Origin of the sequence: Aeromonas sp. 600527 (assembly GCF_049175415.1) — a bacterium.
Classification (GTDB): Bacteria; Pseudomonadota; Gammaproteobacteria; order Enterobacterales; family Aeromonadaceae; genus Aeromonas; species Aeromonas veronii_A.
This window is the reverse complement of sequence record NZ_JAAKVA010000013.1, coordinates 1-57,671: the sequence shown is the minus strand read 5'-3', so window position 1 is coordinate 57,671 and position 57,671 is coordinate 1. Positions and strand designations below refer to the sequence as shown.

The window sequence follows — 57,671 nt, the reverse complement described above, 5'->3', positions numbered from 1 at the left end:
CCTACGTCATCTTCGTGGGGCTGATCTTCGTGGTGACCAATACCCTGGTCGACCTGCTCTACGGGTTGATTAACCCGACCGTTAACCTGACCGCCAAGGGGTAACAGATGACTAATGCTGTAACTGCAAGCCCAAGCCGTTGGGCACGATTCAAGAACTCTGACATCGTCTACTACTTCCTGCGGGACAAGGTAGCCATGTTCAGCTTTGCGGTGTTTGTGGTGTTCGTGCTGGCGGCGCTGCTGGCGCCTTGGCTCGCCCCGCACAACGTCTATGACCAGACCAGTTTTGATCTGATGGATGCCGAGTTGCCCCCCTCCTGGCTCGAAGGCGGCGAAGAGCGCTTCTGGCTCGGTACCGACAACCAGGGGCGGGATATCTGGAGCACCATCCTCTATGGCGCCCGTATCTCTCTCACTATCGGTCTGTTTGCTGTGGCCTTGCAACTGGTGCTCGGTATCGTCATTGGTCTGATTGCCGGTTATTTCGGTGGCCGCATCGACAACCTGCTGATGCGCTTTGCCGATGTGCAGCTGTCGTTCTCCACCATGATGGTGGCGATCATCATCTCCGCTATCTTTCAGGCAACCTTTGGCTCCGAGTTCTACTCGAAGTTCGCCATCATGATGCTGGTGGTGATCATCGGTATCGCCGAGTGGCCGCAGTATGCCCGTACCGTGCGCGCCTCTGTGCTGGCGGAGAAGAAGAAGGAGTATGTGGAGGCGGCCAAGGTGATGGGGTTCCGTGCCCCGCGCATCATGTTCCGCCACATTCTGCCCAACTGTTTGTCGCCCATTCTGGTGATCTCCACCGTGCAGGTGGCCAACGCCATCATGAGTGAAGCGGCGCTCTCCTTCCTTGGTCTGGGGATGCCGGTTGATCAGCCCTCGCTCGGTTCGCTTATCAGCGTCGGCTTTAACTACATCTTCTCCGGCTCTTGGTGGATCACCGCCTTCCCGGGCATCTGCCTGGTGGTGTTGGTGCTGGTCATCAACCTGTTGGGTGACTGGCTGCGGGATGTGTTTAACCCCAAGATCTACAAAGGGTAATCTAGGTCAGAAACACAAAATAAAAAGGGCGCCAGTGAGGCGCCCTTCTTTTGCTTGATAGCTTTAAGCGTTATCAGGCTTGCAGCCAGCTTTCGATGCTGCGCTGGATGCCTGCATCGTCCAGACCGAGCAGGGCATAGATCTCCTGCTGGGTGCCCTGTTCGACGAAGCGATCCGGCAGGCCGAGGTTGAGCACCGGCTTGCACTGCTTGCTGCGCATCAGCAGTTCGTTCACAGCCGAACCGGCGCCGCCCATGATGGCGTTGTCTTCCAGAGTGACAAACTGATCGTGGCTGGCTGCCAGCGACAGCACCAGCGCCTCATCTATCGGTTTGACGAAGCGCATGTCCACCAGGGTGGCATCCAGTGCCTCTGCGGCCGCTTTCGCGTGGTGCAGCAGGGTACCAAAGGCCAGAATAGCGGTGCCTTTGCCCTCTCGCAGGATACGTCCCTTGCCAAGCGCCAGTGCCTGCATTTCTGACGAGATAGGGGCGTCGCTCAGGCTGCTGCCGCGTGGGTAACGCACAGCGACAGGGCCCTGATGGAGATAGCCGGTATAGAGCATCTGACGGCACTCATTCTCATCAGATGGCGTCATCACCACCATGTTGGGCACGGTGCGCAGGAAGCTGATGTCGAACGCCCCCTGATGGGTCGGGCCGTCGGCGCCCACCAGACCGGCCCGGTCGATGGCGAACAGCACCGGCAGATCTTGCAGCGCCACATCGTGGATCACCTGATCGTAGGCACGCTGCAGGAAGCTCGAATAGATGGCGACCACCGGCTTCTTGTCGGCGATGGCAAGACCAGCGGCAAAGGTGACCGCGTGTTGCTCGGCAATAGCCACGTCGAAGTAGCGATCCGGATATTGCTGGCTGAATTTCACCAGCCCGGAGCCTTCACGCATAGCGGGGGTGATACCGACCAGCTTCTCGTCTTTGGCTGCCATATCGCACAGCCACTGGCCGAAGATGGCGGAGAAGGTGGGCTTGGCGCCACTTGCCTTGGGCAGGGAGCAATCGTCAGGATTGAACTTGGGCACAGCGTGATAACCGATGGGGTCTTTCTCCGCCGGCTCGTAGCCCTTGCCCTTCTTGGTTTTGACGTGCAGCAGCTGCGGGCCCTTGAGGTTGCGCATGTTGCGCAGGGTCTCGACCAGCGCCTCGATATCGTGACCGTCGATGGGGCCGATATAGTTGAAGCCGAACTCCTCGAACAGGGTGCCGGGCACCACCATCCCCTTGAGGTGCTCTTCGGCCCGCTTGGCCAGCTCCTTGACCGGTGGCAGCCCCGCCAGCACCTTCTTGCCGCCTTCGCGGATGGTGGTGTAGAGCTTGCCGGACATGACCCGGGCCAGATGGTTGTTGAGCGCGCCGACATTCTCGGAGATGGACATCTCGTTGTCGTTGAGGATCACCAGCATGTCCTTGTGAACATCGCCGGCGTGGTTGAGCGCTTCGAAGGCCATCCCTGCGGTAATGGCACCGTCACCGATCACTGCCACCACCTTGCGACCCAGCCCTTCGCTCTCGGCGGCGACCGCCATGCCGAGCGCCGCACCGATGGAGGTGCTGGAGTGGCCGACGGAGAGCACGTCATACTCGCTCTCGCCACGCCAGGGGAAGGGGTGCAGACCATCCTTCTGACGGATGGTGTGGATCTGATCTCGGCGCCCGGTCAGGATCTTGTGGGGATAGGCCTGATGTCCCACATCCCAGATCAGCCGATCGAACGGGGTGTTGTAGACATAGTGCAGGGCCACGGTCAGTTCGACAGTACCGAGACCGGAGGCAAAGTGTCCGCTGGAGCGGCTGACTGAGCGCAGCAGATATTCGCGCAGCTCGTTGCACAGCACCGGCAGCCGATCTTTGGGCAAGGAACGCAGCTCTATCGGGGTGTCCGCGAGAGCTAGGTTGGGGAAATTGCTAATATCAACGCTCATATTGTTACTGTTATCCAGCGTTTAGTGGGTTCGCTCGATGATGTAATCGGCAAACGCTTCCAGAATGTCGGTATTGTAGGGCAAGGATTGCAGGGCTGTTAAGGCTTTACCGTGCAGTTCGCGAGCCAGCTCACGGGCATTTTCGAGTCCGAGCAGGGCCGGATAGGTACTTTTCTCCAGCGCCAAGTCAGAACCTTGTGGCTTGCCCAGGGTGGCGGTATCACCTGTGATGTCGAGGATGTCATCCTGCACCTGGAAGGCCAGCCCGATGGCTGCTGCGTAGGTTTGCAGGGCCGCCAGCGTGGCGTCATCGACATCGGCTTTGCACAGGGCGCCGAGCGCCACGGCACACTCAATCAGCGCACCGGTTTTGTGGCGGTGTACCTGCTCCAGCTCGGCGAGCGAGATCTGGCGCCCTTCGGCCTGCAGATCCAGCGCCTGACCGCCGCACATACCGAGATAGCCGGAGGCGCGGGCGAGGGTACTCAGCATCCGCACCCGGTTGGCCATCAAGGTATCGGGCATGGGGTGATCGGCCAGAATGGAGAATGCCAGGGTCTGCAGCGCATCACCGGCCAGAATCGCGGTTCCTTCGTCAAACGCCTTGTGAACGGTTGGCTGGCCGCGACGCAGGTCGTCGTTATCCATGGCGGGCAGGTCATCGTGTAGCAGGGAGTAGGCGTGGATGCACTCCACGGCAGCCGCGGGGCCATCCAGCAGCTCGCTCTTGACGCCCAGCATCTCGCCGACCGCGTAGACCAGAAACGGGCGAACCCGCTTACCGCCCAGCAGCAGGCCATAACTCATGGCATCGCGCAGGCGCGGTGCCATGGCGGGCAAGGATTCAAGTTGTGCTGACAGACAGTCGTCAATACGCTGACGATGCAGACGGGAAAAATGGTCCAGCGCCACTCACTCCTCTCCTTGTTCTGGCTGGAAGGGGGCGAGCTGGTCACTGCCATCGGCTTGACTGAGCAGGATCTGGATCTTCTGTTCGGCCAGTTCCAGCTTCTGCTGACCGGCCCGAACCAGATGAACGCCCTGCTCGAACTGCTTGAGTGCCTCTTCCAGGGGTAGGGAACCTTGTTCCAGCTGATGAACGATGGTTTCCAGCTCTTCCAGAGTGGCATCAAAACTCAGACGGTCGATTTTTTTACTGGCCATGTCCATCCTCGGGGATTGAAAAAAACGGCTTATATTAACATCGACCGTCCACAGGGGGGAGGCAGAAAAGCATCGCCCCCTCAAACTCTCGCTAAACTGGCCGATAATGAGCCATCATTCTCAGTGGGTGCATGCTTGCCGCATGGGTCGCAATAGCAGAAAATTCAACAGACTATAAATAGACATAAGAACCGGTGACAGGAGTAGGGACGTGGATCTAGGCAGTCTGATAGGGATAGTGCTGGGTTTCGGGGTGGTGGTGTACGGCATGCTGCTGGGTGGCCCCATGAGCATGTATGTGGATATGCCATCGGTCTACATCACTGTATTGGGCTCAATCTTCATCGCCATGATGAAGTTCAACCTTGGCCAGTTCCTGATGGCATTCAAGGTGGCGGGCAAAGCCTTTATGTATAAGGGCGACAAGCTTGAAGACCTGATTACCAAAGCCGTTGAACTGGCTGACGCGGCTCGAAAAGGGGGCTTTCTGGCGCTGGAGGCCGCAGAGATCCCCAATGCATTTATGAAAAAAGGGATCGACATGCTGGTCGATGGCCACGATGCCGATGTGGTGCGTGCCGTGATGGAAAAGGATATCGACCTGACAGCCGAGCGCCATGTCATTGCCATCAAGGTCTTCCGTACACTTGGGGATCTGGGCCCTGCCATGGGGATGATTGGGACCTTGGTGGGGTTGGTGGCCATGTTGGCCAACATGAGTGACCCCAAGTCGATCGGCCCGGCGATGGCGGTGGCCTTGCTTACCACTCTGTACGGTGCGATAGAGGCCAATATGTTGGCGATCCCGATTGCCGATAAGCTGGAGCTGCGCAGCGGAGAAGAAAAGCTCAGTCGTACCCTGATCCTCGATGCCATTATGGGGATTCAGGATGGCCAGAACCCGCGGGTGATCCAGTCCATGCTGCAAAACTATCTGAACCAGTCCAAGCGTAATACCGGCACCGAATAGGAGGGAATATGTCTGATTGCAAATGCCCGCCTCCCGGCTTGCCCGGTTATATGGGTACCTTCGCCGACCTCATGTCCCTGTTGATGTGCTTTTTTGTGCTGCTGCTCTCGTTTGCCGAGATGGATGTGCAGAAGTTCAAGCAGATTGCGGGTTCTATGGAGAAGGCATTTGGGGTACAGAACATCCTCGAGGTGAAAGATATCCCAAAGGGGACCTCGGTAATTGCTCAGGAGTTTCGTCCCGGCCGTCCCGAACCAACCCCGATTGATACCGTGATGCAGCAGACCATCGATCTGACCCAGACTGAGTTGGATTTTTTGCCCGGTGAGGCCGAACAGGCTGGTGGTCAGGACAAGAGTGATGGTAAGCAGACGGGGGGCGATACTGCGCAGGATGCGAAGAAGGCGCAAGAACAGTCCAATACTCTAGCAAAAGCGCTGGCAGAGCAGATGAAAGATCAGATCCAGGATGGCGCTATCGAGATTGAGGCGCTGGGCCAGCAGATCATCATCCGGATCAGGGAAAAAGCGTCGTTCCCGGCCGGTTCGGCATTTCTGCAACCCCAGTTCTGGCCAGTCATTCGCAAGGTCGCGACCCTGCTCAAGGATGTGCCGGGTGAAATCACCATCTCCGGTCACACCGACAACGTGGCGACTGAAGATGAGCTGTTCCAGTCCAACTGGGAGTTGTCATCGCAGCGGGCGGTGGCGGTGGCGCACCAGATGCTGAAGGTCCCCGGTTTTGATCAGGGGCGATTGGTGGTGCAGGGGATGGCGGATTCCCAGCCATTGGTGCCCAATACCACCCCGGAAAATCGTCGGATGAACCGGCGGGTGGAGATCGCCATCATGCAGGGCAAGCCGACCGTTTCGGCGCCAATTTCCGTACCGGAAGGGAAGTAAGCGAGGGGAATGTCGATGATGCAAGTGGGATCTGCATCAGGGAGCTGACATGGATTTTGTGCCGGCTTCATATTAAGATGCCTCATCCGAACCGACTGCTGCGGCTTTCTTGCTGATCGCCGCAGCTTCTATTTTCAAGCAACCCAGGTTTCGACTATGAACCATACTCCGATGACTGTTCGCGGTGCTGAGAAGCTGCGCGAAGAGCTCGAATATCTCAAGACCGAGCTGCGTCCCCAGATTATCGAAGCGATTGCCGATGCCCGTGAGCACGGTGATCTGAAGGAAAACGCCGAATACCATGCTGCCCGCGAGCAGCAGGGGTTCTGTGAAGGCCGCATTCAGGAGATTGAAGCCAAGCTCTCCAATGCCCAGGTGATCGATGTCACCAAGATGACCAACAATGGCCGCATCATTTTTGGCGCGACCGTGACCCTGCTCAAGAGTGAGACAGAGGAAGAGGTTGTCTACCGCATCGTGGGTGATGATGAGGCCGACATCAAACAGAACCTTATCTCCGTCAATTCACCGATTGCCCGTGCCCTGATCGGCAAGGAAGTTGACGATGTGGCCATCGTCAAGACTCCGGCTGGTGACGTGGAGTACGAAGTGCTGGAAGTCGCTTATCTCTAAGCGCTGCAGTATTTGATGGGACAGGGGAGCGGGTGCTCCCCTGTTTCTCTTTACCCAGCCTGATAGGCCTCGGTAAAGGCATCCTGATGACGTTGAAACAACCAGTGGCGCAGGCGTTCTATGTCGCTTTCGCTCATCTGGAAGCTGATCGCCCAGGTGGCGCTGGCCGGGTTGGATTTGATTAACCTGACCAATCGTCCCTGCAGTGGCAGAGGTTCCTCCTCATCGAGACAGAGTTCGCCGTTGAGCTGTGTATCCGCCACCATGCCGAGAGGCATGTGCTCGACGATGAGCCCGTTGAGGGAGAGGCTGAGCACCTGATAGTGCCCCTGCTCGGTACGCAACCGCGCTTTCTGGCTGAGTCGCCAGGCGCGAGGGCGGGCAAACCCCAGCTCCCTGATCACCGGAGCAGATAGACGTGGCTCGATAAAGCCATCTTCTCTTTGGGTAAAGGTGAGGGGAAAGCGTAGCTGGTGTCCTGCGAAGCGGGCTTCGAGAACGAGATTGTCGGCTTTTTGCAGCAAGCCAAGCATGGGGCCGTCGAGGTGACCACTCAGGAGATGACTCTCCTGATTGCTCCCCAAGTCCCGCAGCATGGCCAGCTCATCGTCGGTTAGAATTTGATGGTGAGCCATAGCGCGTGTCCGGAAGTATTCATCGCAGGTTAAGGGGTTGGCGACTACTTTGGCAAGCGACTCGGGAAGAAGTGGAAGAAGGAAAGAGCTGCGCTCTTTCCTTTTATTTGCGGGGCAGCTGGATCTTGGGTTCGTTGGCCTGACGATAAATGGTCAGCACATGGCCCATGCTCTGTACTTTGACTGAACCGGTTTCACGGACGATGGCATCCATAACCAGTTGTTTCATCTCACGATCTTCAGACGCAACCTTAACCTTGATCAGCTCGTGATGGTTCAGTGCCAGATCGATCTCAGCCAGTACGCCTTCGGTCAGACCATGCTGACCCAGCAGGACGACAGGTTTGAGGCTGTGGGCAAGGCCCTTGAGGTACTGTTTCTGTTTGTTGTTGAGAATCATCGCAATTTCTTCATAAGTCAGGGTTGAAAGGGGCGTATTCTACCCCCACTTAGCCCTTAATACTAATAACCCTTGTGGTTTTTTAAAGTCGATTATCATGACCCAGAAAAAACATTCCCCCAGTTCAACCCGCTGGTTAAAAGAGCATTTTGACGATCAATACGTCAAAAAAGCCCAGAAGTTGGGACTGAGATCCCGTGCCGTGTTCAAGATCGACGAGATCCAGGGCAAGGACAAACTGCTCAAGCCGGGCATGACGGTGGTGGATCTGGGGGCGGCCCCCGGTGGCTGGTCCCAGTTCGCCATCGACCAGGTCGGTGACAAGGGGCGGGTGATCGCCTGCGATATTCTGCCTATGGATTCCATCGCCGGTGTCGATTTCCTTCAGGGCGACTTTCGGGAGGAAGCTGTACTGGGCGCGCTGCTGGAACGGGTCGGCCCGGACAAGGTAGATGTTGTCATGTCCGACATGGCGCCGAACATGAGCGGTACCCAGCAGGTGGATCAGGCCCGTTCCATGTATCTGGTCGAACTGGCGCTGGACATGTGCAATCAGGTATTGCGCGGTGACGGCAGTTTCGTGGTGAAAGTGTTTCAGGGAGAGGGGTTTGATGCCTATCTCAATGAAATTCGTCAACTTTTTACCACTGTCAAGATTCGTAAACCAGACTCGTCCCGCGCTCGTTCACGGGAAGTCTACATTGTGGCTACCGGTTTTAAACTGTAGTACCCTAACCTTCATCGTTAACTGTCAGTCTGCGAGGTTACTGATTTGAGTGACATGGCGAAAAATTTAATCCTGTGGCTGGTCATCGCCGTCGTGTTGATGTCGGTGTTCAATAGCTTCAGCCCCAGCGATACCTCAAGTCGCCAGCTGGACTATTCCAGCTTCGTTAAAGAGGTGACCCAAGAGCAGATCCGTGAAGTGCGGATGGACGGTAAGGTCATTAATGGCGTCAAGCGTACTGGTGAGCGTTTCACCACCATCATTCCGGCGCCGGATCCCCAGCTCCTCAACGATATGCTCAATCACAACGTCAAAGTGATGGGCGAGAAGCCGGAAGAGCCGTCTTTGCTGACCTCTATCTTCATCTCCTGGTTCCCGATGCTGCTGCTGATCGGTGTCTGGGTCTTCTTCATGCGTCAGATGCAGGGCGGCGGTGGCAAAGGTGCCATGTCGTTTGGCAAGAGCAAGGCTCGCCTGATGAGTGAAGATCAGATCAAGACTACCTTTGCCGATGTAGCTGGTTGCGATGAAGCCAAGGAAGAGGTGAAGGAGCTGGTCGACTATCTGCGCGACCCGAGCAAATTCCAGAAACTGGGTGGCAAGATCCCGACCGGCGTACTGCTGGTAGGCCCTCCCGGTACCGGTAAAACCCTGCTGGCCAAGGCCATTGCGGGTGAGGCCAAGGTGCCTTTCTTCACCATTTCGGGTTCCGATTTCGTGGAGATGTTCGTCGGTGTCGGTGCCTCCCGGGTACGTGACATGTTCGAGCAGGCCAAGAAATCTTCCCCCTGCATCATCTTCATCGATGAGATCGACGCCGTCGGTCGCCAGCGTGGCGCCGGTCTGGGCGGTGGTCACGATGAGCGTGAGCAGACTCTTAACCAGATGCTGGTCGAGATGGATGGCTTTGAAGGCAATGAAGGCATCATCGTCATTGCTGCCACCAACCGTCCTGACGTACTGGATCCTGCACTGCTGCGTCCGGGCCGTTTCGACCGTCAGGTTGTGGTTGGTCTGCCAGATGTTCGTGGTCGTGAACAGATCCTGAAAGTGCACATGCGCAAGGTTCCGCTGGCTGATGACGTCAACCCGGCGCTGATTGCCCGTGGTACCCCAGGTTTCTCCGGTGCTGATCTGGCCAACCTGGTCAACGAAGCAGCGCTCTTCTCTGCTCGCGAGAGCCGCCGTGTGGTCTCCATGGCCGAGTTCGAGAAGGCGAAGGACAAGATCATGATGGGCGCAGAACGCCGCTCCATGGTGATGAAAGAGTCCGAAAAGGAGATGACGGCCTATCACGAAGCGGGTCACGCCATTATCGGCCGCGTGGTGCCGGATCATGATCCCGTCTATAAGGTCTCCATCATCCCGCGTGGCCGTGCGCTGGGCGTGACCATGTACCTGCCTGAACAGGATCGCTGGAGCCACTCCAAACAGCATCTGGAGTCCATGATCTCCAGCCTGTATGGCGGTCGTCTGGCGGAAGAGCTGATCTACGGAGCCGAGAAGGTATCTACCGGTGCGTCCAACGACATCGAACGAGCTACCGACATCGCACGCAAGATGGTGACCCAGTGGGGTATGTCCGAGCGTCTCGGCCCGATGCTTTATGCGGAAGAAGATGGCGAGGTGTTCCTCGGTCGCAGCATGGCCAAGGCCAAGCACATGTCAGACGACACTGCTCGTATCATCGATGCCGAAGTGAAGCAGGTCATTGATCGCAACTACGACCGCGCCAAGCAGATCCTGCTGGATAACATGGATGTGCTGCACAGCATGAAAGATGCGCTGATGAAGTACGAAACCATCGATGCCAAGCAGATCGATGATCTGATGGCCCGTCGCGAGGTTCGTGCCCCGAGCAACTGGCACGACGAGCACGGAGATACGCCACAAGGCGGATCAACTGTTGCCGCCGAGCCCAAGCCGGCAGCTGCGGACGAGAGTGCTCCGGTTGCGGATGCCAATATCGACAAAGCCAACGACATCCCGGCTAAATAAATCCTGTTGTTGAAAACCCCGGGCTTGCCCGGGGTTTTTATTTTGCGAATGGAAGTGAAGATGCAGCTGATTAGCAAGGGGCTTAGCCTCTCTCTCGAACGTCCCCATGTGATGGGGATCCTCAATGTGACGCCCGACTCCTTCTCCGATGGTGGTAATTTCAACCAGCTTGAACGGGCAATGGCCCATGCGCGCCAGATGGTCTCTGACGGTGCGACCCTCATCGACATCGGTGGCGAGTCTACCCGCCCTGGCGCGCCCGATGTGAGCGAGCAGGAGGAGCTGGACAGGGTCATTCCTGTCGTGGAGCAGATGGCCCGTGAGCTGGATGTGATGATCTCCCTCGATACCTCCAAAGCTTCTGTGATGCGGGAGGGTTGCAAGGCGGGAGCCCATCTGATCAACGATGTGCGGGCACTGCAGGAGCCTGGAGCACTGCAGGCAGCGGCCGAGGCTGCTGTGCCTGTCTGCCTGATGCATATGCAGGGGCAGCCGAGAACCATGCAGGTCGAGCCCCATTATGACGATCTGATCGGAGAGGTGCGCGCCTTTTTTGAGCAGCGCATTGCCGCTTGTCTGGCAGCCGGGATCCAACGCGAAGATCTGTTGCTGGATCCGGGATATGGCTTTGGCAAGACCCTTGCACACAACTATCAGCTGTTGGCGGCCCAAAAGGAACTGCTTGATTATGGCTTGCCGCTATTGGTGGGGATGTCGCGAAAGTCTATGATAGGCAACCTGCTGGGCCGTCCGGTGGATGAGCGTCTGGCGGGCAGTCTGGCATGCGCCCTTATCGGCATGCAGCATGGGGCCCGCATCATCAGGGTACACGATGTACGGGAGACCATGGACGCATTGCGCGTCGGTTGGCTGGCAATGACGGGACAAGATTTTATTTCCAGATAATAAAGAGAACAGACAATGGCAAGAAAGTATTTCGGCACAGATGGTGTGCGCGGCAAAGTCGGCGAATACCCGATCACCCCTGACTTCGTGATGAAATTGGGTTGGGCTGCAGGCAAAGTGCTCTCCAAGAAGGGCACCAAAAAGGTGCTGATTGGCAAAGATACCCGTATCTCCGGTTACATGCTGGAATCCGCGCTGGAGGCGGGGCTCTCCGCGGCAGGCCTTAAGGCCATTCTGATGGGGCCCATGCCCACCCCGGCGGTTGCCTACCTGACTCGCACTTTCCGTGCCGAAGCTGGCATCGTCATCAGCGCCTCCCACAATCCATTCTATGACAACGGCATCAAGTTCTTCTCCGCCGACGGCACCAAGCTGCCTGATGATGTCGAGCTGGCTATCGAAGCCGAGTTGGATCACGAGCTCAAGTGTGTCGAGTCGGCCGAACTTGGTAAAGCGGTGCGCATTGATGATGCCGCCGGTCGCTATATCGAATTCTGCAAGAGCACCTTCCCCTCTCACATGAATCTGGATGGGGTGAAAATGGTGGTGGACTGCGGTCATGGCGCTACTTACCACATTGCGCCGTCGGTTTTCCGCGAGCTGGGTGCTGAAGTGATCACCATGGGCTGTGCCCCGGATGGCCTCAATATCAACGATGGTGTTGGTTCGACTGCGCCTGACGCTCTGGTTGCCAAGGTGCTGGAGTGCAAGGCTGATCTGGGGGTTGCCTTTGATGGTGACGGTGACCGTCTGATCATGGTTGACCATACCGGCTATCTCATCGACGGTGATGAAGTGCTCTATATCATCGCACGGGATGCCTTGCGCAACGGTCGTCTCAAGGGCGGTGTCGTCGGTACCCTGATGGCCAACATGGGTCTGGAACTGGCGTTGCAGACACTGGGTATCCCATTTGCCCGTGCCAAGGTAGGCGACCGCTACGTGCTGGAGATGATGGAAGAGAAGGGCTGGCGTATCGGTGGCGAGAACTCCGGTCACATCATCTGTCTTGATCAGACCACCACGGGTGATGGCATCGTGGCCGCTTTGCAGGTGCTCACTGCCATGCGTAGTGCCGAGATGCCGCTAGCCAAGCTGCGCTCCGGCATGAGCAAGTTCCCGCAGGTACTGGTCAATGTTCGTTTTGCCGAAGGCAAGGATCCGCTGGCCGCTGATGCTGTCATGGCTGAGGTTGCCAAGGTGGAACAGGAGCTGGCTGGTCGTGGTCGCGTACTGTTGCGTAAATCCGGTACCGAACCACTGATCCGGGTCATGGTCGAAGGCGAACATGAACAGCAGGTGCGTGACATGGCTCAACGCATCGCCAAACAGGTCGAGTCGGCGTTTTAATGAACAAATAGGGCGGCTTTTTAGCCGCTCTGGTTGTATCTTGTTCAAACGATTCGAAAATTTAAAAATAGCACTTGTCAGCTGAGCATCCTCTGGATATTATCAGCCCCGCTTTCGCAAGGGAGTTGCCGATGGGACATCGCAAACCGTTTGTAGCAGCCAACTGGAAGCTGCACGGTAGTAGGTCGCAGTTAGAGCAGTTTACGAGTCAGTGCCTGAGCGGTGTTGACGAAAAAGTAGATGTAGTTCTCTGTCCTTCCCATGTGCATCTCGATTTTAGCGCTTCGCTGCTCAATGAGCAGAAGGTGATAAAGTTGGGGGCTCAGAATGTGAGTCAGCACGCTACTGGCGCTTACACCGGGGAAATCTCGTGTCAGATGCTGGTTGAGGCAGGGTGTCGTTACGTATTGGTAGGACACTCCGAGCGCAGGCGTCTCTTTGGTGAGACCAGTTTTATCGTCGCAGAGAAGTTTGCGGCAGCTAGAGCGGCAGGCTTGATTCCCATCCTCTGTTTGGGTGAGTCAGGGGCGGCTAGGCAGGCGAGAAGAGCCTTCGAGGTGATAGCTGAAGAGCTGGATATCGTCATAGAGAAAAATGGCGCGATGGCTTTCGATAATGCTATCATCGCCTACGAGCCGATTTGGGCTGTAGGTACAGGTAAATGCGCCACACCCGAGCAGGCACAAGAGGTTCATTCCTTTATACGTGGTCGCTTGGCGGAGGATACTCCGGTAATAGGTGAGAAAGTTAGGATCATCTATGGTGGGAGCGTAACGCCGAGCAATGCGAGAGATTTGTTTGCCCAACCCGACGTAGACGGCGGATTGATTGGCAGAGCGAGTCTTGATAGCGATGCGTTTTTAGGAATTGTTGAAGCGGCAAAGGGTGCAAGTTAAATGTACGAGATTCTTTTGGTCGTTTATCTGCTGGTTTCACTGGCTCTGATTGGTCTGGTGATGATTCAGCAAGGTAAAGGGGCTGATATGGGCGCCTCCTTCGGCGCAGGGGCATCGAATACTGTATTCGGCTCCAGTGGTTCAGGCAGTTTCCTGACCAGAACAACAGCGATTTTGGCTACTCTGTTTTTCGTAATCAGCCTGGTGCTCGGCTCTATGTCCAGCAACAAGGTAAAACAGGGTAGTGAATGGGAAAATCTGCAACAAACCCAACAGGTTGAGCAGACCAAAGCGCCAGTGAAGAAAGATACTGACGTTCCCGAGTAAGAGTTTTGCCGTGGTGGTGGAATTGGTAGACACGCTATCTTGAGGGGGTAGTGCTCTAGGGTGTGCGGGTTCGAGTCCCGCCCACGGCACCAATTAAGTAGTGACCCGGGTGACCGGGTATATTATAGCCAGTCAGTCTTGTATCGAGAGAGTGAAGTGGCTATAATCTCGCACGATTTCGGACGCGGGGTGGAGCAGCATGGTAGCTCGTCGGGCTCATAACCCGAAGGTCGTCGGTTCAAATCCGGCCCCCGCAACCAAATTTCACGCATTTCCTACGCTCAGGAAGGCGGTCGCTGCGAGGCGACAATCAGGGTAAAGCGCCAAGCCCCGATTTGACATCGGGGCTTTTTGTTATGTGCAATTTACTCTGAATCGTTCTCTATCTGGGCTTTATGCCCTTTTTTTGTTTTTCGGAGGGTGACTTTGGCTACGTTGGAACAACGTTTGACCGATCTGCTCGAGGCTCCGGTCGTTGCCTTGGGTTTTGAACTTTGGGGTATTGAGTTTATCCGTGCGGGTAAACACTCCACCTTGCGCGTCTATATCGACGGTGAGCAGGGTGTGACCGTTGAAAACTGTGCTGAAGTCAGCCATCAGGTTGGCGCCATCATGGACGTTGAGGATCCCATCACCGAGGAGTACTACCTCGAGGTATCTTCCCCAGGTCTGGATCGTCCGTTGTTCAAGGTTGCCCAGTTCGAAAAATACGTTGGCCAAGAGGCGGCGGTAACGCTTCGGATGGCAACAAACAACCGCCGCAAGTTCAAAGGCGTAATCAAAGCTGTTCAGGGCGACATGATCACCCTGACGGTAGATGGTAAGGACGAAGTGTTGGCTTTCACCAATATCCAAAAAGCGAACATAGTGCCGAACTTTGGTTAACGAGGCTATCGGATATGAATAAAGAGATTTTGCTGGTCGTTGACGCTGTGTCCAACGAGAAAGCTGTACCCCGCGAGAAGATTTTCCAGGCTCTGGAGACTGCGCTGGCGACTGCGACCAAAAAGAAATATGAAGGCGAGATTGAAGTTCGGGTCGAGATCGATCGCAAGACCGGTGACTACGACACCTATCGTCGCTGGCTGGTAATCGCAGATCAAGCCGCGATGGAAAACCCCTATGCTGAAATTACCCTGGAAGCGGCGCAGATTGATCAGCCAGAAATCCAGATCGGCGAGTATGTTGAAGACCAGATCGACTCTGTGACCTTCGACCGTATCACTACCCAGACCGCCAAGCAGGTTATCGTGCAGAAAGTGCGCGAAGCGGAGCGTTCACAAGTAGTTGATCAGTTTAAAGATAAAGAAGGCACCATCATCAGTGGTGTCGTCAAGAAGAGCAACCGCGACAACGTCATCCTGGATCTGGGCAGCAATGCTGAAGCCGTGATCTTCCGTGATGACATGCTGCCGCGTGAAACCTTCCGCCCGGGTGACCGCGTTCGTGGCCTACTCTACGCAGTACGTCCAGAAGCCCGTGGTTCTCAGCTGTTTGTCAGCCGTTCCAGCCCGGACTTCCTGAAAGAGCTGTTCCGTATCGAAGTACCGGAGATCGGTGAAGAGATGATCGAAATCATGGGCGCTGCCCGTGATCCGGGTTCCCGCGCCAAGATCGCGGTGAAGACCAACGATCGTCGTATCGACCCGATTGGTGCCTGTATCGGTATGCGTGGTGCCCGTGTGCAAGCTGTCTCCGCCGAGCTGAGTGGTGAGCGCGCCGACATCGTGCTGTACGATGACAACCCGGCCCAGTATGTGATCAATGCCATGGCACCTGCCGATGTGGCCTCCATCATCGTTGATGAAGACAACCACACCATGGATATCGCCGTGGAAGCTGCCAACCTGGCCCAGGCTATCGGCCGCAATGGTCAGAACGTGCGTCTGGCCTCCCAGTTGACCGGTTGGGAGCTGAACGTGATGACCGTCGAGGACATGCGTGCTAAGCACCAGGCCGAGAACGACCGCATCATGAACCTGTTCACCAGCACCCTGGATATCGATGACGATTTTGCCGGTCTGCTGATGGAAGAGGGCTTCTCGACTCTGGAAGAGATCGCCTTCGTGCCGGTTAACGAGTTGCTGGCTATCGACGGTCTGGATGAAGACATGGTCGAAGAGCTGCGCAAGCGTGCCAAAGATGCCCTGACTACCCAGGCGCTGGCCAAAGAGGAGTCTTTCGATGGCGTCGAGCCGTCCGAAGAGCTGCTCAATCTGAACGGTCTGAGTCGTGAACTGGCATACGCTCTGGCGGGCCGCGGCGTGGGTACCCTGGAAGATTTGGCTGAGCAAGGTATCGATGACCTTGCTGGTATTGAAGGGCTGACTGCCGAGAAGGCGGGTGAGCTCATTATGGCTGCTCGCAATATCTGTTGGTTCGGAGAAGAGCAGTCTTAAGTAAGATCAAACGGAGGAAAATGAATGGCAGAAGTATCAGTCAAACAACTTGCCACTGACATCGACACACCGGTTGATCGTCTTCTCCAGCAGTTTGTCGATGCCGGTATCAGCAAGAGCAAGGCCGACGACATGGTCAGCGAGTCTGAAAAGCAGACTCTGCTGGCACACCTGAAGAAACAGCATGGAGGTGACGAGGTCGCCGCTCCTGCCCGTATGACTTTGCAGCGCAAGACCAAGAGCACCATCAGTGTTCAGGGAACCGGCGGCAAGAACAAAGAAGTGCAGGTGGAAGTTCGCAAATCTCGCACCTATGTAAGACGCTCGGCGCTGGAAGAAGAACAGCGTCAGGCGGAAGCCGAGGAAAAAGCGCGTTTGGAAGCAGAAGAAAAAGCTCGTCGCGAAGCCGAAGAGAAGGCTCGCCTCGAAGCTGAAGAGAAGGCTCGCCGTGAGGCTGAGCAGGCTCGTCGTGAAGCTGAGGAAAAGGCGCGGATCGAGGCACAACAAAAGGCTCGACAGGCTCAACAGCCCGCCAAAGCAGCCAGTAGCACAGCTCAGCAAGAGGCAGAAAAGATGGCCAAGCGCGAAGCAGAAGAACTGAAGCGCCAACAGGAACAGACAGCTTTGAAAAAAGCTGAAGAACTCGCCGCGAAGAAAGCCGAAGAGGCTCGCATCATGGCGGAACAGAACGCAGCCCGCTGGGCTGAAGAAGAAGCTGCTCGTGCCAAAGAGAGCAGCGATTATCACCTGACAACCAACAAGCATGCGCAAGCTGCAGAAGACGAGCTGGATCGCAAAGAAGAGACCAGCCGTCGTACTGCCGCTGCCGCTGTCAAGGCACCGAAAAAGGCGGGTCGTCGCGATGATGATCGCAATGATCGCAACTCCCGTGATCCGCGTGCCCGTAAAGGCAAACGTGGCAAGGTCGCTACCCCGAACGCCATGAAGCATGGCTTCAACAAGCCGGCTGCCGTGGTGAACCGCGACGTTGTCATCGGTGAGACCATCACCGTGGCCGAGCTAGCCAACAAGATGGCCGTCAAGGGCGTTGAAGTCATCAAGGCGATGATGAAGATGGGGGCCATGGCCACCATCAACCAAGTGATCGACCAGGAGACCGCTCAGCTGGTCGCCGAGGAGATGGGTCACAAGGTTGTGCTGCGTCGTGAGAATGAGCTGGAAGAGGCGGTACTGTCCGATCGTGACGAGACCTCCGAAGCCAAGCCGCGCGCACCTGTCGTTACCATCATGGGTCACGTTGACCACGGTAAGACCTCGCTGCTCGACTACATTCGTAAAGCCAAGGTTGCTGCTGGCGAAGCCGGTGGTATTACCCAGCATATCGGTGCTTACCACGTCCAGACCGACAGTGGCATGATCACCTTCCTGGATACCCCGGGTCACGCGGCGTTTACCTCCATGCGTGCTCGTGGTGCCAAGGCGACCGACATCGTGGTCCTGGTTGTTGCAGCTGACGACGGCGTGATGCCGCAAACCATCGAAGCAATCCAGCACGCCAAGGCGGCCGGTGTGCCGCTGGTTGTTGCGGTCAACAAGATCGACAAGCCTGAAGCGGATCCGGATCGCGTCAAGACCGAGCTGGCCCGTTACAACGTCATGTCCGAAGATTGGGGTGGAGACTGCCAGTTCGTGCACGTATCTGCCAAGTCCGGTCAGGGTATCGACGATCTGCTGGAAGCCATCCTGATCCAGGCTGAAGTACTGGAGCTGAAAGCGGTGGTTGACGGTATGGCCAACGGCGTCGTGATCGAATCCTTCCTAGATAAAGGTCGTGGTCCGGTTGCTACCGTACTGGTACAAGAAGGTACTCTGCGTCAGGGCGACATCGTTCTGTGTGGTCTCGAGTACGGCCGTGTTCGCGCCATGCGTGACGAACTGGGTCGCGAGATCAAGGAAGCGGGTCCGTCCCTGCCGGTGGAAATCCTGGGTCTCTCCGGCGTTCCCTCTGCCGGTGACGAAGCCACTGTTGTCCGTGACGAGAAGAAAGCCCGTGAAGTGGCGCTCTATCGTCAGGGCAAGTTCCGCGAAGTCAAGCTGGCTCGCCAGCAGAAGGCCAAGCTGGAAAACATGTTCGCCAACATGACCGAGGGCGAAGTGTCCGAAGTAAACGTGGTGATCAAGGCCGACGTACAAGGTTCTGTGGAGGCGATCTGCGATGCGCTGGTCAAACTCTCCACCGACGAAGTGAAGGTGAAGATCGTGGGTTCCGGCGTAGGTGGCATCACCGAAACCGACGCGACCCTGGCTGCTGCTTCCAGCGCCATTCTGGTTGGTTTCAACGTTCGTGCCGACGCGTCTGCGCGCAAGGTCATCGAATCCGAGAGCCTGGATCTGCGTTACTACTCCGTCATCTATGACCTGATCGACGAAGTGAAGCAGGCCATGAGCGGCAAGCTGGCCCCTGAGTATCGTCAGGAGATCATCGGTCTGGCTGAAGTGCGTAGCGTCTTCAAGTCGCCGAAGTTCGGCGCCGTTGCTGGCTGTATGGTTACCGAAGGTGTGGTCAAGCGTTCCAACCGTATTCGCGTTCTGCGTGACAACGTGGTTATCTATGAAGGCGAGTTGGAATCCCTGCGCCGCTTCAAGGATGACGTCAACGAAGTTCGCAACGGTTACGAGTGTGGTATCGCGGTCAAGAACTACAACGACGTGCGCGAAGGCGACCAGATCGAAGTTTACGAGACTGTTGAAATCCAACGGACTCTGTAAGCCGAGAGTTAGACAAAATAGGGGGCCGCGGCCCCCTTTTATCGCAGGATAGAATATGGCCAGAGAATTCAGCCGGACCCGTCGGGTCGGACAGCAGATCCAGCGTGAAATCGCGCTGATCCTGCAGCGCGAGGTGAAAGACCCGCGCATCGGCATGGTGACTGTTTCCGATGTGGAAGTGTCCCGTGACCTCAACTATGCCAAGATTTACGTCACCTTCTTGCAGCTGGAAAATGATGCCGAGCGCATCAAGGAAGGCTTGCAGGGTCTGACCGAAGCAGCCGGATATATCCGTAGTCTGCTGGGCAGTGCCATGCGTCTGCGCGTGGTGCCCGAGCTGCGTTTCTACTACGACCAGACCCTGGTCGAGGGGATGCGTCTCTCCAACCTGGTGACCAACACTGTGCGCGAAGACAAGCGTCGCATGGCCGAATCCGGCCGTGACGAAGAAGCTGAATCCGCACCGGATGACACAACTGAGGATAAAGCCTGAGATGTCTCGAAGACGTCGTTTCAAGGGCCGTGATGTGCACGGCATTCTGCTGCTGGACAAGCCGACCGGCCTGACCTCCAACGATGTGTTGCAGAAGGTCAAGCGCATCTACAACGCCGCCAAGGCCGGTCACACCGGCGCACTGGATCCGCTGGCGACCGGCATGCTGCCGATCTGCCTCGGCGAGGCCACCAAGTTCTCCCAGTATTTGCTGGAAGCGGACAAGCGCTATGAGGTGACCGCCAAACTGGGCGAGCGCACCAACACCAGCGACTCTGATGGTGAGGTGGTCTCCACCCGTCCAGTGAACGTGGCTGTCGGTACCCTGATTGAGGCGCTGGACCAGTTCCGCGGCCCCATCATGCAGGTGCCCTCCATGTACTCTGCGCTCAAGCACAACGGCCGTCCGCTCTACGAATATGCCCGCGAAGGCATCGAGATTGAGCGTGAAGCCCGTCCCATCACCGTATTCGAGCTCAAACTGCTGAGCTTCGAAGGTGATGAAGTGCGCCTTGAAGTGCACTGCAGCAAAGGCACCTACATCCGCTCTCTGGTGGATGATCTGGGTGAAGTGCTGGGTTGTGGCGCCCACGTGACCCAGTTGCGTCGTACCCAGGTGGCCAGCTATCCGTACGAGCGGATGCTGACGCTGGAGCAACTCGAGTGCATCTTCGAGCAGGCCAAGGCCGAGAGCATCCCGCCGCGCGAGCAGCTGGATCCGCTGTTGCTGCCGATGGACACCGCCGTAGCAAGCTTGCCCGAGGTGAACATGCTGGCGGTTGTGGCTGCCTATGTGAATCAGGGCCAGGCCGTGCAGGTGGCGGGTGCGCCGCAAAGCGGTCAGGTTCGCATGACGGTCGGCCCGGAGCGCGAGTTCATCGGGGTTGGCGAGATTGATGATGATGGCCGCGTCGCTCCCAAGCGACTGGTGCGTTATCACGACGAGGAGTGATCCTCAGGCGGTATCAGAACGTCTTTCCCGTTTCGCCTCTTTATCGTTGCGAAAAGGGGCGGGGACGATTATGATACCGCCCTCATTTCACGGCTGAATTAGAGATTGGCTGTGAACCTTTAAACACTCTACTGGAGTATTACCATGTCTCTAAATGCTGAGATCAAAGCTCAAATCGTTGCTGACAACGCTCGTTGCGCCAACGACACCGGTTCCCCCGAAGTGCAAGTTGCCCTGCTGACTGCCCAGATCAACCATCTGCAAGGTCACTTCAAAGAGCACTCCAAGGACCACCACGGTCGTCGCGGTCTGCTGCGCATGGTTTCCCAGCGTCGTAAGCTGCTGGACTACCTGAAGCGTAAAGATTCCGAGCGTTATGCTGCTCTGATCGCCAAGCTGGGTCTGCGTCGTTAATCGACCATCAGATTTCGCGAAAAAGGGGAACCGTCAGGTTCCCCTTTTTTATTGCTCTTCAAGCCGTTGCCTGCCTCACAGAATTCGCGTCGCCGCTTACCTTTTGCATCGAATCAAGTATACTTGTGCGCGAATTTAAAGAGCCAAATTGTAAAAAGGAAATTCACGTGAATCCTATTGTAAAGTCATTCCAGTACGGTCAACACACCGTCACACTGGAAACCGGTGTGATGGCCCGTCAAGCCACTGCGGCCGTTATGGTCAGCATGGACGATACCTGCGTATTTGTGACCGTAGTCGGCAAGAAAGAGGCCGATCATGGCCGTGATTTCTTCCCGCTGACCGTCAACTACCAGGAGCGTACCTATGCTGCTGGTCGTATCCCGGGTGGTTTCTTCCGTCGTGAAGGCCGTCCGAGCGAAGGCGAGACTCTTATCTCCCGTCTGATCGACCGTCCTATTCGTCCGCTGTTCCCGGAAGGCTTCCTCAATGAGGTTCAGGTCGTTGCGACCGTCATGTCCGTGAATCCGGCCGTATCCCCCGACATCGTTGCCATGATCGGTGCCTCTGCTGCACTGGCCATCTCCGGTATCCCGTTTGGCGGCCCGATCGGTGCTGCTCGCGTGGGTTACATGAACGGTCAGTATGTGCTGAACCCGACCACTACCGAACTGCCGCAGAGCGATCTGGATCTGGTGGTTGCCGGTACTGCCAATGCCGTGCTGATGGTTGAGTCCGAAGCGGCCATCCTCTCCGAAGAAGTGATGCTGGGCGCCGTGGTATACGGTCACGAGCAGATGCAGACCGTGATCAATGCGATCAACGAGTTTGCCGCTGCCGTCGGCACCAAGCCGTGGGACTGGACTCCGCCTGCCGTCAACGAAGCGCTGAAAGCCAAGGTTGCCGAGCTGGCGAGCGCCGAGCTGGGTGAAGCCTACCGCATCACCGAGAAGGCTGTTCGTTACGAAACCATTGCTGCCATCAAGGGCCGTGTGGTTGAGCAAGTTATCGCGTCAGGCGTGGAAGAAGATGCCAAGAAGATTGGCGAAGAGTTCCACAGCCTGGAAAGCCGCATCGTTCGTGGTCGTGTCGTACGTGGTGAGCCGCGTATCGACGGTCGCGATCCGGAAATGATCCGTGCCCTGTCTGTCGCTACCGGCGTATTGCCCCGTGCTCACGGTTCTGCCCTGTTCACTCGTGGTGAAACCCAGGCTATGGTCGTTGCGACCCTGGGTACCGAGCGTGACGCCCAGAACATCGACGAGCTGACCGGCAACCGTGCCGATCGTTTCATGCTGCACTACAACTTCCCGCCATACTGTGTCGGTGAGACCGGCATGATGGGTAGCCCGAAGCGTCGTGAAATCGGTCACGGCCGTCTGGCCAAGCGCGGCGTTGCTGCCGTGATGCCGAGCGCCGCCGAGTTCCCGTACGTGGTGCGCGTGGTCTCTGAAATCACCGAATCCAACGGCTCCTCCTCCATGGCGTCTGTCTGTGGTTCTTCTCTGGCGCTGATGGATGCCGGTGTGCCGATCAAGGCCTCCGTTGCCGGTATCGCCATGGGTCTGGTGAAGGAAGAAGAAGGTTTCGTCGTGCTGTCCGACATTCTGGGTGACGAAGATCACCTGGGCGACATGGACTTCAAAGTAGCCGGTACCACCGAAGGTGTGACCGCGCTGCAGATGGACATCAAGATCGAAGGCATCACCAAAGAGATCATGGAGATTGCGCTGAAGCAAGCTCGTGGCGCTCGTCTGCACATCCTGAAAGTGATGGATGAAGCAATCCAGGCTCCCCGTGCCCAGATCTCCGATTTCGCACCGCGTATCCACACCATCAAGATCAATCCTGAGAAGATCAAGGACGTGATCGGTAAGGGTGGTTCCGTGATCCGTGCGCTGACCGAAGAGACCGGCACCAACATCGAGCTGGATGATGACGGCACTGTACGTATCTCCGCCGTGGCCAACGAAGCCGCCATGGAAGCGATCCGTCGCATCGAGGCCATCACTGCCGAGATCGAAGTGAACCGTATCTATGAAGGTAAAGTTGTTCGTCTGGCCGATTTCGGTGCATTCGTCAACATTCTGCCGGGCAAAGATGGTCTGGTACACATCTCCCAGATCACCGACGCTCGCGTGCAGAACGTGGCTGACCATCTGACCATCGGTGACGTGGTCAAGGTGAAGGTACTGGAAGTGGACCGTCAGGGCCGCGTACGTCTCTCCATCAAGGAAGCGAACGCTCCGACTGATGCAGCCCCGGCTGCTGATGCTCCGGTTGCTGCCGAAGCGCCTGCCGCAGAGTAATCTGTCCTCCTGAACCGGATTCTCCGGTTGCAGTAAAAAGTCCGGCGCCCTTTGGGGCGCCGGACTTTTTTATGCGCTCAGACTCATCACGCCGAAGTTGGCTCTCTGCTCAGGATGTGGTGGGCATTGCCGGAGCCTCAAGAGGTCAGGTTAGAAAAGTGTCGCGAAGGGGGAGGGAGAGCGGTGTGGGAGAAAGGAGCCTGAGGATTCAGGCTCCTGATAAGGATCAGGCCTCGTTGGCGTGGGCCTTCTGACACCCTTCGACGGCGTGAGCAATCAGTTCCAGTGCGCTCTGGTCGCACGGTGGCAGCTCGGCCTCGCACTTGTTGATAGGGGTAACACGATCGCCCCACTTGATGATGGCTGCGCCCCAGGTCAGGCCGGCACCGAATGCGGCAGTCAGCAGATAGGAATTCGGCTTGACGCGCCCCTGCTCCAGCGCTTCGCACAGGGCGATAGGTACGGTGGCTGCGGAGGTGTTGCCGTAGTTTTCGATGTTGACCATCACCTTCTCCATCGGCGCATTCATCCGTTTGGCGAGGGTCTCGATGATGCGGATATTGGCCTGGTGCGGCACGATCAGGTCGACCTGCTCCGGCGCAATACCGGCCTGCGCCAGCACAGTGCTGGTGGCCTCACCCATGCCGCGCACAGCACGTTTGAAGATCTCCGGCCCTTCGAAGTTGAAGGTGAACAGGCCATCGATATCGGCAAAACGCACCCGGTCGGTACCGAAGTTCGGTACATGCAGGATCTCCCGCGCTTCGCTGTCGCAACCCAGCTTGTTGGCGATCAGGCCACACTCCTGCTCGCTTGCCTCTATCACCACGGCACCGGCACCATCGCCAAACAGTACGGCGGTATCGCGGCGTGCCCAGTCCAGCAGGTAGGTGAGGCGCTCGGCGCCAATCACCAGCACCTTCTTCATCATGCCAGTCTGCACCAGCGAGGTAGCGACGGAGAGGGAGTAGACGAAACCGGTGCAGGCCGCGTTGAGGTCAAACACGGCGGCGTTGACGGCGCCCAGCTTCTTTTGCACCGCAGAGGCGGCGCTTGGCAGCAGGTTGTCCGGGGTGGCGGTGGCCAGGATGATGCCATCGAGATCGCTGGCTTCCAGACCGGCGCAGGCCAGTGCGCGGCGACCGGCCAGGGTGGCGAGATCCGAGGTGCTGACATGGGAGATCCGGCGGGCCTTGATGCCGGTGCGCGGATAGATCCACTCGTCTGATGTATCCATGATGGTGCTGAGGTCGTCGTTGGTCAGCACGGAGGGAGGCAGGCATTTGCCCCAGCCGGTGATATTGGCGTATTTCATCTTGTTACCGCTTCTCAAGTGGATCGCCCGCGGGCGGAAAATCGTGCAATTATGCCGTACGAGACAACCACTGTCATCTTGTGGTCATGGTTATGTGCAGGGGGCTCAGCTGTGCCATCTGGTCGCAAAGGGCTGCAACGTGCGGAATATGGCTGGAAATTTTGCTTAAAACGCGTGACTCATCTGCCCTAAGATAGGCGTTTCACCACCGATGAGGGTATCTCCTTGCTCAGAGCCAATCTCAACTTGTTGCCGACCCTCAAGGTGCTGCTGGAGACCCGCAATATCAGCCGCGCCGCCGAGCTGTTGCACCTGAGTCAGCCCTCCATCAGCAAGCAGCTTGCCCAGTTGCGCAGCGAGTTTGATGACGAGTTGCTGGTGCGGGAGGGGCAACGCTGGCTGCTGACGCCACGGGCCGAACTGTTGGCCGCCCAGCTGGCGGATTCTCTCGGTGCGCTGGAGCGGCTCTACGAGGCGCCCGGATTTGACCCGAGCCGCTGCGAGCGGGTATTTCGGCTCGCCTCCTCCGATTATGTGGCCCAGCATATCCTGCCCGATATCTGTGCCGCGCTCGCCAAAGAGGCGCCGTTGGCGGCGCTGGAGTACAGCCTGTGGGACAAGCGTCAGCTGCCGCAGTTGTGGCAGTCCGAGCTGGATCTGGTCTCCACCATCACCGAGCAGGTACCGGATCAGATCCGTGGTCTGCATCAGGGGGAAGATCGGCTGGCGGTGCTGATGGGATGTCACCACCCGCTGGCAGGCAAGACACTTAATCTCGATGACTATCTCGCCTGGCCTCACCTGCAGGTGAGTGGCGGTGGCGACAAGGACAGCCCGGTGGAGCAGGTGTTGGCGCCGCAGGGACTGAGTCGGCGCTGGTTTGCCAGAGTTCCCTTCTTTCAGGCGGCAGTGGAGGTGTTGCTGCGCACCGATTGCCTGATGACCACCCCGGCCCATATCGCCTGGCAGCTCTCCTGTGGCCATGAGCTCACCTTTGTCGATCTGCCCTTTGCTACCCGCGACCAGCAGTATCATCTGCTGTGGCATCAGCGCCACCATCAGGATCCAGCCCACCGCTGGTTTCGCGAGCTGGCCTACCCCTTCCTGCGGGATCATCTGCAACGCACCGTTGGCGAGAGTCGCAAGCTGCTCGATCTCGGCGGTTAGCCCCGGTCAGTTGTGTGGCGTTATAGCCATGGGTTATGGAATCTATTCATAACTTTCACTACTGGCATAATGGCTCAGCCCGTACCCTGAGTACAGGTCATCATATCGAGCACAAAAGAGGAAAAGCATGGAACTGACGAGTTGGCTGGCACTGGCCGCAATCTGCGTGATGGGGGCCATCAGCCCGGGGCCGAGTCTGGCGCTGATCATCCGCAACACGGTGCAGGGCGGGCAGGGGCATGGCGTCGCTACTGCGCTTGGCCACGGCCTCGGGGTTGGTATCTATGCGCTGGTCACGGCGCTCGGCCTTTCCATTTTGATCACCCAGACACCGATCCTGTTTGATTTGATCCGCTACGGCGGCGCCGCGTTTCTTGCCTGGCTCGGGGTGAAAGCCCTGCTGGCAAAACCAGCCAGTGACGAAGGGAATGAAGAGGTACATCAGTTGCGCGGTCGGCAAGGGGCCTTTGAAGGTTTTATGGTTGCCTTCCTTAACCCCCAGCTGGCGGTTTTCTTCATCGCCCTGTTCAGCCAGTTTGTGCGGGCCGATACCGGCTGGAGCGAAGGGGGCATCATGATGCTCACCGCGGGCGGGATCGATGCCGTCTGGTACGTGCTGGTGGCGCTGGTGCTCTCCCGCGGGCCGGTGCTGGCGTGGCTTAAAGCCAAATCCTTTGTGATCGATAAGGTGAGCGGCCTGGTGCTGCTCGGGCTGGCACTCAAGGTGGTTATCTAATCCTGCATTTTGCGGATACCTTAAGCGGGATCAAGGCACGCGGGTGGCGAATGGGCTAGAGTAGCGCCCATTTGCTGTCCGCCCTGATCCCGAGACTATGCACCAGAACAAGCACCCTTTAAGCCACAATAACCGGTTGGAGCTGCTGGCTCCGGCCAAGAACCTCGCCTACGGCATAGAAGCCATCAACCATGGTGCCGATGCCGTCTACATGGGTGGCCCTGCCTTCGGCGCCCGCAGTGCGGCGGGCAACTCCATCGAGGATATCGAGGCGCTGGCGCGCCACGCCCACCGTTTCGGTGCCCAGGTCTTTGTCGCCTTCAATACTTTGCTGCACGATCACGAGCTGGAGCAGGCCCGGCGGCTGACCCACCAGATCTACGAAGCCGGTGCCGATGCGCTGATTGTGCAGGATATGGGGCTGCTGGCGCTGGATTTGCCACCTATTGCGCTCCATGCCAGTACCCAGACCGACAACCGCACGCCGGAGAAGGTGAAGTTTCTGCAGGATGTGGGTTTCTCTCAGGTGGTGCTGGCGCGCGAACTGTCCCTTGCGCAGATCCGCGAGATCAGCGCGGCGACCAATGTGCAGCTGGAGTTCTTTATCCACGGCGCGCTCTGTGTCTCCTACAGCGGCCAGTGCAACATCAGCCATGCCCGTACCGGCCGCAGCGCCAACCGTGGCGAGTGTGCCCAGCTCTGCCGTCTGCCCTGCTCGCTGCAAAAGCCGGATGGCGAAGTGCTGGTGGCCGACAGCCACCTGTTGTCCCTCAAGGATATGGATCAGACCGACAACCTGGAGGCCTTGATCGAGGCGGGGATCCGCTCCTTCAAGATTGAAGGGCGACTCAAGGGGCTCGACTACGTCAAGAACGTTACCGCCTGGTATCGGCAGAAGCTGGACGCCATTCTGGATAGTCGCTCCGATCTGGTGGCCGCCTCTGCTGGCCGTTGCAGCTACAGCTTCACGCCTGACCCCAAAAAGAGCTTCAACCGCGGCAGCACCGACTACTTCCTCCATGGTCGCCAGCAGGGGATCGACTCCACCAAGAGCCCGAAATATGTGGGCGAACCGCTGGGGCGGGTTACCAGGGTGACCCGTGACGGTATCGAGATTGATGGCAAACAGGTCACCCTCAACAACGGCGACGGTTTGGGCTTCTTCAAGCCGAACAACGAGCTGGTGGGGATGCGCCTCAACAAGGTCGAAGGTAAGCAGTTACTCCTGTCAGAACGCATGCCGGGGCTAAAGGTGGGGACCGAAATCTACCGCAACCACGATCAGGCGTTCAGCAAGATGCTGGAGAAGGCGAGCGCGGATCGCCGCATCCGGGTCGATATGGTGCTGGCAGAGTGCGATGAGGGCGTGAGCCTCACGCTCACCGACGAACAAGGCATCAGCGCCGCGGTGACACTTCCCTGTGACAAACAGCCTGCCGACAACCCGGAGCGGGCGCTGCAACAGGCGCGGGATCAGCTTGGTAAACTCGGCAATACCCTGTTTGTGGCGCGCAAGATTGAGTTGGCATTCACTCACCCGCTGTTTATCGCTGCATCACAGCTCAACGGTTTGCGCCGGGATGGCATCGCCGCGCTAGAGGCGGCGCGGGTGGCCAGCTACCAGCGCCCCGAGCGACGGATCGCCCTGCGGGATATCAACTATCCCCAGCACCGTCTCTCCTACCTTGGCAACGTGCTGAACAGCGCCGCCGAGCAGTTCTTCCGCGAACACGGGGTGGAGCGCATCGCTCCCGCCTATGAGGCGAACAAGGAGGAGCGGGAAGTGGTGCTGATGATCACCAAGCATTGCATCCGCTACAGCCAGAACCTCTGCCCGAACGAGGTGCCCGGTCTCAAGGCCGAGCCGCTGGAACTCAAGATGGGTAAAGACACCTTCCGCCTGCGTTTTGACTGCAACCGCTGCGAAATGCATGTGATGGGCAGCCTGAAACGCTGAGCAATGAGCCCCTTTCTCCGTCCGGAAAGGGGCAGTTTTTTATCGCAGGTTCTCTGCCTACCCTCCTTTAATTGCCCCTCTCCAGCGCCAGCAGTGCTTTTTTGATCTCCAATCCCCCCGCATAGCCGGTCAGGCTGCCGTTTTGGCCGATCACCCGATGGCAGGGGACGATGATCGAGAGCGGATTGCGGCCATTCGCCGCGCCCACAGCCCGCACCGCCTCTGGCTTGCCGATGGCGCGGGCAATATCGCTGTAGCTGCGGGTCTCGCCATAGGGGATGTCGCACAGCGCTTGCCACACCGCCTGCTGAAAGGCGGTGCCACGGGCGGCAAGGGACAGGGAGAAGCGCTGCAAGCGACCGGCAAAATAGGCGTCAAATTCGGCGAGGAAGGGAGCCAGCTCTTCGTGATCTTGCTGCCAGCCACTCATATCGGGCAGTGCCCGCAGGCCCGCCACAAAGTCCACGTGCACCAGACCAGATTCATTGATGGCGACCAGCAGATCGCTGCAGCGGGTCGGCAGGATATCGTAGCGGATCATGGGGTTATCTCCTGTTGTTGGCTATCCTGCTGGTTTTTGTTGCCAGTGGCACGGAGTAGCAAATCGGGCGCTTCACTCATGGCATGCCACAGCCAGCTGGCCGCATAGCTGCGCCACGGCTGCCATGCTGCGCTTTGCGCCAACACCTCTTTTACCGGCAGCTTGGTGCCGCCGCCGAGTGCCTTTTGCAGCACCAGATCGGAAGCGGGGAAGGCATCGGTATCCAGCCCGCAGCGCAGCCGCCAGTAAGAGACCGTCCACGGGCCTATGCCCGGCAGCGCCAGCAACTGCTCGTCACTGGCTGTCGTGAGGGTCAGCTCGCCGCTGGCCAGCGCCTGTGCCACGCCGCGCAGGGTACGAATGCGGCTGCCGGGCATGCCGATACCGTCGAGATCGAGTTCGCACAACTGGGCGGGGGGCGGCAGTTGCGCCATCCCGAATTGCGCCTCGGTGCGAGCCACCAGCCGCCCGAGTATGGTGATGGCCCCCTTGACCGAGACCTGCTGGCCGACGATGGCGCGCAGCATCACCTCGTACTCGTCCCAGCCACCCGGCAGCCGTACGCCGGGCCAGCGCGCCAGCAAGCGGGAGAGCAGAGGATCCTGAGCGAGCAGATCGCCGATCCGCTGCATATCGGCATCGAGATCCCACATCCTGCGCACCCGATAGAGCAGATCGGGCAGCGCCGCGAGCGGCAGATTATGAACGGTGAGTTGCAGGCTGTGCCCCTTGCCCTGCGCGATGCGCACCAGCGCGACCTGATTACCGACCTGGTAGCGCCGCTCATACACCTCGCCATCTACCCGCTCCAGCCCGGGGATCGCACGCAGCCGGTAGAACGCCAGCATGGCCGCCACATCATATGGGGGGCGGTAGGGCAACTGCAGCGTCAGCGTTGCGCCGCGCGGCTCCGAGCCTATGTGCTCTGGCGCGTCACCGTGCTGCTCCTGCTGGCGCAGGGAGCGCGGGGCCAGTCCGTAGGCGTTGAGCCAAGCATCATTGAAGCGGCGGATGCTGGCAAAGCCGGCGGCAAACGCGATGTCGGTAATGGGCAGCCCTGTTTCGGTCAGCAGCCGTTTCGCGAGCAGCAGGCGGCGCGTCTGCTCCACCTGTTTTGGTGAGGCGCCGAGATGTTGCTCGAACTGGCGGCGCAGGGTGCGTTCGCTGATCCCTGCCTCAGTGGCCAGTTTGGCGAGCGTGCCCTCCGCCAGCTCTCCGCGATCGATGCGTGCCAGCAGACGTGCCAGTTCAACCGGCAGATCGCCACGGGCGGCGGGGGCCAGCTCAGGGCGGCAGCGCAGGCAGGGTCGCAGCCCATACTGCTCGGCGGCCGCGGCGCTTTGGAAGTAGCGCACATTGTGCTCGTGCGGTGGCCGTGCCGGGCAGACAGGCCGGCAGTAGATGCCGGTCGAGAGCACGCCGGTAAAGAAGCGGCCATCGAAGCGAGCATCGCGGGCGAGCCGTGCGGCGTGACACTGTTCGCGGCTGAGGGTGTTGATCACCTCATCCGGTGACGACTCAGGGCTTGGCTTTGCATTCATGGTGTTGGCGGCGTTGCTGGAATAGATGGCAAGAGAGTAAGGGGGCTCGGGGGCCATGACTAGCCAGAAACGGACAGGGATAGCAAAAATTGGCCGAAGTTTTTTTACTCTTTCGTTGCACGGTTGGGTTTCACTCTTCGCTCCGTTGTTGTCCATTTGGCAAGGCTCGGCAGAAGAGCTCATAACGGATGGGGTCGGAGGCTCGATTGGCCTAGCTTTATTTGCTTAGCGAGATTAGTGGCGGCGAAAACTGCTTATAAATTAATAACAGATCACATAATTATCTTTTTTACATTGAATGTGGTGATTTTGTGTTGTTCAATTGAGTCAGTTAATTTTTTGTGATTATTAAGTCATCACATCTGCGGCCCAAGGCCGACCAATAACAACACTTGCCAAGGATGATAAGTGAACGACTGTAAGGCATGGCCCCATTGCCGGGGGTTTAGTCTGATCGAGTTGTTGATTGCCATGACGGTTGTCAGCATTCTCGCGGCCATCGCGTTGCCAGCGTATCAGGGTTATCTGCAACAGGGACGTCGTTACGAAGCACAGCAGCAATTGCTGGAGCAGGCGCTCGCCCTCGAACGTATCTATACCCAACAGGGCCGTTATCCCGACACGTTTGCCACCCCTTCCAACACGGATTTTTACCAGTTCAGCTACAGCCAGCAAGATGCTGGCGACTATCTGCTCAAAGCCATTCCAACGACGCGACAACAGGATGAGTGCGGCACTCTGACGCTCGATCAGACCGGTTATCGCGCGGCCAATCGTCATGACTGCTGGGGATCATAAGATGAACGAGCGCGGATTTACCCTGATTGAGTTGATGATCACGGTCGGCATTGCCGCCATCTTGCTGCTGGTTGCAGTGCCCTCCATGAGTCAGCGCCTCGCGGCCGAACGACTCGATCGCAGTGCGACCGAGCTCGCGTCAGCCTACCGCTTTGCCCGCAGCGAAGCGGTCAAGCTGACCCTGCCGGTGGTACTGCAGGGCACCGAGAACGGTGGCTGGGAGGTGATGGCTGACAGCAAGTTGCTGCGTCAGGCGGCAGCACCTGCTGGCGGCGTGGTGATCAAGCCGTTTGACCCCATCAAGATCGCGCCAACCGGCAGTAGCAGCCACGCCGAGATCACTCTGGCCAATCGCCTCGGAGATCAGCGCGTGCTCTGTGTGGCGCCGAGCGGCCAGCTGCTGCACGGGAGCTGCTCATGAGACACACCGCGCCTGCTCGCCAGCAGGGTTTCAATCTGGTGGAGATCATGGTCTCCATGGTGTTGGCGGTGATGGTATTTCTCGGTCTCGCCAAGGGGCAGGTGGTCTCGTTGCAGCAGGCGCACTATAGCCTGCAGAGTACGTTGGCCACGATTGAGGCGAGCAACAGTGTGGAGCAGATCTGGGGTTCGCTGTGTGAAGTACAGCGCAAGCCGGAGCGGTTCACCCAGGGCGATTTTCTTGCCCGCTTCACCCTGCACGAGGGCCACCAGCTGGTGCTGCCTAGTCGCTACAGCGACCACTTTGTGGTCGCCATCGAGTGGCGTGATGCGCGGATCTCCGGTGCCAGGCGGGTTGAGCTGAACGCAGGATTTCCGCCACTATGCTGAACGTTCCCTTCCGACAGCGAGGTGTCAGTCTCGTCGAGCTGATGATCTCCATGGTGCTCGGTCTGATGCTGATGCTGGCTATTTTTGCCGGTTACGTGCCTATCAAGAGCACGGTTGAGCAGAGCAAGGCGCTGGAGCAGGCGAACGAAGTGCTGCGCTTTGCCACTCTCACCTTTACCAACAGCGTCAAGCAGGCGGATCAGCTGATAGCGGTCACCCCTGATCGCCTGACGCTGGCTTTCAAGGTAGAGGGGGGCAGTCCGGTGCTCTCCTGCCTTGGCAACCAGAAAACCGCCGATTTTACCGAGCAGTACCGCTTCACGCCGCCGGTACTCAGTTGCGATGACGGGGATGGCCCGCGCCTGTTGCTGGCCCATCTTCAGGATCTTGAATTCGGCCAGCAGGGGGCGCTGGTCAATATCCGCATCTTGCCCGAAGGGCTGCCGAGCTATCTGGCGCCTGGGGTAGAGGTGCAGGTGGCACGCCGCAAGGCGGTCTGGGCGGCAGCACTGGCCACATCCGGTGCAGGGGGAGCAGGATGAACAAGGGATTGCAGGGGCAGCGAGGAGCCGTATTGCTGGTGGTGCTGGTGGTGAGCCTGCTGTCGAGCCTGCTGGTGTTTACCAGCATTCAGGAGAACCAGCTGCAAACCCGCTTGAGCGGCAATTTTCACAAGAAGATCAATGCACAGCTCAGTGCCGAGCAGGGGATGAACGACAGTTATCGCGCCCTGCATCAGGCGCTCGGCTCCGAACCACGGATAGAGTGGGATCAACTGGTGCAGAAGGTGCCAGGCAAGGGGGAAGGGGCCATGGCGGGCAGCCGCTTTCGCATCGATCAGCTGGATGCTTCTACAGGCAGCAAACTGGCGTTGCAGAGCCATGGCCGTTATCTGGAGGGCAATGCCAGTCTCAACGCGCTGTTTGCCCTCAAGCGCGAGCCCGGCAATCTCATCTTTCAGGATTCGGTAGTGGCATGCGAAGGGCTAAGCCTTTCCGGTAGCGGTTTTATCGACAGCTATGATTCGCGCAAGGGAGCGTACAAGGAGTCTGTTTCCGGGACCCTTAATCAGGGGCAGAACGCCAAGGTGGCGACCGTCAGCGACAAGGCCAATGTGGTGCTCGCCGGGCACTCCCCCATCTGGGGTGATGTGCGGGCGACCGGCTCGGTGACCTTGAAAGGTTCTTCACCTGTTGCGGGTAATGTACTTGCTGGCGGCGATATCACCATTTCTCCCTCTGATGGGGTCGTCAGGGTTGAGGGCAGCGTGAACGGGAGTGGAAATTTTGCCTTGCAAGGGGGGCATATTGCCGGAGCTGTTGCGATCAATGGGGATGTTTCTATGGGTCATGGCACCAGCATTGCTGGCGACAAGTTGAACTATGGTGGGAACGGGGCATTCCTTGATGCCAAGCATCAGAAGTATCTGGAGCCCCAATACCGAACTCATCCCAAGCTACCGCCTGTTGCCGGGCAGGTGTGTGACCCGCTCAATGTGGCCGCGCTGCCCAAATCGTTCCCCCCTGCAACATTGCCCATCAATGGCCCGCTGACGCTCGGGGCCACCCAGCAGATGGTGCTGACCACGGATCCTGCCACCGGCTCGGTCACCAGCAGCAACCAGCAAAAGCCCGGGCTGCCGTTCCCCGGCAAGGGGGAGCTGTTTGGCAAGGAACAGACCATTTACAAGCTCGACAGCCTCAATATGGGGGCCGATGCCAGTCTCACCATCAAGGGGGATGTGGTGCTGCTGATCGACAAGGATTTCACCATGACAGGCAGCAACAAGTTGACGGTGAGCGAGGGGAGCAGCCTGACCCTGATCGTCAGCGGTAAGGTCGATCTTGGGGCCGGTGCCGAGGTGACGGCAGCCAAACAGGGGCTGACCGCTGGCGGTACGCCCGCTATCTCTATCTATTCCGCGTATAGCGGCAAGGATGGGGTCAAGCTGTCGGGCAATACGCCGCTCTATGCCGCTCTCTATGCCCCGCTCACCGAGATGAAGATCAGCGGAAGTGGCGGTCTGTACGGGGCGGTGCGGGCAAAACACTTGACCGAGAGTGGCGCGGGCGGTGTGCACTATGACGAGGCGCTGGGCATGGCAGATCTGGGGGACGATCAGGGGCCGCCTCCGACGTTGGCACTGCGGCAGTGGCACTTTGTGCAGTGAGGCTGGCGAGCCGCTAAAAAGGATCGAATGGGGCGCGCAACTGTGAGAAGGTGGAGATCTGTCCACCCAGTCGTTCACTGTTGAGGAGTGCTCCATGCCAGGCCCAGCTCGTGCCGGTGCCCTGATCTATGCCAAGGATCCGGGCCTGCTGACCCACTTTTACCGTACATTGCTGCAGATGGTGGTCTGCAGTCAGGATGAGCAGTTGGTGGTGCTGGAAAACAGCGATATCCAGCTGCTGATCCACGCCATTCCCGAGCCTTATACCGGGCAAGTTGTTATCAAGCGGCCGCCGGAATTGCGGGAAGAGGGGGCCATCAAGCTGTTCTTCACCGTCTCCAGCCTCGCCTGGGCAGAAGCGAAGGCGGCGGATCTCGGCGGCGGCCTGCTGCCACAGCAGTGGACGGGGCCCGGCTTTGTGGTGCGCAACGCCTTCGACCCTGAGGGCAATATCCTGCAACTGCGCGAGTTGCTGGGTTCCCCTGATCCTCTCTGAATTTTCTCTTTTTACAGCATGGTTGTGGCGGCGTGCTGTGCCATGCACCGCCATAAAAACGGGGCCCTGTAGTGGTCAACTAAAAGGGCCCCGTCTTTTGTTACCCGTGTAGCAAGCATCACTTCAGATAACGCTGTTCCAGATGCTGGCGCAGCCAGTGCGGGTTGAGCGCTTCACCGGTGGCGCGGCGCACCAGCTCGTCGGTGCTGTGCAGGCTCCCCTGTGACCAGATCTGGCGCCCGAGCCAGCCGAAGATCTCCGGCAAGCGACCCGCCGCGATCACCTCCCCCATGCTGCCCAGCTCTTTTTCGAGGGCAAAACGCAGCTGGGCGGCATACATGGCGCCCAGGGTGTAGCTCGGGAAGTAGCCGAACGAGCCGTCGGTCCAGTGAATATCCTGCATGCAGCCATTGCGGTAGTTGCCCTTGGTGGAGAGCCCCAGCCACTGCTGCATCTTGGCGTCCCACAGCTCGGGGATGTCGGCCACCTCGATCTTCCCTTCCACCAGATCGCGCTCCAGCTCGTAGCGCAGGATAACGTGGGCCGGATAGGTCACCTCGTCCGCATCGACCCGGATAAAGCCCGGCTCGACCCGGCTGTAGAGCTTGGCCAGATTGTCCGGCGCAAACGCCGCCTGCTCGCCGAAGTGGTGACGAATGCGTGGTGCCAGCAGCGCGAGGAAGGCCGGATGATGCCCCAGCTGCATCTCGCAAAACAGGCTCTGGCTCTCGTGGATCGCCATGGAGCGGGCCTCGGCCACCGGCTGACCCAGCAGATGGCGCGGCAGCCCCTGCTCGTAACGGGCGTGACCGGTCTCGTGCACTATGCCCATCAGGCTGGAGACAAACTCCTGCTCGTTATAGCGGGTGGTGATCCGCACGTCGGTCGGCACGCCGCCACAGAAGGGGTGACTGCTCACATCGAGCCGGCCGTGGGCGAAATCAAAGCCGAGCAGTCCCATCACCTCCTGACCGAGCGCTTGCTGGGTCGGGATGGGGAAGGGGCCTTGCGGCAGCAACAAGGCATCGCCCTTTTGTTGTTCACTCACGGTCAGGATAAGATCCGGCAACCAGCTGGCGAGATCGCCGAAGATTTGATCAAGTCGTGTGCTGGTCATGCCCGGCTCATAGAGGGCCAGCATGGCGTCGTAGGGGCGCACGCCAAGCGCATCGGCCCGCAGCTGCGCTACTTCACGGGAGAGTTTCACCACCTCCTCGAGATTGGGAGCAAAACCGGCCCAGTCGTTGTTCTTGCGCTGGCTGCGCCAGGCGTGCTCGCACTTGCTGCCGGCGAGCGACAGCGCTTCGACCAGCTCACCGGGCAGCAGGCTGGCATCTTGCCACTGGCGCTTGATCTCGCCGAGGTTGGCACGTTGCACTTCATCGAGCGGCTCACTCTCGGCCTTGGCAATCCAGTCGCCCAGCTCGGGAGCGGTGCGCTTCTGGTGGATCAGCAGACCGAGTTCGGCCATCGCTTCGGCGCGGGCATCGTTGCCCCCTTCCGGCATCATGGCCGCCTGATCCCAGCCGCAGATGGCGGCGAGGTGGCTAAAGCGGTGGATCTGCTGCTGATGTTGTTCAAGCTTTTGATATGACATGGGATTGTCCTTGTTATCGTCCCTGATGGTATGCCGCCCCGTACCTGGCATGATCGGGGCCGTTCGATGCTAACACCGCCGCTGCATCGTTGACCACCTTAGCGCAGGTGGGCCAAAGGCGTGGTGGCGAGCGGCGGATTAGCCGAGCCGCTTCTGGTGCCGTTCGCGGTTTTCTGCTTTTTTGCGTTCGCTTTTACGCAGCAGCACGTATAGAGCACCGCTGCCGCCGTGGCGACGCTCGGCGCTGTGGATCGCCATGACGGCGGGCAGTTGCGGCAACCAGGCGCTGACATAGCTTTTCAGCAGGGCGCGCGGGGTGCTGCGCTCCCCCTTGCCATGCAGGATAAGCAGGCAGCGGATATCCCGGACTTCACAATCCGCAATGAACTGCACCAGCGTCTGGCGCGCTTCGTTGAGGGTTTTCTGGTGCAAGTCCAGGCTCGCCTGCAGCTCGTATTTGCCGAGCCGCAGCTTCTTGTAGACCCCCTCCTGCACCCCATCACGCTTGAAGCCGACGATTTCGTGCGGATCGCGCATCTCGATGGCCTCCATGGTGAGGTGGTCGAGGGCGAGTTGCTCGGCGGTGGCAGCCTGACGGCGAGCGAGCTGCGCCTCGGTCGGGGCGGATTTGGCCGCATGGGGATGGATATTGTCGCTGCGAATGGGCCGCACGTCGGCCACTTCATTCATGAATAGCGAGAGTTCGTCGTTATGAGACACGGCAGGCTCCCCATAAGAAAAAGTGGGGGCCATTATAACGGCCGCAACCGGCACAGAAAACGGGGAAAGGGGCAGGGGGGATAAGGGAGGGCCGGCATGGACACTGGTGCATCCTGTCCCGGGAATCACAGTCGCGAACCATAAAACAGCACAGGCGGTCAGTGTGAACTGCCGCCTGTGGTCAGAGGATTATTTTCCCTCTTTGGGCTGTTGAGAATGGGGTTGCTGTGAATGAGGCGGTTGCGAGTGCATCACCTTGTAGATGAAGTAGGCCGCGTAAGAGCTGATGAGCAAGAAGGTGCCGATTATCACCAGCATCGACATCAATCCCACGCTGTTGCCAAACATCAGGTCCAGCCAAAAGTCCATTTTATTGCTCCTGTCACCCGGTTGATGACAGGCATGATAAATACCTCTTTGCCCCGTCCGGGATGATCCCGATCAACTCCCTTTCAGGTTGTTTAATAACCAGTTCGTTCTGTGATCGTTCTCACTGGACTCTTTGTTCTTGAGCTTGTGCCGGGCTAGGGGTGGTGAGTGGAGTAATGTGCCACCCCTGCTGCTCCAGCAGCGCCAGCAAACCCTGTTCGCCGTAAAGGTGCAGGGCGCCTACCACGATAAAGCTCTCGTTGGGCAGGGTGGACCATTTCTTCAGCCAGTTGTGGTTGCGCTCGGCCAGCAGGGTCTGCTCCATCCAGCTCTGTAGCGCGGGGGGAGCCATCTCCTCCTTGAGCAGATTGATCAGCGTCGCCTCATCCCCTTGCTGCCACGCCTTCATCACGGCGGCGAAACCTGTCTCCAGCATTGGCAGCTCATCCAGGGTACTGGCAAGCATCAGGGTCTGGTTGTCACCCACGCTGGCCAGATAACCGAGCTGCTCCAGCAGGGTTTCAAAACCCACTACCGGTTTGCCCTCTTTGGCAGCCCGGGTGGCAAAGTGCTGGTCTATCCCGAGCTCACTCTTGAAGTCGGAGCGGGCCATGGCGGCCTGGGTCAGGGTAATGGCGGCAAACCAGGGGCGCAGGGTGGCGAGGGTAGCCTCGTCGATGCCATAGCGGGCGCCCGCCATCAGGGTCCGTTGATAGAGTTCGGCAGGCAGATGATCCTTGAGCGGCTTGCCATCCACCAGTCGGGTGAGGGAGCTGGTCTGTTGCCACTGATCCGGCGTGATGCTGTTCATGTCCACCTCCATCACCAGAGCGCGACTCTGCAGCCAGGCACGCTCCACCGGCTCGGGCAGAGGATAGAGTGAAGGCTTGCCCGCATGGATGGAGCCCAGCAGCCAGTGTTGCTGGTTGCCCTTGCTCACCCGATAGAAGGCGGGATCGGCAAAGGCGTGCAGCGGTAGCAGCAGGCAGAGCAGGAAGGCAAAGAGGGTGCGATGAAATCTCATGGGGATCCTTAATATGCGCCGGGTGACTTCTCTTGCTGACAATAACTCCTATGATAAGTCCTCATTTCAGATAACCAAGAGGTTTGCCATGCCCCATCTTCGTTTTCGCGCCGTGACGCTCGATACCCTGCAACAGGTGAGCGGCCCGCTGCTGGCCGACCTTTGCGAGCTGACCGGCGGCAAGCCGGAGTTTGTCACCATGGAGCGGATTGATAGCTGCTGGATACGCAACGGCGAGCCAGAGGCGGGTTTTCCGTTTGTCGAGCTGCACTGGTTCGAGCGGCCACAAGAGATGCAGGACGCCGCCGCGCGCCTTATCACGCGCCATTTGAAGCAGGTGTTGGGGGAGCAGACTTATGTGGTGGTGCAGGTGATTCCCTTGGTCAAGAGCGCCTACTACAGCAATGGCGAGCACTATTGAAGAGAGGGTAAAACCAGGTTGGTGATGCCGCTATACAGCTAGCCCAATCCGGGCGGCAGGATGTTTGCCGCCCATCACGGGATCAGGCCGATTTGGCCAGCAGTTTGTCGAGCCAGCGAGTGGGCAATACCCTTCGCAAGAAGGCAAACAGCCGGGTTGGAGTGGTCACCGGATAGCGCGCCTTGGGATGGGCGTGGGTCAGCGCATGGAGCAGCGGCGGGATGCAGGCTTCGCTGGAGAGGGTAAAGCCGCTGGTGGCCCCCTCTTTTTCCAGCCGCGTCAGGGTCTGACGGTAGGCCGACTGATGACGGCTCTGGGCCGGATCGATGTGGCGCAAGAAGGCGCTGCGGGCATTGGCACGAAAACGGGTATCGATAGGACCCGGTTCAATCAGGCTGATATGTACCCCGCTGCCCGCCAGTTCGAGGCGCAGGGTGTCACTATAGCCTTCCAGCGCAAATTTGCTGGCGTTGTAGGCGCCGCGATACTTCATGGCAACCAGCCCCAGTACCGAGCTGTTCTGTACTATCCGACCCTCTTTGGCCTCCAGCATCGGCGGCAGCACCTGACGGATCAGATGGTGCCAGCCAAACAGGTTGGTATTGAACTGCTCCCTGAGCGCCTCGGTGGGCAGATCTTCCAGCGCCCCGGGTTGGCCATAAGCGCCGTTGTTGAACAGGCCATAGAGGCGCCCGCCTGCCAGATGGAGCGCCGCACTGGCACCCAGCTCGATGGAAGCAGGGTCCGCCAGATCCAGTTGTACCGCCAGCAATCCCTGTTGTTGCAGACGGGCCACATCTTCCGCCTTGCGCGCCGAGGCGATCACGGTAAAACCGTGCTGCCCGAGCGCCAGTGCGGCAGTGAGGCCAATACCGCTGGAACAACCGGTGATCAGAACAAAACGGGGCATGATGGCGTCCTTGTGACTGTTGACAAAGCGTACTGGCAGGTGAGTGGATAAAACCCTTATCCGGCTCGCATGTTAGCCTGCCAACCGGCAAAAAGAAAACCGGGCCAAGTGGCCCGGTTTGCTGACATCGTCTTGCCTGATTACATGAAGGTAAGCGGCATGATGATGTGGAACTTGACGTCGTGCTCGGAGGCGAAGATGTTGGGGTAATCGGTCCAACCGCCGCCCTGGCTGATGTCGTTGTTGTAGTCGGTGTAGTGCAGTTTGAACAGGGTGCCTTTCAGCTTGCCATCCTGCACGGTATAGGTGACATCGAAGTTGGCTGCCCATTCGGTATCTTCACCGTTGGCTGCTTTCTTGCCTTGACCGGTTTCGATATCCCAACCGTAAGCACCGGATACACCGACGGACCAGCCAGGAGCACCAACCAGATCATCCAGAGAGCGGGTTACACCGAAGAACAGCGCTTTTTCGTTGTTGGCGTTCCAATCGGAGCGGGAATCCCACCAAATTTCGTTGGCGCCCTGGGAGTTGGCGTAGCCACGGGTCAGGCGAGGCAGGTAGTTACCTTCCGCACCTTCAGCCTTGGTCCACAGACCTTCCAGACGGAAGCCGTAAGGGCCCATGCCCCAGGCGGCTGTCAGAGCTTGTTGCCATGCCAGACCGTCATAAGTTTCGATCTGGGAAGCGCCCTTGGTGTAGGTCTCGGTCTCGGAACCGTAGAACTGGTAGCTGGTGGAGAGGCCGCCCAGTACGTCAAACTTGTGAGCCAGTTTGAAGTGGTAGCTATCCATGTAGCCTTCGGACTGACCGAAAGAACCGGTCACAGCAGTGCCATTTTCGAAGGTGTAACGGGCTGCGATACCGTGGATGTAGTCGATGACGTTTTCATCAGCGAACGGATCCATCCACGCTTTGGCACGGGAGAAGACCTGAGTCTCTTTGTACCAGGGGGCCTTGTACTCGTCAGCGATGGCGTAGGTCAGGTAGAGGCCGCCGAAGTTACCTTCGACTTGACCACCACGATAGGTACCCGGCTGATAAGACCAGTTAACACCGATTTGGCCAGGGACATACAGCTGGGTATAACCACCCTTGGCAGTGATGCCGCCGTCCAGGAATTTCAGCTTCATCGCTGCGTTGGAGAGGCTGAAACCACCTTCAGGGGAGCCATCTTTGGCGTTGTTGCCCCAGGTGCGGCCAGCGAAGGAGAATTCGTTCTCCTGGTTGACCGGGTGATTTTCGGTAACGGCCAGGTCATAAGCACCGAAGCCGCCCAGATCCAGACCTACTGTGTCCCAGGCATAACCGGAGTTGAAGTTAAGAGCGGCTTGAACGGTGGCATGGCTCAGGTTGGACTGGTACTTGCCTTCTTTCTTGGCGGCAGTCGGGTCACCATCGATGCGCTGACGATCACGCTGGAAGTAGAACAGACCACCGGTCAGTTTGGAGTCTTTCACGAAGGTTTCATAGGATTGGCCGTAATCCGGACTCATCATATCCTGAGCTGCCAACGCCATACCGGGGGCGACCAGAGCGGCTACCACAGCGGCACTCAAAGCGGCGCGCTTGAAGATCACTTTTTCCATTTTATTGCTCCTGATTTTATGGACTTAGCTTTTTTCCGGCAGTTGGCATCAGGCCTACCGCTCGGTATTGGCATTGCAATCAAAACCCCGAAGGGCAAAAAAATCTTCTCTCGGTTACCTGCAAACCCGGATGTCTTGGCACATCTCGTCGTTGGCAGTCCTGATCATCACATGTTGTTTTTTTGTGTTCCGATTCTTGGCTACCGGACAACTCCAAGAGTACGTTCGCGGTGCGAAATATCAATGAAAAGTTCCCTCAACATTTCAAAAGTATGACCGAGTGCAAATAATCATGGGCAAGGTTGTAAACAGCCTCATGGCAGGTATCACGGTGATGAGAGCGTTTTCTTGAGGCTGTAGCCAGCGCCAGCGCGGGTTTTCATCCGATACGGGTGAAGAGGGGTCAGTTAACCTGCCGGTAACAGATAATTTTGTGCTACAAAAAAACTTTCCCTCTGGTTGAGGGAAAGTGATCTGGTGGGATGCGGCGCGAATAGGGGTCAGCCTTGCTGACCAAGGATCCGGGGGATCTGTTGCGCCTGATGATGGATATGGGATGAGACCTGTACAGAGAGCTGACTCACCTGACGGGCATGCTGATGAATACGGGCGATCAAATCGGCAAAACTGGCCAGCTTGTGTTCCTGACTTTTGGCGTTGTCGGCGCCCTGCAGGGCGATCACTGCGGTGTTGCGGGCGATCTCCCGCACCGCCTGGGTGGTCTGGCGCAGTTGTTCAGCCTGCGCCCGCTGGCGGCTTGACTCGCTGGTGATCCGGTTCAGCACGGCACCAAGCTGTTCACCGGATTGGGTCAGACGTCCCAGAATATCGGTGATCTGGTTGAGGGACTGCTGGGTATTGGCCGAGAGATGGCGCACTTCATCGGCGACCACCGCAAAGCCGCGTCCCTGTTCCCCTGCGCGAGCCGCCTCGATGGCGGCGTTGAGGGCCAGCAAGTTGGTCTGCTGAGCGATATGACCGATCACATCGACAATGGCCGTTACATCGGCAACCGAGCGGGTGAGTGCTTGCAGCGCCTCATCGCTCTCGTCAATCGCCAGTCCGGTCTGATGAGTGGCGTGCAGCATGCTACCCACCAGATCTTCGCTCTGGCTCATCGCCTGTTCGTTATTGTGGGCATGCCGGGCGATGTCGGCGGCGACCTGATGGACCTCTCCGGCCAGCTGGTTCAGCTCATCCATCATCTGGCCGCTCTCGTCGACCACCTGTTCGGTAGTGCGGGTGCTGTGGTGGATCTCGTCAACCTGACTGACCATCCCTTGCAGACTGAGGGATACCGCTGACAGCTGTCCCTCTTTTTGTTGCTGGTCCTGGTGCAGGCGACCGATTAGCCGGTTGTAGCTGGCAACAATATCGGTCAGCTCGTTGCGATCGTGCCCGGCAGGCAACGGCTCGGCCTGCCCCGTCTGATCGAGCTGCAGAAAGGCTCCGCGCAGTCGCAACAAGGGGGCGAGCAGCCAGCGTCGTTGCACCAGCGCAAACAGCAGGGCAACCACCACTAGGCAGAGCGCCAGCGTGCCGATGATGGTGGCCAGCTCCTGATTGACGGCTTGCCGCTCGCGGGCAAGTTGTTCCCCCATCTGTCTGGTCGCTTGCAACATCGCCATGATGTCTTGCTGCACGGTCTGGCGGCCAGCCTGTTGCTGTTGTAGCGCCGTGCGGCTGTTGGCCAGCTCCTGCGGATAGCGGCCCAGCAACGAGCGTAATTCACTGCGCGGTTGATCCCCCAGCTCCTTTCGCACCGGCTCCCCCAGAGTGAACTCATCGGCGGGCGCCTCTTCATACAGACCGAGCAGCGGCAAGGCTTGCAGCGCTTGCGCCTGTTTTTGCAGTGCCTCCAGCTCGAAGCGGATCCCTTCGAGCAGCTTCTCATTGCCTTGCTCCATATAGCTTTGGCGCAAATGGGCGAGGCGCGGCAGGCCCGCCAGGATCTCGGCTGCACCGCGGCGATATTGTTGTGCCGCAGCAGATTGTTCCGTGCTGGCGCCTTGCTCCCCATAGCGGATCAGTGCCATGGCCTGGCTGCCCAGTTCACTCTCCGCATGTTGCAGCAACAGCTGGCTGTTGCCCGAGAGCTTGCCTGCGGCCTGATAGTCGTGAGCGATGCGCTGCGCCATCTGTTCGAGTTGCTGTTTGAGCGGGGCCGCCACGGCATCATCCTGAGCGGCCAGCGAGGAGAGCGCTTGCTGGCGGATCTTCTCTGCCGCGGTCAGTTGCTGCGGATCGCCGCTGTTGAGGTAGTCACGCAGACTGTTTTGCAGGGTAATGGTCACCAGTTGTTGCAGCGTTTCGTGCTGGCGCTGGGCTTGACTGGTACGGGCAAGCTGTTGCCAGCCGTGGTAGAGAGCCAGTGCCTGTCCTCCCGCGACCAGTAGCAGAACCAGGGAGGAGAGGGAGGCGTAGTGGGCGATTTTCACGGGGTTATTCCTGTCAGCGCAGACCATGGGGGAGCATGGCCCGAGCCTAAACAGGGATGATGGCGCTTTTATGACAAGGCGGGTCAAGTGGCCCCATGTTGCCGATTTAACTGGATGAGGAAGCCTGCGCGCTATTACGTTGGCCCAGCATACCGAGCAGGGCGCCGCCCATAATAAGTGCTCCGGCCAGAAGATGGCGCGGGGTGAGCGCTTCACCATTGAGCAACACCAGCAGCAAGGTGCTCAGCAGCGGTGTCAGGTAGGCAAGCGCCCCGATCCGGCGAGGATCGCCGTCTCGCAGTGCAAGATACCAAGTAACGAAGGCCGCCCCCATGGGGCCCAGCGCCAGCCCGATGATGAGGAGCCAGTCACTGGTGGGGAGCTGCGCGAGCGGCAGAGGCCCTTCGAGCAGACGGGCAAGCAGCAGCGCCAGCAAACCTGCGGGCAGGCAGGCTGCCGCAGTGACAACGGCGGGGGCTGGCGGCAGACGGCGTGATAATACCGAGTAGGCTCCCCAGACGACTGCCGCGCCCAGTGCCAGCAGGTATCCCGGCAGATAGGCCTGCTGCAGTTGCAGCTCGCCATTGACCATCACCAGCATGGAGCCCGCGAGACCAAAGGCGCCAGCCAGCAGGTGACGGGCATGGAGTGGATGGCCTGGCAACAACAGCGGGGTGAACAGAATGATGCAGAGCGGCCAGAGGTAGTTGATGAGGTTTGCTTCCAGCACCGGGGCATGACGAAAGCTCATAAAGAGCAGCAGATGGTAGAGCAGCAATGCCGCAACCGTCACCAGCCAGGTAATCGGACGAGCACGCCATTGGCGCCAGAACGGCAAGGCCCCGACCCCGCAGAAAAACAGCACCAGCCCGACCAGTACCAGCGGTGACACGCTGGTGACTCGTGACGTCAGCGCCGCCAGCGAGGCCCACAGCACAATGGTCAGCAAGGCAAAACCGGTGGATCTATCCCACCAGGAACAACCGGACATCCAACACTCCTTTGCAAGATGAAGCAGCTGGCTTTGCTCGAAGGCTCAGCCAAAGAGAAGCAGTCTATCAGAGAGAGGGCATATGCCGAATGCCGTACGAATACAGTTGCTTGTGACTCGGTGAAAATTTTGATGGCGCAAGCAGAGTGCTGCTAGACGTTGTCCCCATCGTCAACGAGATGAGTGAATGCGAAAGGGGGATTGGTGGCGTCCCAGGCAGGATTCGAACCTGCGACCTCGCCCTTAGGAGGGGCGCGCGCTATCCAGCTGTGCCACTGGGACGTGCGCGCATTATATAAAAATGCCAATAAAAATAAACAACTGCGTATGTCTGTCTATCCAGTTGCTTACATTATGACCGGATTGTGTGTTTGTTATCTCGGCAGGTCAGATAAACAAATTCGTTGAGTCTGGATCACCAAGGATGGCAGGAGGGAGGTGATGGTGTGGGCAGGGTTTGATTTTTTATGCAATTAATTAACTTTAAATTTTGCTGCAGCAGTTCGGGCGGGACTATCTCTTGTTGTGCTCTGCTATCAGATGTTGATCTTTTTCTTATTTATCTGCGCTCGATTTAAAAGGGTTTATTTATCAATTATTTATTTGCTTTTTTCGACTGAGTTTTCCCTTCTATTTTAAAGGTGACGCATGATGCAGCGACCAAGCGGCAGGTATGGCTAGCAGGGGAGGATAATAGTCTTGTTTGCGTAGTTATATAAATTGCCATAGAGTTAATTTGCGATTAGTTATCGCCGAAAATAAAGTTGTGACAAGGGCAAACCGATTGAAAAGTCGGGACGCAAAGCCTCCGGTCTAAAGGCGCTGTTGATCTGGGATAGCGGGGCCACCACAGTGTTATGTTGACTGCCTTTGCCAAGGGGTAGTCGTGTTTGTGCTGTCTGTCGTGTTGTGTCGCCCTTTCGTTTGTCCATAACGTAAAGGAAAACAATATGCTAAGTCCAAAACCCACATTGCTGGCCATGATGGTCGGCTCCCTGCTTGCCTCATCCGGCGTTTATGCGGCCGCTCCGAGCAAACCCACCATCGGCTGGGGTCCCACCAAATTTGCCATTGTGGAAGTCGATCAGGCGGCAACCTCTTACAACAATCTGGTCAAGGTGAAGGATGCCGCCGATGTGGAGGTGAACTGGAACCTCTGGAGCGGCGATCTGGGCCAGAGTGCCAAGGTATTGCTCAATGGTCAGGAGGTGTGGTCCGGCCCCTCCACCGCAGCGGGCAGCGCCAAATTCAAGGTGAAGAAAGGGGGGCGCTACCAGATGCAGGTGGCGCTGTGCAACGCCGATGGCTGTACCCTCTCTGATGCCAAGGAGATCGTGGTCGCCGATACCGATGGCAGCCATCTGGCGCCACTCAAGGCTCCGCTGCAGGAGAACAACAAGCCCTACGCCAACAAGTCCGGCAAGGTTGTAGGGACTTACTATGTGGAGTGGGGAGTCTATGGCCGCAAGTTCACAGTGGACAAGATCCCGGCCCAGAACCTGACCCATATCCTCTATGGTTTCACCCCCATCTGCGGTGGGGATGGCCTCAACGACAGCCTCAAGGAGATCGAAGGGAGCTTCCAGGCACTGCAACGGGCGTGTGCCGGCCGGGCCGACTTCAAGGTGGCGATGCACGATCCTTGGGCCGCCATCCAGATGCCGCAAGGCAACCTCACCGCCCATGATGAGCCCTACAAGGGCAACTTTGGCGCCCTGATGGCGCTCAAGCAGGCCTATCCGAATCTCAAGATCCTCCCCTCGGTCGGTGGCTGGACCCTCTCCGATCCCTTCTACTTCCTCGGGGACAAAACCAAGCGCGATGTGTTTGTCGGCTCGGTGAAAGAGTTCCTGCAGACCTGGAAGTTCTTCGACGGTGTGGATATCGACTGGGAGTACCCGGGCGGACAGGGTGCCAACCCGAAACTGGGCAGCCCGAGTGATGGTGCCACCTACGTGGCCCTGATGAAGGAGCTGCGGGCCATGCTCGACGAGCTGGAGGCCGAGACTGGTCGCCAGTATGAGCTAACTTCCGCCATTGGAGCGGGGGGCGACAAGATCCAGGATGTGGACTACAAGGCGGCCCAGCCCTACATGGACCACATTTTCATGATGACCTACGACTACAACGGCGCATGGAGCAACACCGAACTGGGTCACCAGACCAACCTCTATGCAGCGAGCTGGGACCCCGATACCAAGTACACCACCGACAAGGCGGTCAATCAGCTGCTGGCGCAGGGGGTTGACCCCGGCAAGCTGGTGGTCGGTGCCGCCATGTATGGCCGTGGCTGGACTGGCGTGAGCGGCTATCAGGGCAACAACCCCTTCACCGGCAAGGCGACCGGCAAGGTGAAAGGCACCTGGGAGGACGGGGTGGTGGATTACCGCGACATCGTCAACAACCGGATGGGGGCTGGCTGGGAGAAGGGCTACGACGAGGTGGCCGAGGCGCCCTATCTGTTCAAGGCGGCGACCGGCGATCTCATCACCTATGACAACGAGCGCTCGGTCAAGGCCAAGGGGCAGTATGTGCTGGCCAACAAGCTCGGTGGCCTCTTCTCCTGGGAGATCGATGCCGACAACGGCGACATCCTCAACGCCATGCATGAAGGGCTGGGCCATGGCGAGGGGACGACTCCACCTACCAACAAGCCGCCGCTGGCCAACGCGGGCAGTGACCTCAAGGTGACCGGCCCGACCGAGGTGACGCTGGATGGTTCAGCCTCCCACGATCCGGAAAACAGCGCCCTCACCTATAGCTGGAAGCAGATCTCCGGGCCGCAGGCTGCCCTGCTCGATGCCACTCAGGCCAAGGCCCGTGTTGTACTCGATGCCGTGTCCGCCGACATCAATCTGGTGTTCGAGCTGACGGTGACCGATGATCAGCAGTTGAGTGCCAAGGATCAGGTGGTGGTGACCAACAAGGCGCCGCAGGCCAATCTGGCGCCTGTGGTGAGTCTACCTGCCACGGCCTCTGTGGAGGCGGGCAAGCAGGTGACCATCAAGGCGACCGCCTCCGATCCGAACGGTGATCCACTCACTTATCAGTGGAGTGTGCCGGCAGGCATCACCGCAACGGGTCAGAGCAGCGCCACCCTGGTGGTGACTGGCCCGAGCGTCACCAGCGACACCGGCTATGACCTGAGCGTCACCGTCTCCGACGGCGGACTGGATGCCAGTGCGGCAACCCGTCTGACGGTCAAGCCGGCCAGCAGCAGCGGTGGTTGCACGGCGACCGATCCGGATGCGGTCAATTGGCCAGTCTGGAAAGCGGCAAGCACCTATAACAGCGGCGACAAGGTGAGCCATAACCAACTGGTGTGGCAGGCCAAGTACTGGACCCAGGGCAACGAGCCTAGCCGCACCGCGGATCAGTGGTTGCTGGTGAGCAAGGTGCAACTGGGTTGGGATACCAATGTGGCCTACAACGGTGGCGAGCTCACCACCCATAACGGTCGTCAGTGGAAGGCGCAGTACTGGACCAAGGGCAATGAGCCCGGCAAACACGACGTCTGGCAGGATGTGGGAGCCGCCAGTTGTAAATAAGCATTGAATGGTGGCGGGGCATGCCAGTCATGCCCCGTTTTTTCTCCCCGCTTCGCCACATTCTGGCGGGTCTGCCAACCGGTTTCCCCACCCAGATTCTCTTTTGTGCCTGCAAAGCAGCCCTTCCGGGCTAGTGATTAATGCTCTCCCCGATAGCTGGCATCTGTGCCGCACGTTGCCCTTTGCCAGCCATTGAGGCTGTTAATAAGCCAGACCATTCCGGCCAGTGGCAAGGCATAAATCGTCAAACGAACAAATTTGTCGTATCTGGATAACCGGGTGCGTGAGGGCAATTCGCTGGGCATGAAGACACCTGCTGGCCATGCAAAGCGGCGATTATAAATTCATTAGTTGCGATACAGATGGGTCTTTTGTCGCATATTGTTCTTACTCATTGATTTTTCTCAATTTGGTGTGATGCAGATCAAAAAAATGGTGTGAGGTATCTGGTTGGAGGTGATGAGATTAGGTCTGCATATCCGGCTGTTTTTTTAAACATTAATTTCTTGAAAGTGGGTAATTGTCGGGGTTGGTAACTGGTGGGCTGGCAATGGTCCGATTTGCTTACTTATCAGAATTACCCTACAGTCAATCGGCGATTATTTATCGCCAGAAATAACGTTGTGACAAGGGCAAACCGATTGAAAAGTCGGGACGCAAAGCTTCCGGTCTAAGGGTCAAGACGACCTAGGATAGCGGGGCCACCACAGTAGTATGCAGGCTGCCTTTGCCAAGGGGTGGCCGTTTTTGTGTCACCTGTCGTGTTGCGTTGCCCTTTCGTTTTTCCAATAACGAAAAGGAAAGCAATATGCTAAGTCCAAAACCTTCACTGCTGGCTATGATGGTCGGCACCCTGCTCGCCTCCTCCGCCGCTTATGCGGCAGCTCCCGGCAAACCCGCCATCGGTTGGGGCCCCACCAAGTTTGCCATCGTCGAAGTCAACCAGTCCGCGACCGCTTATAACGAGCTGGTCAAGGTGAAGGATGGCGCCGATGTGACCGTCACCTGGAATCTCTGGAACGGCGATATTGGCCAGAGTGCCAAGGTGCTGCTGGATGGCAAGGAAGTCTGGTCCGGTCCCTCTTCCGCCGCGGGTACCGCCACCTTCAAGGTGCACAAGGGGGGCCGCTATCAGATGCAGGTCGCGCTGTGCAACGGCGATGGCTGTACCCTGTCTGATGCCAAGGAGATCGTGGTCGCCGATACCGACGGCAGCCACCTTGCACCGCTCAAGCCTGCCCTGCAGGAGAATAACAAACCCTATGTCAACAAGTCCGGCAAGGTGGTCGGTACCTACTATGTGGAGTGGGGGGTCTATGATCGCAACTTCACCGTGGACAAGCTGCCGGCCCAGAACCTGACCCATATCCTCTATGGCTTCACCCCGATCTGTGGCGGTGATGGCCTCAACGACAGCCTCAAAGAGATTGCCGGCAGCTTCCAGGCGCTGCAACGTGCCTGCGCCGGGCGCAAGGATTTCCAGGTCGCCATTCACGATCCTTGGGCCGCGCTGCAAAAAGGGCAGGGGTCACTGGTTGCCTGGGATGAGCCCTACAAGGGCAACTTCGGTAACCTGATGGCCCTCAAGCAGGCCTATCCGGACCTGAAGATCCTCCCCTCCGTCGGTGGTTGGACCCTCTCCGACCCCTTCTTCTTCATGCATGACAAGGCCAAGCGTGACGTGTTCGTCGCCTCGGTCAAAGAGTTCCTGCAGACCTGGAAGTTCTTCGACGGTGTCGATATCGACTATGAGTTCCCGGGCGGCGACGGTGCCAACCCCAATCTGGGGGACAAGACCAAAGATGGTGAAACCTATGTGCTGATCATGAAGGATTTGCGCGCCATGCTCGACGAGCTGGAGGCCGAGACCGGTCGCACCTATCAGCTCACCTCTGCCATCGGTGCCGGTTACGACAAGATTGAGGACGTGGATTACAAGGCTGCTCAGCAGTACATGGACCACCTCTTCGTGATGAGTTACGACTACAACGGAGCCTGGAGCAATACCTCCCTGGGTCATCAGGCCAACCTCTATCAGGCCACCAACGGCTCGGCCAACAAGCGCTACAACACTGATGCAGCGGTACAGCAACTGCTGGCGCAGGGGGTCGACTCCGGGAAGCTGGTGATCGGTGCCGCCGCCTACGGTCGCGGCTGGAAAGGGGTGAGCGGATATAAGGGCAACGATCCCTTCACCGGCACCGCCACCGGCAAGATCAAGGGCACCTGGGAAGATGGCGTGCTGGATTATCGCCACATCGTCAACAGCCATATGGGCGCAGGCTGGGAGTACAACTACGACGAGACTGCCGAAGCAGCCACCCTGTTCAAGCCCTCCACCGGCGAGCTGATCACCTATGACGACGAGCGCTCGGTCAAGGCGAAAGGCCAATACGTGCTGGCCAACAAGCTGGGCGGGCTCTTCTCCTGGGAGATCGATGCCGACAACGGTGACATCCTTAACGCCATGCATGAAGGTCTCGGTCACGGTGAAGGGGTCACTCCACCAGCCAACAAGCCGCCAGTAGCCAACGCGGGCAGCGATCTGAGTGTCACCGGCCCGACCGAGGTGACGCTGAACGGCTCCGCCTCCCACGACCCGGAAAATGGCACCCTCACCTATAGCTGGAAGCAGGTCTCCGGCCCGCAGGCCGCTCTGCTTGATGCCACTCAGGCCAAGGCCCGGGTTGTACTCGATGCCGTGTCCGCCGACATCAATCTGGTGTTCGAGCTGACGGTGACCGATGACCATCAACTGACCGCCAGGGATCAGGTGGTGGTGACCAACAAGGCGCCGCAGCCCAACCTGGCTCCGGTGGTGACTTTGCCTGCCAGCGTCAAGGTGGAAGAGGGCAAGCAGGTGACCATCACCGCCAAGGCATCCGACCCCAATGGCGACGAGCTGATCTATCAATGGCAAGTGCCTGCCGGTATCACGGCGACCGGCCAGAGCAGCGCCACCCTGGTGGTCACCGGCCCGGCGGTCGATGTCGAAACCGGTTATGACCTCTCTGTGACCGTCTCCGATGGCGCACTCGATGCCAACGCGGCAACCCGCCTCACCGTTACCCCGATCAACGAAGGCGGTGAGGGGGGCTCTTGCAATACCACCGACCCGGAAGCGGCCAACGTTCCCGCATGGCAGGCCAGCAAGGTCTACAACGGCGGTGACAAGGTGAGCCACAACCAGCTGGTATGGCAGGCCAAGTACTGGACTCAGGGTAATGAGCCGAGCCGTGCCGCCGATCAGTGGGCGCTGGTGAGTCAGGTTGATCTGGGCTGGAACGCAGCCGTTGCCTACAACGGCGGGGATCTCACCAACCATAACGGCCGTCAGTGGAAGGCCAAGTGGTGGACTCAAGGCAATGAGCCGGGCAAGCACGATGTCTGGCTGGATATCGGGGCAGCAAGCTGTAACTGAGGCCTCCTCACCGATGACGGGGCATGGAGACATGCCCCTCATTCCCGGTAGCAATATGAACGAGAACCCGACAATGACCACAAATGTGACCCGAATCGCTGCCCTCATCATGGCAACCCTGGCGGCTGGCCCCCTGTCTGCCAACACCTCGCCCCTGATATTCAATGACACGACACCGCAAAGCGATCTGGCGGGTAGCCTGGGTGCCAGCGTGCAGTTTGCCCAGAGCCAGATCCTGCCTTCCCATCCCAAGGAGGGGGATCGCCAACCCATCCTGACCAGCCTGCGCAAGAGCCTGCTGCTGGTGCAACCGCTCCAGGCCAACGGGGTGACCCCCATGACGGTGGAGGTCCGTGACGGCAGCGGCAAGCTGCTTGGCACCCTGACCTTGTCACCGCCATCGGCGCTGCCCGAGACGGTCTACCATCTCGCGGGGGTTCCCGAAGGCGGAGTGAGCTTCGTCCCGGAGAGCGGCAGCACTGCCGTCATCAGCAGCAGTGCTGATTTGGCCAAACTGAACGACAAGAGCGGCGCCTTCCTCAAGGATCGGCTGACCGGGCGTGCGCTGGTGGAGATCCAGACCGCCGACGGCCGCTGGGTTCGGGATATCTACCTGCCCGTGAGCCCGGAGCTGGAGGGGAAGATGGTGCGGATCCGTTCCAGCGCCGGTTATAACTCCACGGCCTTCTATGGTGAGCGACAGGTGACCGTCTCCCGTGGCCAGACCCTGCAGTTCAAGTTTGCCAACGGGCAGTGGTTCCGCGAGGGGGAGCTGGAGAACAACCGCATCACCTATGCAGCGGATACCTGGAGCGGCGAGCTGCCTGCCGAGTGGATCCAGCCCGGACTGAACCTCTCCGTTCGTCAGGGCAATCTCAGCGGTGAACTGCGTGACATCAAGGTCGGCGCCCCCGGCGAGCTGCTGCTGCACACCATGGACATTGGCATGCTCACCACGCCACGGGATCGCTTTGCCTTTGCCAATGACAAGGAGGCCCATCGCGAATACTTCCAGACCATTCCGGCCAGCCGGATGATTGTCAGTCAGTATGCACCGCTCTCCCTGCCTGAGGTGATGCTGCCCAACGGCACATTGCTGACCGACTTTGACCCGAGCGAAGGGGGCTGGCATGGCGGCACCATGCGCCAGCGCATCGGCAAGGAGCTCATCTCCCACGGCATCGACAATGCCAACTACGGCATCAACAGCAGTGCCGGTGAAGGGGAGGGAAGCCATCCCTTTGTGGCGGCCCAACTGACGGCGCACAACAGTCGCGGCAAGTATGCCAATGGAGTTCAGGTGCACGGTGGGTCAGGTGGCGGTGGCATCGTCACACTGGATGATTCGCTGGGCAACGAGTTCAGCCACGAAGTGGGCCATAACTTCGGCCTTGGCCACTATGTAGATGGCTTCCGTGGCTCGGTTCATCGCAGTGCCGATCAGCTCAACTCCAGCTGGGGCTGGGACAGTGACAAACACCGTTTCATCCCCAACTTCTCGCCGACCCGCACCAATGAGGATGCCTGTCTGGATGGCCAGTGCCAGCCACCGTTCGATGGCCGCAAGTTTGGCTACGATGCGATGGCGGGCGGCCGCCCTCTCTCCGGCGCCAACCGTTTCACCCTCTATACCCCCAATTCCGCCGCCATCATCCAGCGTTTTCTGGAGAGCAAGGCGGTGTTCGATGCCAACTCGGCCACCGGCTTTAGCAAGTGGAACAGTGCGACGGCCAGGATGGAGCCCTATCAGCACACAATCGAGGGGATCGAGAAGGTCGATGCTCCCATGGATGCCCTGAGCGAGGCCGGACTGAGTGCCCTGCTGGCGGATTACGGCTTGGTCAGGGTCGCCATGTGGGATGGACGCTGGACTCGTGATATCCGGGTGCCGGTTGCCTCTGCTGACAACCGTGGGCGTAGTCTGACCATCGATCACGGGGCCGGTTACAACAGTCGCCTCTTTATCAACGGCAAGGAAATTGTGGTGAACCGGGGCTTCAAGAAGAGCTTCACCTCGGATGGCCAGAGCTGGGTGGAGGTCTCCCCCATCGATACCAAGATTGCACGCAAGCCCGAGCAGTTCGGCGTGCCGGTGACCACCCTGGTGGGCTATTACGATCCGCAAGGAGCCCTGCGCAGCTACATCTATCCGGCTCTGCACGGCGCTTACGGCTTCACCTATCCGGATGACAGCAACACCCTGTCCGGCAATGACTGCCAGTTGCAGGTGGAGACCCGCGATGGTCTGCAGCGCTTCAGGCTGGCCAATCACAGAGCATCCAGCAGTGTCATGAACAAGTTCCACATCAACCTGCCCACCGCCAGCGAGCCCGGTCGCGCCACTATCCAGTGCCGTGGCCAGACACTGGTACAGCAGAGCTTGTTGCCACCGCAGCAGACACTCTCCTTTACCGTCAACGGGCGGCCGCTGGAGCAGGGCGTGGTTGAGAACCAGCCTCCGGTAGTGACCGTACCGGCGCAGCTTGGCAGCGTCGGCGGTGAGTGGCTGACCATCACTGCCGAGGCGAGCGATCCCGAGGGCGATGCGCTCAGCTACCGCTGGCACTTCCCGACGGGCTGGCAGGTAGAAGGCGAGACCAGTGCCAGCCTGCGTCTGCTACCGCCGGCTGTCACCACTAGTGAGCAGCATGAGCTGAGTGTGAGCGTCTCGGACGGGGTACATCAGAGCGAAGGGCGCGTCGTGCTGACGCTGGCGCCCGTGGTCGACGGCTCTTGCAACACCACAGATCCGGAAGCGGCCAACGTTCCCGCATGGCAGGCCAGCAAGGTCTACAACGGCGGTGACAAGGTGAGCCACAACCAGCTGGTATGGCGTGCCAAGTATTGGACTCAGGGCAATGAACCGGGCCGCGCCGCCGATCAGTGGGCGCTGGCGAGTCAGGTTGAGCTGGGCTGGAGCGCGACCGTTGCCTACAACGGCGGGGAGCTGACCAACCACAACGGCCGTCAGTGGAAGGCCAAGTGGTGGACTCAAGGCAACGAGCCGGGCAAGCACGATGTCTGGCTGGATGTCGGGGCGGCAAGCTGCCCTTAGGTTGAGTCCATGATGAAGATGGCGGAGCCTGTTCAGGCGGGTTCTGCCTTTTGCCACAAAACCATAGAGAGCAACAATAATGAAAAAAAACCGCATCACCCTTCTGCTTGCCAGCATGATGCTGAGCGGCCACCTGTGGGCGGCCGAGGCATACGACATCAACAAATCCTATCCGGGCGGCAGCCAGGTCAATTACAACGGCCAGGTTTTTGAGGCCAAGTGGTGGGTCAACCCGGGGCAGACTCCGGGCATGGCGGCCGCCAATGAGTGGGATACCCCGTGGAAGCTTGTTGGCGAAGGGGAAGTGACCCCGCCGGATACCGGCGGCGATGACAAGCCCAATCCGCCGACGCCAACCCCGCCGGATGGCAGCACCACCCCCGTCTATATGAGCCAGGCCGAGCTGGATGCCAAAGAGAAGGCGCTGACCGACTTCCCGGCGATGGAAGCGGTCAAGGCTTCCATCGCTACCCGTGACAATCTGGTGGTCGAGGCGGTGCAGCCGGGCCGTGCCGACAACCCGGGCAACGTCAAGCGGGTCGAAAGCCTGCTGAGCGAGGGTCAGTTCAACTACCTCTTCCCGCTGCGCGCCCCCGAGTACACCTATCGCGGCCTGTTGCAGGCGGCGGCCAAGTTCCCAGCCCTGTGCAGCGACTACAGTGATGGCCGCGATGCCGATGCTATCTGCCGCAAGACGTTGGCAACCATGTTCGCCCACTTCGCCCAGGAGACAGGCGGCCATGAAAACTGGCGCCCGGAGGCCGAGTGGCGTCAGGCGCTGGTCTATGTACGCGAGATGGGATGGAATGAGACCATGCGCGGCGGTTACAACGCCGAGTGCCGTTCCGATGTGTGGCAGGGTCAGCAGTGGCCGTGCGGTACGTTCGACAATGGCGAGTTCAAGAGCTACTTTGGTCGCGGCGCCAAACAGCTCTCCTACAACTACAACTACGGCCCCTTCTCCGAGGCGATGTTCGGCACGGTGCGCACCCTGCTCGACCGCCCCGATCTGGTGGCCGACACCTGGCTGAACCTCGCCAGTGCGGTGTTCTTCTATACCTATCCGCAGCCGCCCAAGCCCTCCATGCTCCATGTCATCGATGGCACCTGGCAGCCGAATGACCATGACAAGCAGAACGGTCTGGTGCCGGGCTTCGGGGTCACTACCCAGATCATCAACGGTGGGGTGGAGTGCGGCGGTCCGGTCGAGCACGCCCAGTCCCAGAATCGCATCAACTACTACCGCGAGTTTGCCAACTACCTCGGAGTGGCGGTGCCATCCGACGAAGTGCTGGGTTGCAAGAATATGAAGGTGTTTGACGACAAGGGCGCCGGTGCCTTGCCCATCTATTGGGAGCAGGACTGGAGCTATGTGGCAGAGAACCCCAACGGCGGCAAGAGCTATGCGTGCAAGCTGGTGGGCTACCAGACCCGCTTCAGCGCCTTCAAGGCAGGGGATTACAGCCGCTGCGTTCAGCACTTCTATCCGGAGGTGGTGATCGAGGATAACGGCGGTGGCACCAACCTGCCACCGGTGGCCAATATCACCGGCCCGGCGCAGGCCGAAGGTGGCAGCAAGGTAACGCTCTCTGGTCAGCACTCCAGCGATCCGGAAGGCAAGCCGCTCTCCTATGCCTGGACTATTCCGGCTGGTGCTTCAGCCCCGGCACTGGATCAGGTGACGCTGGAGTTGACTCTGCCCAAGCCGGCCAGCGATACCAAGCTGGAGCTCAAACTGACGGTCACAGATGAAGGTAATCTGAGCCGCAGCACCACCCATAGCCTGCTGGTGAAAGGAGAGGAGGGGGGCGTAACGCCGCCTGACTATCCGGCCTATAAAGAGGGGACTCCCTACAAGGCAGGCGAGCGGGTCAGCAATGGCGGTGCCAGCTACGAGTGCAAACCGCACCCCTATACTGGCTGGTGTGCCGGTGCCGCCTGGGCCTATGAGCCGGGCAAGGGTACGGCCTGGGCCGATGCCTGGATCAAGCTCTGAGCCGTTTCAGGGTTACAAGGCTTGCCGACAAGCCAGCGCACTATCTGGTGCAATGACAATCCGGAGCAATAAAAGATGGGGCCTGCGGGCCCCATTCTTGTTTGGTGGAGTTCAGGTTTGGCCGTGGAACATCTGGCCCGGACAGGACAGCGCCTCGAGAGGGCTGTGTGATGATGTGTGTTGTTTTTTTATTACATTTTTCGTGAAAGGCTTTCAGCAATTATTTGCCGTAGCGGAAGTAGTATTCACGGGTGGAGGGGGCATAGGCATCTTTCTCTACAACGCCGTTCTTGGTGGTTGCACCGCGCAGGTGGAACAGGACTGCCAGATTCTCAAACATGGTTTACCTCATCGCTCTGTCATTTATGGTTATAGTGTGTGACCTGGGTCACGGTTTGATCCTATGGTCATTTGTGAGCCAGATCAACTTTCTGTGTTGTAAATTTACAAAAATCATGGAAAGGGTTTTCAAATGCAATGCCCTTTATGGAAAGGCTTTCCCGAGGTGACGGGGGAGAAGCTGATTACCAGCCAGCATAGAGAGGTCTGAGAGCGGGAGCGTTGCACGGGGAAAGAGGCTTGCTGCACGGCCTCTCCTTTATAGGTGCTTGAGCCGATTTGTGACATAAAACAGAGAGATAGCACGCGTCTTGCTGGTAAAAACAGCGAACTGCTGCAATTTTGACTAAACGAATCAGTCGTGGTTATTTTAGGGTTGACAGCAAAGCGGGTGATGCCTATCATGCGCCTCCGTTGCCGGAGATAACTTCGTCAGCGCCGAGGTGAGTTGGGGTTATAGCTCAGCTGGGAGAGCGCTTGCATGGCATGCAAGAGGTCCGCGGTTCGATCCCGCGTAGCTCCACCA

48 protein-coding genes, 4 tRNA genes and 2 riboswitches (1 of these 54 running past the window's edge) are annotated in these 57,671 nt (G+C 58.6%); of the genes, 35 read left to right on the top strand and 17 right to left on the bottom strand.

All coding sequences use genetic code 11. From position 1 onward, the window contains the following. Together G5154_RS15515 and G5154_RS15510 are read left to right on the top strand one after the other, a co-directional pair. Positions 1-104 carry the 3' end of an ABC transporter permease gene (locus G5154_RS15515; protein ID WP_005343520.1) on the top strand. 871 nt of this gene lie to the left of the window's left edge, so the window shows 104 of its 975 coding nt (coding positions 872-975); its start codon lies beyond the left edge, outside the window; its stop codon occupies positions 102-104. Positions 105-107: 3 nt separating this feature from the next. Next, on the top strand, positions 108-1,049 hold the full coding sequence (locus tag G5154_RS15510) for an ABC transporter permease (RefSeq protein ID WP_019445927.1): 942 nt from the start codon (positions 108-110) through the stop codon (positions 1,047-1,049). Between the two features lie 73 nt (positions 1,050-1,122). Here the strand turns inward: G5154_RS15510 and dxs are convergent, their stop codons facing one another. Genes dxs through xseB form a run of 3 tightly spaced genes read right to left on the bottom strand, consistent with a single transcriptional unit; the run spans position 1,123 to position 4,155 of the window. After that, positions 1,123-2,991: a 1-deoxy-D-xylulose-5-phosphate synthase gene (gene dxs, locus G5154_RS15505; protein ID WP_421244659.1), complete on the bottom strand. Its 1,869-nt coding sequence runs from the start codon at positions 2,989-2,991 to the stop codon at positions 1,123-1,125. Positions 2,992-3,012: 21 nt separating this feature from the next. Beyond that, a complete protein-coding gene (gene ispA, locus G5154_RS15500; protein WP_005343523.1) occupies positions 3,013-3,903 on the bottom strand; it encodes a (2E,6E)-farnesyl diphosphate synthase in 891 nt (296 codons plus the stop codon). Then, complete coding sequence (gene xseB / locus G5154_RS15495; protein WP_005338838.1) at positions 3,904-4,155, bottom strand: exodeoxyribonuclease VII small subunit; 252 nt, start codon at positions 4,153-4,155, stop codon at positions 3,904-3,906. 211 nt (positions 4,156-4,366) lie between these two features. Between xseB and pomA the strand changes: the two genes are divergently transcribed. From pomA to greA, 3 genes are all read left to right on the top strand, one after another. After that, entirely contained in the window at positions 4,367-5,125 is a 759-nt protein-coding gene (gene pomA, locus G5154_RS15490) for a flagellar motor protein PomA (protein ID WP_005358490.1), read from the top strand. Between the two features lie 8 nt (positions 5,126-5,133). Next, the gene (locus G5154_RS15485) at positions 5,134-6,027 is read left to right on the top strand and encodes a flagellar motor protein MotB (RefSeq protein ID WP_421251342.1); all 894 of its coding nucleotides are present in this window, start codon (positions 5,134-5,136) and stop codon (positions 6,025-6,027) included. A gap of 156 nt (positions 6,028-6,183) precedes the next feature. After that, positions 6,184-6,660 (top strand): transcription elongation factor GreA, encoded by a 477-nt coding sequence (gene greA, locus G5154_RS15480; protein WP_041207974.1) that lies wholly within the window; start codon positions 6,184-6,186, stop codon positions 6,658-6,660. 50 nt (positions 6,661-6,710) lie between these two features. Here greA and G5154_RS15475 read toward each other — a convergent pair whose 3' ends face one another. Both G5154_RS15475 and yhbY read right to left on the bottom strand, forming a co-directional pair. Further along, on the bottom strand, positions 6,711-7,295 hold the full coding sequence (locus G5154_RS15475; protein WP_041207975.1) for a hypothetical protein: 585 nt from the start codon (positions 7,293-7,295) through the stop codon (positions 6,711-6,713). Positions 7,296-7,398: 103 nt separating this feature from the next. Beyond that, entirely contained in the window at positions 7,399-7,695 is a 297-nt protein-coding gene (gene yhbY, locus G5154_RS15470) for a ribosome assembly RNA-binding protein YhbY (protein WP_033114153.1), read from the bottom strand. A 97-nt stretch (positions 7,696-7,792) separates the two neighbouring features. On the opposite strand from yhbY, the gene rlmE reads away from it, so the two are divergent. The 15 genes from rlmE (at position 7,793) to pnp (ending at position 23,196) form a co-directional block, all read left to right on the top strand. Beyond that, positions 7,793-8,422, top strand: coding sequence for a 23S rRNA (uridine(2552)-2'-O)-methyltransferase RlmE (gene rlmE / locus G5154_RS15465; protein WP_033114154.1), 630 nt, complete (start codon positions 7,793-7,795; stop codon positions 8,420-8,422). Positions 8,423-8,467: 45 nt separating this feature from the next. Further along, complete coding sequence (gene ftsH, locus G5154_RS15460) at positions 8,468-10,420, top strand: ATP-dependent zinc metalloprotease FtsH (protein ID WP_041207977.1); 1,953 nt, start codon at positions 8,468-8,470, stop codon at positions 10,418-10,420. A gap of 60 nt (positions 10,421-10,480) precedes the next feature. Next, positions 10,481-11,326: a dihydropteroate synthase gene (folP, locus tag G5154_RS15455; protein ID WP_421251341.1), complete on the top strand. Its 846-nt coding sequence runs from the start codon at positions 10,481-10,483 to the stop codon at positions 11,324-11,326. Positions 11,327-11,341: 15 nt separating this feature from the next. Beyond that, complete coding sequence (gene glmM, locus G5154_RS15450; protein ID WP_005338823.1) at positions 11,342-12,676, top strand: phosphoglucosamine mutase; 1,335 nt, start codon at positions 11,342-11,344, stop codon at positions 12,674-12,676. 131 nt (positions 12,677-12,807) lie between these two features. Continuing rightward, positions 12,808-13,572, top strand: coding sequence for a triose-phosphate isomerase (tpiA, locus tag G5154_RS15445; RefSeq protein ID WP_421251340.1), 765 nt, complete (start codon positions 12,808-12,810; stop codon positions 13,570-13,572). After that, positions 13,573-13,899 carry a preprotein translocase subunit SecG gene (gene secG, locus G5154_RS15440; RefSeq protein WP_005343541.1) on the top strand — a complete coding sequence of 109 codons (327 nt, stop codon included), beginning with the start codon at positions 13,573-13,575 and terminating at the stop codon, positions 13,897-13,899. Positions 13,900-13,906: 7 nt separating this feature from the next. After that, positions 13,907-13,991 (top strand) — tRNA-Leu (locus G5154_RS15435). Positions 13,992-14,082: 91 nt separating this feature from the next. Then, positions 14,083-14,159, top strand: a tRNA-Met gene (locus G5154_RS15430). Between the two features lie 166 nt (positions 14,160-14,325). Further along, positions 14,326-14,784: a ribosome maturation factor RimP gene (gene rimP, locus G5154_RS15425; protein WP_005343544.1), complete on the top strand. Its 459-nt coding sequence runs from the start codon at positions 14,326-14,328 to the stop codon at positions 14,782-14,784. A 14-nt stretch (positions 14,785-14,798) separates the two neighbouring features. Further along, positions 14,799-16,298, top strand: coding sequence for a transcription termination factor NusA (gene nusA, locus G5154_RS15420; RefSeq protein WP_005343546.1), 1,500 nt, complete (start codon positions 14,799-14,801; stop codon positions 16,296-16,298). Positions 16,299-16,322: 24 nt separating this feature from the next. Continuing rightward, entirely contained in the window at positions 16,323-19,028 is a 2,706-nt protein-coding gene (gene infB / locus G5154_RS15415; protein ID WP_005343549.1) for a translation initiation factor IF-2, read from the top strand. A gap of 55 nt (positions 19,029-19,083) precedes the next feature. Next, positions 19,084-19,521, top strand: a complete 438-nt coding sequence (gene rbfA, locus G5154_RS15410; RefSeq protein WP_005338799.1) for a 30S ribosome-binding factor RbfA — start codon at positions 19,084-19,086, stop codon at positions 19,519-19,521. A 1-nt stretch (position 19,522) separates the two neighbouring features. Beyond that, the gene (truB, locus tag G5154_RS15405; protein ID WP_005343551.1) at positions 19,523-20,473 is read left to right on the top strand and encodes a tRNA pseudouridine(55) synthase TruB; all 951 of its coding nucleotides are present in this window, start codon (positions 19,523-19,525) and stop codon (positions 20,471-20,473) included. 144 nt (positions 20,474-20,617) lie between these two features. Continuing rightward, positions 20,618-20,887, top strand: coding sequence for a 30S ribosomal protein S15 (gene rpsO, locus G5154_RS15400; RefSeq protein ID WP_005338797.1), 270 nt, complete (start codon positions 20,618-20,620; stop codon positions 20,885-20,887). Positions 20,888-21,054: 167 nt separating this feature from the next. Then, positions 21,055-23,196: a polyribonucleotide nucleotidyltransferase gene (gene pnp, locus G5154_RS15395; RefSeq protein WP_337073533.1), complete on the top strand. Its 2,142-nt coding sequence runs from the start codon at positions 21,055-21,057 to the stop codon at positions 23,194-23,196. Between the two features lie 226 nt (positions 23,197-23,422). On the opposite strand, the gene G5154_RS15390 is transcribed toward pnp, so the two are convergent. After that, entirely contained in the window at positions 23,423-24,511 is a 1,089-nt protein-coding gene (locus tag G5154_RS15390; RefSeq protein WP_184234440.1) for a ketoacyl-ACP synthase III, read from the bottom strand. Between the two features lie 225 nt (positions 24,512-24,736). Here G5154_RS15390 and G5154_RS15385 point away from each other — a divergent pair, with 225 nt between their 5' ends. The 3 genes from G5154_RS15385 (at position 24,737) to G5154_RS15375 (ending at position 28,371) form a co-directional block, all read left to right on the top strand. Then, entirely contained in the window at positions 24,737-25,678 is a 942-nt protein-coding gene (locus tag G5154_RS15385) for a LysR family transcriptional regulator (protein ID WP_337073532.1), read from the top strand. Between the two features lie 127 nt (positions 25,679-25,805). Then, positions 25,806-26,414, top strand: a complete 609-nt coding sequence (locus G5154_RS15380) for a LysE family translocator (protein WP_058057313.1) — start codon at positions 25,806-25,808, stop codon at positions 26,412-26,414. 97 nt (positions 26,415-26,511) lie between these two features. Further along, the gene (locus tag G5154_RS15375) at positions 26,512-28,371 is read left to right on the top strand and encodes a U32 family peptidase (RefSeq protein ID WP_337073531.1); all 1,860 of its coding nucleotides are present in this window, start codon (positions 26,512-26,514) and stop codon (positions 28,369-28,371) included. 67 nt (positions 28,372-28,438) lie between these two features. Here G5154_RS15375 and G5154_RS15370 read toward each other — a convergent pair whose 3' ends face one another. Beyond that, a complete protein-coding gene (locus G5154_RS15370) occupies positions 28,439-28,912 on the bottom strand; it encodes a methylated-DNA--[protein]-cysteine S-methyltransferase (RefSeq protein ID WP_227341259.1) in 474 nt (157 codons plus the stop codon). Continuing rightward, positions 28,909-30,453 carry an AlkA N-terminal domain-containing protein gene (locus tag G5154_RS15365; RefSeq protein WP_337073565.1) on the bottom strand — a complete coding sequence of 515 codons (1,545 nt, stop codon included), beginning with the start codon at positions 30,451-30,453 and terminating at the stop codon, positions 28,909-28,911. Before G5154_RS15365 ends, G5154_RS15370 begins: the two co-directional genes overlap by 4 nt. A 408-nt stretch (positions 30,454-30,861) precedes the next feature. Between G5154_RS15365 and G5154_RS15360 the strand changes: the two genes are divergently transcribed. From G5154_RS15360 to G5154_RS15335, 6 genes are all read left to right on the top strand, one after another. Then, the gene (locus G5154_RS15360; RefSeq protein ID WP_005343572.1) at positions 30,862-31,251 is read left to right on the top strand and encodes a type IV pilin protein; all 390 of its coding nucleotides are present in this window, start codon (positions 30,862-30,864) and stop codon (positions 31,249-31,251) included. A gap of 1 nt (position 31,252) precedes the next feature. After that, positions 31,253-31,672: a GspH/FimT family pseudopilin gene (locus tag G5154_RS15355; protein ID WP_337073529.1), complete on the top strand. Its 420-nt coding sequence runs from the start codon at positions 31,253-31,255 to the stop codon at positions 31,670-31,672. Then, positions 31,669-32,061 (top strand): type IV pilus modification PilV family protein, encoded by a 393-nt coding sequence (locus G5154_RS15350; protein WP_159143122.1) that lies wholly within the window; start codon positions 31,669-31,671, stop codon positions 32,059-32,061. Before G5154_RS15355 ends, G5154_RS15350 begins: the two co-directional genes overlap by 4 nt. Further along, positions 32,055-32,603, top strand: coding sequence for a PilW family protein (locus tag G5154_RS15345; protein ID WP_216979366.1), 549 nt, complete (start codon positions 32,055-32,057; stop codon positions 32,601-32,603). The genes G5154_RS15350 and G5154_RS15345 overlap by 7 nt, the downstream gene beginning before the upstream one ends. After that, the gene (locus tag G5154_RS15340; RefSeq protein ID WP_337073528.1) at positions 32,600-34,231 is read left to right on the top strand and encodes a DUF7305 domain-containing protein; all 1,632 of its coding nucleotides are present in this window, start codon (positions 32,600-32,602) and stop codon (positions 34,229-34,231) included. The genes G5154_RS15345 and G5154_RS15340 overlap by 4 nt, the downstream gene beginning before the upstream one ends. 94 nt (positions 34,232-34,325) lie before the next feature. Continuing rightward, positions 34,326-34,727 (top strand): VOC family protein, encoded by a 402-nt coding sequence (locus G5154_RS15335; RefSeq protein ID WP_159143128.1) that lies wholly within the window; start codon positions 34,326-34,328, stop codon positions 34,725-34,727. Positions 34,728-34,845: 118 nt separating this feature from the next. Here G5154_RS15335 and G5154_RS15330 read toward each other — a convergent pair whose 3' ends face one another. The 4 genes from G5154_RS15330 to G5154_RS15315 all read right to left on the bottom strand — a co-directional run bounded on the left by G5154_RS15330 (position 34,846) and on the right by G5154_RS15315 (position 38,437). Beyond that, on the bottom strand, positions 34,846-36,324 hold the full coding sequence (locus tag G5154_RS15330; RefSeq protein WP_201944365.1) for a carboxypeptidase M32: 1,479 nt from the start codon (positions 36,322-36,324) through the stop codon (positions 34,846-34,848). Positions 36,325-36,462: 138 nt separating this feature from the next. Further along, positions 36,463-37,044 (bottom strand): DNA endonuclease SmrA, encoded by a 582-nt coding sequence (gene smrA, locus G5154_RS15325; RefSeq protein WP_005338734.1) that lies wholly within the window; start codon positions 37,042-37,044, stop codon positions 36,463-36,465. Between the two features lie 189 nt (positions 37,045-37,233). Further along, positions 37,234-37,413 (bottom strand): DUF3149 domain-containing protein, encoded by a 180-nt coding sequence (locus G5154_RS15320; protein WP_005338733.1) that lies wholly within the window; start codon positions 37,411-37,413, stop codon positions 37,234-37,236. 121 nt (positions 37,414-37,534) lie between these two features. Further along, positions 37,535-38,437 (bottom strand): TraB/GumN family protein, encoded by a 903-nt coding sequence (locus G5154_RS15315; RefSeq protein WP_421251338.1) that lies wholly within the window; start codon positions 38,435-38,437, stop codon positions 37,535-37,537. An 88-nt stretch (positions 38,438-38,525) separates the two neighbouring features. Between G5154_RS15315 and G5154_RS15310 the strand changes: the two genes are divergently transcribed. Continuing rightward, on the top strand, positions 38,526-38,858 hold the full coding sequence (locus tag G5154_RS15310) for a DUF1904 family protein (RefSeq protein ID WP_139739995.1): 333 nt from the start codon (positions 38,526-38,528) through the stop codon (positions 38,856-38,858). An 82-nt stretch (positions 38,859-38,940) separates the two neighbouring features. Here the strand turns inward: G5154_RS15310 and G5154_RS15305 are convergent, their stop codons facing one another. The 5 genes from G5154_RS15305 to G5154_RS15285 form a co-directional block, all read right to left on the bottom strand. Then, the gene (locus tag G5154_RS15305; RefSeq protein ID WP_421251337.1) at positions 38,941-39,768 is read right to left on the bottom strand and encodes an SDR family oxidoreductase; all 828 of its coding nucleotides are present in this window, start codon (positions 39,766-39,768) and stop codon (positions 38,941-38,943) included. Positions 39,769-39,908: 140 nt separating this feature from the next. Beyond that, complete coding sequence (locus G5154_RS15300) at positions 39,909-41,357, bottom strand: OprD family outer membrane porin (protein WP_005343605.1); 1,449 nt, start codon at positions 41,355-41,357, stop codon at positions 39,909-39,911. Between the two features lie 500 nt (positions 41,358-41,857). Further along, positions 41,858-43,795, bottom strand: a complete 1,938-nt coding sequence (locus G5154_RS15295; RefSeq protein ID WP_421251336.1) for a methyl-accepting chemotaxis protein — start codon at positions 43,793-43,795, stop codon at positions 41,858-41,860. Positions 43,796-43,901: 106 nt separating this feature from the next. Beyond that, positions 43,902-44,786: a DMT family transporter gene (locus tag G5154_RS15290; RefSeq protein WP_337073524.1), complete on the bottom strand. Its 885-nt coding sequence runs from the start codon at positions 44,784-44,786 to the stop codon at positions 43,902-43,904. A gap of 205 nt (positions 44,787-44,991) precedes the next feature. Continuing rightward, positions 44,992-45,068 (bottom strand) — tRNA-Arg (locus G5154_RS15285). A gap of 482 nt (positions 45,069-45,550) precedes the next feature. After that, positions 45,551-45,638, top strand: a riboswitch (cyclic di-GMP riboswitch). Positions 45,639-45,736: 98 nt separating this feature from the next. Between G5154_RS15285 and G5154_RS15280 the strand changes: the two genes are divergently transcribed. From G5154_RS15280 to G5154_RS15260, 5 genes are all read left to right on the top strand, one after another. Next, entirely contained in the window at positions 45,737-48,334 is a 2,598-nt protein-coding gene (locus G5154_RS15280) for a glycosyl hydrolase family 18 protein (protein ID WP_216979362.1), read from the top strand. 621 nt (positions 48,335-48,955) lie between these two features. Next, positions 48,956-49,043, top strand: a riboswitch (cyclic di-GMP riboswitch). 99 nt (positions 49,044-49,142) lie between these two features. After that, complete coding sequence (locus G5154_RS15275; RefSeq protein WP_421251334.1) at positions 49,143-51,755, top strand: glycosyl hydrolase family 18 protein; 2,613 nt, start codon at positions 49,143-49,145, stop codon at positions 51,753-51,755. Positions 51,756-51,828: 73 nt separating this feature from the next. Further along, positions 51,829-54,810, top strand: coding sequence for a M66 family metalloprotease (locus G5154_RS15270; RefSeq protein WP_421263950.1), 2,982 nt, complete (start codon positions 51,829-51,831; stop codon positions 54,808-54,810). 79 nt (positions 54,811-54,889) lie between these two features. Next, positions 54,890-56,806, top strand: coding sequence for a glycoside hydrolase family 19 protein (locus G5154_RS15265; protein ID WP_421213548.1), 1,917 nt, complete (start codon positions 54,890-54,892; stop codon positions 56,804-56,806). A 789-nt stretch (positions 56,807-57,595) separates the two neighbouring features. After that, positions 57,596-57,671: transfer RNA gene (locus G5154_RS15260), tRNA-Ala, on the top strand.

Bases quoted from the DNA above. Each gene is read 5' to 3' on its own strand.
- G5154_RS15290 (WP_337073524.1), bottom strand. From the start codon at position 44,786: ATGTCCGGTTGTTCCTGGTGGGATAGATCCACCGGTTTTGCCTTGCTG.
- G5154_RS15320 (WP_005338733.1), bottom strand. From the start codon at position 37,413: ATGGACTTTTGGCTGGACCTGATGTTTGGCAACAGCGTGGGATTGATG.
- G5154_RS15390 (WP_184234440.1), bottom strand. From the start codon at position 24,511: ATGAAATACGCCAATATCACCGGCTGGGGCAAATGCCTGCCTCCCTCC.
- G5154_RS15510 (WP_019445927.1), top strand. From the start codon at position 108: ATGACTAATGCTGTAACTGCAAGCCCAAGCCGTTGGGCACGATTCAAG.
- G5154_RS15380 (WP_058057313.1), top strand. From the start codon at position 25,806: ATGGAACTGACGAGTTGGCTGGCACTGGCCGCAATCTGCGTGATGGGG.
- G5154_RS15270 (WP_421263950.1), top strand. From the start codon at position 51,829: ATGACCACAAATGTGACCCGAATCGCTGCCCTCATCATGGCAACCCTG.
- G5154_RS15355 (WP_337073529.1), top strand. From the start codon at position 31,253: ATGAACGAGCGCGGATTTACCCTGATTGAGTTGATGATCACGGTCGGC.
- glmM (WP_005338823.1), top strand. From the start codon at position 11,342: ATGGCAAGAAAGTATTTCGGCACAGATGGTGTGCGCGGCAAAGTCGGC.
- secG (WP_005343541.1), top strand. From the start codon at position 13,573: ATGTACGAGATTCTTTTGGTCGTTTATCTGCTGGTTTCACTGGCTCTG.
- G5154_RS15275 (WP_421251334.1), top strand. From the start codon at position 49,143: ATGCTAAGTCCAAAACCTTCACTGCTGGCTATGATGGTCGGCACCCTG.
- greA (WP_041207974.1), top strand. From the start codon at position 6,184: ATGAACCATACTCCGATGACTGTTCGCGGTGCTGAGAAGCTGCGCGAA.
- G5154_RS15345 (WP_216979366.1), top strand. From the start codon at position 32,055: ATGCTGAACGTTCCCTTCCGACAGCGAGGTGTCAGTCTCGTCGAGCTG.
- G5154_RS15265 (WP_421213548.1), top strand. From the start codon at position 54,890: ATGAAAAAAAACCGCATCACCCTTCTGCTTGCCAGCATGATGCTGAGC.
- G5154_RS15365 (WP_337073565.1), bottom strand. From the start codon at position 30,453: ATGAATGCAAAGCCAAGCCCTGAGTCGTCACCGGATGAGGTGATCAAC.
- G5154_RS15315 (WP_421251338.1), bottom strand. From the start codon at position 38,437: ATGAGATTTCATCGCACCCTCTTTGCCTTCCTGCTCTGCCTGCTGCTA.
- G5154_RS15280 (WP_216979362.1), top strand. From the start codon at position 45,737: ATGCTAAGTCCAAAACCCACATTGCTGGCCATGATGGTCGGCTCCCTG.
- nusA (WP_005343546.1), top strand. From the start codon at position 14,799: ATGAATAAAGAGATTTTGCTGGTCGTTGACGCTGTGTCCAACGAGAAA.
- rpsO (WP_005338797.1), top strand. From the start codon at position 20,618: ATGTCTCTAAATGCTGAGATCAAAGCTCAAATCGTTGCTGACAACGCT.
- xseB (WP_005338838.1), bottom strand. From the start codon at position 4,155: ATGGCCAGTAAAAAAATCGACCGTCTGAGTTTTGATGCCACTCTGGAA.
- infB (WP_005343549.1), top strand. From the start codon at position 16,323: ATGGCAGAAGTATCAGTCAAACAACTTGCCACTGACATCGACACACCG.
- rlmE (WP_033114154.1), top strand. From the start codon at position 7,793: ATGACCCAGAAAAAACATTCCCCCAGTTCAACCCGCTGGTTAAAAGAG.
- G5154_RS15475 (WP_041207975.1), bottom strand. From the start codon at position 7,295: ATGGCTCACCATCAAATTCTAACCGACGATGAGCTGGCCATGCTGCGG.
- dxs (WP_421244659.1), bottom strand. From the start codon at position 2,991: ATGAGCGTTGATATTAGCAATTTCCCCAACCTAGCTCTCGCGGACACC.
- truB (WP_005343551.1), top strand. From the start codon at position 19,523: ATGTCTCGAAGACGTCGTTTCAAGGGCCGTGATGTGCACGGCATTCTG.
- G5154_RS15370 (WP_227341259.1), bottom strand. From the start codon at position 28,912: ATGATCCGCTACGATATCCTGCCGACCCGCTGCAGCGATCTGCTGGTC.
- G5154_RS15310 (WP_139739995.1), top strand. From the start codon at position 38,526: ATGCCCCATCTTCGTTTTCGCGCCGTGACGCTCGATACCCTGCAACAG.
- G5154_RS15485 (WP_421251342.1), top strand. From the start codon at position 5,134: ATGTCTGATTGCAAATGCCCGCCTCCCGGCTTGCCCGGTTATATGGGT.
- rbfA (WP_005338799.1), top strand. From the start codon at position 19,084: ATGGCCAGAGAATTCAGCCGGACCCGTCGGGTCGGACAGCAGATCCAG.
- G5154_RS15300 (WP_005343605.1), bottom strand. From the start codon at position 41,357: ATGGAAAAAGTGATCTTCAAGCGCGCCGCTTTGAGTGCCGCTGTGGTA.
- yhbY (WP_033114153.1), bottom strand. From the start codon at position 7,695: ATGATTCTCAACAACAAACAGAAACAGTACCTCAAGGGCCTTGCCCAC.
- G5154_RS15305 (WP_421251337.1), bottom strand. From the start codon at position 39,768: ATGCCCCGTTTTGTTCTGATCACCGGTTGTTCCAGCGGTATTGGCCTC.
- G5154_RS15350 (WP_159143122.1), top strand. From the start codon at position 31,669: ATGAGACACACCGCGCCTGCTCGCCAGCAGGGTTTCAATCTGGTGGAG.
- G5154_RS15340 (WP_337073528.1), top strand. From the start codon at position 32,600: ATGAACAAGGGATTGCAGGGGCAGCGAGGAGCCGTATTGCTGGTGGTG.
- G5154_RS15330 (WP_201944365.1), bottom strand. From the start codon at position 36,324: ATGTCATATCAAAAGCTTGAACAACATCAGCAGCAGATCCACCGCTTT.
- G5154_RS15335 (WP_159143128.1), top strand. From the start codon at position 34,326: ATGCCAGGCCCAGCTCGTGCCGGTGCCCTGATCTATGCCAAGGATCCG.
- tpiA (WP_421251340.1), top strand. From the start codon at position 12,808: ATGGGACATCGCAAACCGTTTGTAGCAGCCAACTGGAAGCTGCACGGT.
- folP (WP_421251341.1), top strand. From the start codon at position 10,481: ATGCAGCTGATTAGCAAGGGGCTTAGCCTCTCTCTCGAACGTCCCCAT.
- G5154_RS15375 (WP_337073531.1), top strand. From the start codon at position 26,512: ATGCACCAGAACAAGCACCCTTTAAGCCACAATAACCGGTTGGAGCTG.